Here is a 49,472-nt window from a genome sequence, read left to right on the forward strand (position 1 = left end):
GCGCCCGATCTCGCGGCGCGGCTGCTGCGCTGCGTGCCGATCTCGCCCTTGTCCGAGCTGGAGCCGCTGATCCCCACCGCCATGAACGACACGTTGCGGCTCGATCCGGCCGAGGCCGCGACCGAGAGCCCCGCCCGCGCCGCGCGCCGCCCCACGACCGCCGTCACCGTCCATGTGGGCGGGCAGGAGCGGCCCGCCTTCCTGTGGCAGGCGCGGCTTCTGTCGGAGGCCTGGTCCTGCCCCTGGCATGTGGAGCCGGGGCGGCATCATTTCGACGTGATCGATGCGCTGGCCGATCCGGCCTCGCGGCTGGTGGCCGATCTGCTGGGCTCCGGCGAGGTCAGCCGGCCCTGATCCGGTCGATATAGTCGCGCAGTTCCTCGGTTTCCGCGCGGGCCTCGCGCAGACCGTCCATCGTGGCGCGCAGCTCGGCCTCGGTCTGCGCCAGCTGCGCGCCGAGTTCGGCCTCGCGGCTTTCGAGATAGAGCACCGCCTGATCGCGCTGTTCCTCGGCCTCGTGGAGATGCTGGGCCAGCCGGTCCACCTCGGACATGTCGCCCGTCACGCGCGAGAAGCGGCTGACGAGCCAGTGGGCGAGCCAGCCCATGCCGAAGGCCACGAACAGGATGACGGCAGTCGCGATGATGAATTCGGTGCGGTTCATGCTCTTCTCGGTCGGTTGCCCGTCAGGGGCGCGTCGGGTGGTCCCTCCGGCCAGAGCCGGAGGCGGGCGGCCGGGCGGCGCTCCCGATCCGGCCCCTCGTGCGGCGGGGGTCCCCGGACGGGGCCCCGGTCAGTCCTCCTCGGGACGGCGCTTCGGGCGCAGCGTCATTTCGGCCGGCGCCGCCGAGGGCTCGTCGTCCGCAGCGGCCTCCGTGCCGTCGGCCGGCGTGGCTTCCGCCGTTTCCTCCACGACCGGAGCCGCGTCGTCAACCGGATTGCCGTCCTCGCCCAGCAACGTGAACTCGATCCGGCGGTTGGCCTCGCGGCCCTCCTCGTTGCCGTTGTCGGCGATCGGGCGCTCTTCGCCGTAGCCCACGGCCTTCATCCGGCCCACGTCCACGCGCCGGCCCTGCAGCGCGAGAAGCACCGCCTCGGCCCGGGCCTGGCTCAGGGCCTTGTTGCCGCCCTCGCTGCCCTGGCTGTCGGTATGGCCCGAGATCTCGAGCGGCATGGCCTTGCAGACCTTGAACACCTCGGCCAGCCCGTCGAGCGTGCCCCGCGCGCTCCGGTCGATCTCGGCCGAGCCCGGTTCGAAGGTGATCTTCTGCCCGGCGAGCACGCGGCGGATGCGGGACATGCATTCCTGCGGGGTGGGCAGCGCGGCCTCGGGGTCGAACTTCTTGTCGTAGACGATATCCACCTTGAAGCTGCGGCCCTGGCCCAGCCGTGCCGACAGCACCTGCGAAATGCGGCCGCTGGCCTGTTTCGAGCCGGTGACCCCGGTCACCTCGACCGTGTCGGCCCGCACCAGAAGCTCGCCCGAATGAAGCTGCGCCAGCGACTCGAGCCCCGCGAGGACCCGCGTGGGCCAGCCCTCGGGCAGTTCGCCGTCGAGCCGCGTCGCGCTGCGCACCTTGCTCGCGCCGAACTGGGCGCGGGCGAAACTGTCCACCGCCTTGCGCGTCAGCTCGTCGGTCACGCGCCCCGACAGCTCGACCCGGCCCTGATCCGACAGGCTGGCGCGGAACTCGGCCGGGCCCTCGGCCACCGCCTGCGGGGCAGGGGGCAGCGTCGCTTCGAGCGAGAAGACCTTGGGCAGCGCCGCCTCGAGCGCGCCCACCGCCCGGTCGAACTGGGCGCGCGGCGTGCCGGGCTTGCCCTCCAGCGTCACGTCGGCATCCGAGAAGGTCACGCTGCCCGCGCCGAGCTCGGCCACGGTCCGCACGCCCGCCTCGGCGGCCTCCGCCCAGCGGGGCGAGGGCACGCCCAGCCCGATGGTGCAGGTGGTCTCGTCGGTCACGCCGGCCGCGGTGCCGGCGGCGAGGATCCGGTCGCGCGCCCGCGTCGTGTCGGCCGAACAGGCGTCGAAGCGGGCGCCCTCCTCGTCCATCACGAAGCGCAGCGTGAAGGGCGTGAGCACCGGCCGCGGCGCCGAGATGTTCATGACGAGCTCCAGCCCCTCGGGCGCGAGCCGCAAAAGCTGCCCCTCGAGCTTGCGCTTCTCGTCCTCGCTGTTCGAGATGGCGGTGATCGAGACCCGGTCGGCATCGACCGAGATCTTGGATTGCGGCAGGAGGCGCAGGGCCTCGAGCCCGAAGGCGAGCGCCGGGGACCAGCCCTCGGGCGTCGGGAAATCGGCCGTCTCCAGCATGTCGGCCACCTGAAGCCCGGTGCCGAGGCCGCGCGCGGCATTGACCAGATCCTCGGTGCCGCCCGCCTCGGGCAGCAGGCCGATCAGCGACACGCCATCGTCGTTGCGCAGCATCTCGACCGAGAAGCGCGGCGCCTCGATCTCGCGCACGGGCGTCACCTCGAGCGCGTCGCGCAGCCGCGTGGCATCGACCGCGCCCCCCGCGAGGTTCACGGCGCGGAAGCGCGTGGCCTCGTTCGGGGCGGTGCCGCGCAGCCAGACCTGCAGCCCGTCGGCATGGACCTCGACGAAGGTGAGGCCCGCGGCGGTGAGCCGGGACTGCACGGCCTCGACGGAACGGTTCTCGATCACGGTCGCGGCCCAGGAGGCCCCCACCACGGCAAGCGCCGCGGCCGTGAGGAAGGCGGCGGAGGCAAGGAGGCTCGGTTTCAGGCGCATGGCGCGGATTCTCCCGTCGAAAGGTCGTCGGTCGTCCCGTGCTTTAGGCGCTGAGCCCCGCCCCTTCAATCAAAGGAGCGCGGCTGTGGCGAGAAACAGCGCAGGGATCAGGCCCGCGTCCCGGTTCGAGCGGAAGAGCCGGAGGCAGCGCCCGGTGTCCTCGGTGTCGAGCCGGGCGATCTGCCAGGTCATGTGGGCGCCGAAGCCCCAGACGCCTGCGAGTGCGATCACGAGTTGGAGGCCAGAGCCCTGCGGCAGCACGGCCAGCAGCACGGCGAGCGTCATCAGGAGCGTCGCCGCCATCATGAAGGCCACGAGCCACTTGCCCGTATGCTGCCCGAAGAGCCGCGCGGTCGAGCGCACCCCGATCAGTGCATCGTCCTCCTTGTCCTGATGGGCGTAGATCGTGTCGTAGAACAGCGTCCAGGCGATCCCCGAGGCATAGAGCGCCACCGGCGCCCATCCGAGACTGCCGGCATGGGCGGCCCAGAGAAGCAGCGCGCCCCAGTTGAAGGCGAGCCCAAGGAAGGCCTGCGGCCACCAGGTGAAGCGCTTGGCGAAGGGATAGATGCAGACGAGGGCGAGCGAGGCCACGCCCAGCAGGATCGCGGTGCCGTTGAAGCTGAAGAGGATGAGCGAGGCCACCAGCGCCTGCACCACCATCCAGACCGCCGCGGCCTTCGCACTGACCTGCCCCGAGGGGATCGGGCGCGAGCGGGTGCGCGCCACGGCCGCGTCGAAGTCGCGGTCGGTGATGTCGTTCCAGGTGCAGCCCGCTCCGCGCATGAGGAAGGCGCCGACCGCGCTGCCGATCACGAGCCAGAGGTCGAGCGGCCGGTAGCCCTCGGGGTCGGCCAGCGCCGCCAGCGCCACCGCCCAGAAGCAGGGGATCAGCAGAAGCCATGTCCCGATCGGCCGGTCGGCGCGCGACAGGCGCAGATAGGGCCGCGTCGCGGCGGGCGCGAGCCTGTCGACCCAGTTTCCGGGCGGGGCATCGGCCACCGTGCCCTGCGTCGTCCCGGCCGCCGGTCCCCCGGCGGGAGCCTCTGGCGCTTGGCGCGGCTGCTGCATAAGGTGCCCCCATGTCGGATGCGAAAGTCAGGCTTTATGTAGAGCAGCCCCTCGGACCCGGGCAACCCGTTCCTCTGACGCAGGATCAGGCCCATTACCTGTTCGGGGTCATGCGGCTGGCGCGGGGGGCGGCGGTGTCCCTTTTCAACGGCCGGGACGGCGAGTGGCGCGCCGAGGTGTCCGAGGCGGGCAAGCGGGGCGGCACGCTCCTCTGCACGCACCAGACCGCGCCGCTCCGTCTGCCGCCCGACCTCTGGCTCCTGTTCGCGCCGATCAAGAAGGCGCGCACCGATTTCATCGTCGAAAAGGCGGCCGAGATGGGCGCGGCGCGGATCCTGCCGGTGCAGACCCGCTTCACCAATTCCGAGCGGATCCGGCAGGACCGGCTGCAGGCCCATGCCGTCGAGGCGGCGGAACAATGCGGCGGCACCTTCGTGCCCGAGGTGGCCGATCTGGCGAGCCTCGAGCGGCTCCTGGCCGACTGGCCGGCCGAACGGCGGATCATGTGGTGCGACGAGAGCCTCGTGGGGGCGCGGGCGGGGCTTCTCGAGGCCGCGGGCGGCCTTGAGGCGCGCGGCTTCGAGGAGCCGCCGAAGCGGCCGTCGCCCGGGCCCTGGGCCATCCTGATCGGGCCCGAGGGCGGCTTTTCGGAGGAGGAGCAGGCGCGCCTCCGCCGGATGGAGCAGGTGGTGCCCGTGAGCCTCGGCCCGCGCATCCTGCGCGCGGATACGGCGGCGGTGGCGGCGCTCACGCTCTGGCAGTCGGTGCTCGGAGACTGGCTGTGAGCTTTCTGCGGCCGGAGGTGGAGGGGCTCCTCCTCCGCTGGCGCGAACCTGCCGCGGCGGCGGCCGCGATGGCCGGGGCGCTCTGGCTCGGCTCGCTGGGCGGGTGGTTCTTCGTGCCGCTGGGCGGGCTCGCCTTCGCCGTGGCCGCGGGCTGGGCGGTGATCGCGCTCCGCCGGATGCGCTTCGGCCAGAGCGGCGGGGCGGCCGGCCTCGTCGAACTGGACGAGGGCCAGATCGGCTATCTCGGCCCGGACTGGGGCGGCTATGTGGCCCTCGACGATCTCGAGGAGTTGCGCCTCGTCCTCATCCGGGGAGAGCGGCACTGGCGGCTGCGCCAGTCGGACGGGCAGCTCCTGTCCATTCCCGTGGGCGCCGAGGGGGCTCACCGCCTGTTCGACGCTTTCGCGGCCCTGCCCGGCCTCGACACGAGCCGCCTGCTCGCGGCCCTCTCCGGGCCTGCGGAGGCGCCGGCGCCGGGCGGCAATGTCATCAGCCTTTCGTCGCAAGCCCCGCCGGCAGGGCAGCTGATCTGGCGGAGGCCCTCGCGCGCGGTCTTGACTTGACTGCGACGACGCGACAGGTCTTGCGTCCCGAACAAGCGATCGGAGCGCGTGCATGTCCATTCCCCAGTCCGGCGGCGGGCCGATCGAGAGTTACGAGCAGTTGGCGGCCTATATGGAAGCGGGCTGCAAGCCGGCGCAGGACTGGCGCATCGGCACCGAGCACGAGAAGTTCGGCTATCTGACCGCCGACCTGAAGCCGCTGCCCTACGAGGGGGCGGCCTCGGTGCGCGCCATCCTCGAAGGCCTGCGCGACCGGTTCGGCTGGGAGCCGGTCATGGAGCGGGATGCGATCATCGGGCTCCAGCGCGACGGCGCCAATGTCTCGCTGGAACCGGGGGGGCAGCTGGAGCTGTCGGGCGCGCCGCTCCTGTCGGTGCATGAGACCAAGGCGGAGCTCGAGAGCCACCTGCGCGAGGTGGCCGAGGTGGCGGGACCGATGGGCGTGCGCTTCATGGGCGTGGGCGCGGCCCCGATCTGGAGCCACGAGGAGATGCCGGTGATGCCCAAGGGGCGCTACCGGCTGATGACCGATTACATGGGGCGCGTGGGCACCCACGGCACCCAGATGATGTATCGCACCTGCACCGTGCAGGTGAATCTCGACTATGGCTCGGAAGCCGACATGGTGAAGAAGCTGCGCGTCGCGCTGGCGCTGCAGCCGGTCGCCACCGCGCTCTTCGCCTCGTCGCCCTTCTTCGACGGCCGTGTGAACGGCCACAAGAGCTGGCGCTCGCGCATCTGGCGCAGCCTCGACGCCTCGCGCACGGGCATGCTGCCCTTCGCCTTCGAGGAGGGGATGGGCTTCCAGCGCTATGTGGACTGGGTGCTCGATGTGCCCATGTATTTCGTCTACCGCGATGGGCAGTATATCGACGCGCTGGGCCAGTCGTTCCGCGACTTCCTGAAGGGCGAACTGCCCGCGCTGCCGGGCGAGAAGCCCACGCTGTCGGACTGGGCCGATCACATGACCACGGTCTTTCCCGAGGCGCGGGTGAAGAAATACATCGAGATGCGCGGGGCCGACGCGGGCCCGCTGTCGCATCTGGTGGCGCTGCCCGCCTTCTGGGTCGGGCTCATGTATGACGGCGCGGCCCTCGATGCCGCCTGGGATCTCGCCCGGGACTGGAGCGCGGAGACCCGCGAGGGGCTGCGCGTGGCGGCTTCGGTCGACGGGCTGCAGGGCGAGGCGGGGGGCGTGCGGCTCCTCGACGTGGCCCGCGAGGCGGTGGCGATCGCCGAGGGCGGGCTCCGCGCCCGGGCGCTGGCGGGCGAGGGACTGGCCGACGAGGCGGGCCATCTCGAGGTGCTGGCCGAGAGCGTGGCCTCGGGGCGGACGGTGGCGGATCTGCTGCTCGAGCGGTTCCACGGCCCCTGGGAGGGCGACCTGCGCCGGATCTATCCCGACATGAGCTACTGAGCGGGCCTGCGGCGCCCCGGATCGCGGACCCGGCCGGGGGTGCCGGCTCGGGGGGCATCGAGCCCCCCCTCGCCGGCGCTGCCGCGGACCGGCCCCCGGGCGGTTACTTCTTCCCGATCCGCGGCTCGGTGCCCGCGAGGATCCGGCGGATGTTCGCATGGTGGCGGATGAAGATCAGCACCGCGAGCACCGCCCCCAGCGCCGCCATCTGGCCGAAGCCCAGCAGGATCATCCAGAGGACACCGCTCGCCGCAGCCACGAGGGCCGAGAGCGAGGAGATCCGGCCCAAGGCCGCGGTCGCGAGCCAGGTGAGGCAGCAGGCAAGGCCCACGGGCCAGGCGAGCGCCAGGAGCGTGCCGAGGAAGGTCGCGACCCCCTTGCCGCCGCGGAAGCCGAGCCAGACCGGAAAGAGGTGCCCCAGAAACGAGGTGAAGGCCGCAAGCTGCGCCGCATCCTCGCCCACGGCCGCGCGCGCGATCAGCACGGCGATGGCGCCCTTGCCCGAATCGAGGAGCAGCGTGGCCAGCGCCGCGGGCTTGTTGCCCGTCCGGAGCACGTTGGTGGCGCCGATATTGCCCGAGCCGATCTTGCGCAGGTCGCCCAGCCCCAGCGCGCGGGTGATGACGATGCCGAACGGGATCGAGCCGAGCAGATAGCCCAGCACCCCCGTCAGGATCAGCGCCCAAAGGCCGCTTTCGATGGCCGGCATCTCACTCACTCCCGCTCTGCTGGTCCCGGGCGCCGGGACGGATCTGCTCTATTCTGGTCCGGCCGAGGCCCCGGCGCGAAGGGGGCGTGCCGCCGCAGGCCCAGGTTATGAAGATGGCCTGCCGTCGCAGGCCGGGGTTGCGAGGATGGCCTGTTGCCCGCAGGCCGGGCCCCGAGGATGGCCTGCCGTTCGCGAAGCGCGAATGACAGGCCGGGGGCGATGGCTCATTCGCCCGCGGCGTAGACCCGGCGGCCGCCGACATAGGTCGCGAGCACCCGCCCCTCCATCCGCTGCCCGTCGAAGGGCGTGTTCTTCGATTTCGAGCGCAGGGTGAAGCGGTCGAGCACGAAGGGCGCGTCGGGGTCGAAGAGCACGAGATCGGCGGGCGCCCCCTCTGAGAGCCGCCCTTGCGGCAGGCCGAGCCGCCGTGCGGGGTTGAGCGCCATGGCCCGGAAGAGCTGCGGCAGGGTCAGGAGGCCCGCATGGTAGAGCCGGAGGGCCGCGGGCAGGAAGGTCTCGAGCGCCACGGCACCCCAGGCGGCTTCCTCGAAGGGCAGGCGCTTCGACTCCTCGTCCTGCGGCGTGTGCATCGAGGAGATGATGTCGATCAGCCCCGAGCCCACCGCCTCGACCATCGCGAGCCGGTCCTCTTCCGAGCGCAGCGGCGGCTTCAGCTTGAAGAAGGTGCGGTAGTCGCCGACATCGAACTCGTTCAGCGTCAGGTGGTGGATGCCCACGCCCGCCGTCACGTCGAGCCCGTTGGCCTTGGCCCGCTCGAGCGCGGGCAGGGTGCGGGCGGTGGTGACCTGGTCGGCGTGGTAGCGCACGCCCGACATCTCGACCAGCGCCATGTCGCGGTCGAAGCCCATGCGCTCGGCCATCGGATGGACGGCCGGGATGCCGCGCAGGCTCGCGAACTTGCCGTTGGTGGCGGAAGCGCCGGCCGAAAGTCCCGGATCCTGCGGATGGCCGATCACGAGCGCGCCGAGGCTGCGGGCATAGGTCATGCAGCGGGCGGCGACCTTGGTGGTCTCGATCACATGGTCGCAGTCGGAGAAGGCCACGGCGCCGGTGTCGAGCAGGAAGCCGAGCTCGACCATCTCGCGCCCCTCGCGGCCCTTGGTCAGCGCCGCCATGTGGCGGATGCGGACCGGGCTCGCCTCGGCGGCGCGGCGGGTGACGAATTCCAGCACCTCGGGCGTGTCGATGGCGGGCAGCGTGTCGGGGCGCGCGACGATCGTGGTGACGCCGCCCGCGGCAGCGGCAAGACCCGCCGAGCGGAAGCTCTCGCGGTGGCGCTCGCCGGGCTCGCCCACCTTCACGCCGAGATCGACGATGCCGGGGGCGAGGCACTTGCCGCCGCAGTCGATCACCTCGGCGCCGGGCGGCGGCTCGAGCGCGCCCACGGCGGCGATGAGGCCGCCCTCGATCAGCAGGTCGCCCTCGGTCTCGGTGCCGGCCTCGGGGTCGATCAGGCGGGCGTTGCTGAGAAGGAGGCTCATGCCATCACCCCCACGGCCGCGCGGCCCCGTTCGGCGCGCAGGTTCCGCGCCAGAAGATCCATGCAGGCCATGCGCACCGCCACCCCCATCTCGACCTGATCCTGGATCACCGAGCGGTTGATGTCGTCGGCAAGTGTGCCGTCGATCTCGACGCCGCGGTTCATCGGGCCCGGATGCATGACGATCGCATCCTCCTTCGCAAAGGCCAGCTTCTCGGCATCGAGCCCGAACCGGTGGTAATATTCGCGCTCGGAGGGGATGAAGGCCCCGTCCATCCGCTCCTTCTGGAGGCGCAGCATCATCACCACGTCGGCACCCTCGAGGCCCTTCTTCATGTCGTCGTAAAGCTCGCAGCCGAACTCGCCCACCCCCGGCGGCATGAGCGTGGGCGGCGCGATCAGCCGCACGCGGTTCTCCATCTTGCCGAGCAGGATCAGGTTCGAGCGCGCCACCCGGCTGTGGGCGATGTCGCCGCAGATGGCGACCGTCAGGCGCTGGATGCGGCCCTTGGCGCGGCGGATGGTGAGCGCATCGAGAAGTGCCTGGGTCGGATGTTCGTGCCGCCCGTCGCCCGCATTGAGGACGGCGCAATTCACCTTGGAGGCCAGAAGGTTGACCGCCCCCGAGGCCGGGTGGCGCACCACGAGGAGATCGGGATGCATCGCGTTCAGCGTCATGGCGGTGTCGAGGAGCGTCTCGCCCTTCTTCACCGAGCTCTGCGCCACCGCCATGTTCATCACATCCGCGCCGAGCCGCTTGCCCGCAAGCTCGAAGCTCGACTGGGTGCGGGTCGAATTCTCGAAGAACATGTTGATCTGGGTCATCCCCGCCAGCGCGTCCGACTGCTTCATCGTGCGGCGGTTGAGATCCACATAACTGTCGGCGAGGTCGAGGACGGAGCGGATCTCGTCGGGGGCCAGATGCTCGATGCCGAGCAGGTGGCGGGCGCGGAAGGTCATGGGCAACTCCCTCGAGGACCGGGCTGCGGCGCTTATAGGAAGGCGGGCCCCGCGGGGCAAGGCGGTTGCCGGGAGGCGGGCCGCGGCCTAGGGTCGGCGCGCGAGTCGGAGGGGCGATGGACGGGCTGGACTGGAACGCGGCGCTGGCGGCGCTGGCCTGGCAGGTGGATCTCGGCGCGACCGAGGCGATCCTCGATGCGCCGGTGAACCGCTACGAGCTGGGCGACGCGCAGCCGGTGCCGAAGGCTGCTGCCGCCGCCGCGGTGGCGGCGACGGCCGCGCTCGATCCGGTTGCAGCGGCCGATCCGGTGGAGGAAGCGCGGCGCGCGGCCGCGGCGGCGCCCACCCTCGAGGCGCTGCGGGAGGCGATGGCGGCCTACGACCATTGCGATCTGAAGCGGGGCGCGCGGAACACGGTCTTCTGCGACGGCAATCCGGCGGCGCGGCTGATGCTGATCGGCGAGGCGCCGGGGCGGGAGGAGGATGCGGCGGGCCGGCCCTTCGTGGGCCGGGCGGGGCAGCTTCTCGACCGGATGTTCGCGGCGATCGGCCTCGCCCGCACGAGCCCGGACCCGGCTAGCGCGCTCTATATCACCAATGTGATGCCCTGGCGGCCGCCGCAGAATCGCGATCCCTCGGCGGAGGAGGTGGCGATGATGACGCCCTTCCTCGCGCGGCATGTGGAGCTGGCCGCGCCCGACCTGATCGTGGTGACGGGAAACACGGCCTGTGCGGCGCTGCTGGGGCGGACGGGCATCACCCGGCTCCGCGGCCGCTGGGCCGAGGCCTGGGGCCGGCCGGTGATGCCGATGTGCCATCCGGCCTATCTGTTGCGCAATCCCGAGGCCAAGCGCGAGGCCTGGGCGGATCTTCTGGAGGTGAAGGCGCGGCTCGCGCGCTGAGGCGGGCGCGAGCGGGGTCCCCGGACATGGAAGCCCGTAGCGGGGGGAGCCGATCCCGGCACAGCGGGACTCAGTGTGCCCAAAGCAGGACGGCGGACAGCGCGGCGGCCGGGCGGTGCCGCGCGGGGAGGACGCCGCGCCGGGGGCATCGAGCCCCCGCCCCGGCGGCCGCAGCCGCGGCGGTCCCGCCTCAGGGGGCCGGGCAGCCCCGGATCTCGACCGCGCGGCGGTCGCCCAGAACGGTGAGCGTCACCGCCGAGCGGTCGAGGGCGAAGGGCGCGCCGTCCGGCCCGACCATGTCGGACACGGCGACGAGCCGGGCCCCCTGCCGGGAGGTGACCGCCTCGGAGGTCCAGATCTCGGGCGTTCCGGGCTCCATCACCACCATCTCGTCGCCACCCGTCGCGGGGAGGTCGAGCTCGGCCGTGAGCCGCAGCCCGTCGTCGATCGGGTCCACCCGGCAGGCCACCCGGCCCACGCCCGCCTCGCGGCCGGTTTCGGGGCGCGACCGGAGCGCGGCCGAGATGACCGGATCGGGCGCGCCCACGGGCCCCAGCTCTCCGTCGAGCTCGAATTCGGCGGGAACGCAGATGTCGCGGCAGACGCCCAGATCGACCCGCGCCCTCAGACGGACGGGCTGTCGCGCGTCGCGGGTCTCGACCTCGAAGGGCAGCACCACCTCGTCGCGGTATCCGATGGTCTGCATCCCGTTCAGGCTGAAGACATGCGGCACGGGCCAGTGCATCCGCACGCCGGACACGTTCCGGGAGCCGCTCCAGTCGAATTCGGGCGGGATGCCCGCCTCGCCGGGGCTGCGCCAGTAGGTCTTCCACCCGGGCGCGAGCTTCAGCCGGAGGGCCGCGATATGCCGGCCGCCCTCGCGCCAGCCGGGCAGGAGCTCGGCCTTGAGGATCTGGTCGGGCGGAGTCGCGGCCGCCGGCAGAGCGGCAAGGGCCAGGCACGAGGCGAGGAACAATCGGATCAGCATGGCCGCACAATTCCGCAGCAGGGGTCGGTTGGAAAGTCACAAGTGCGCCAACCTGCCCACGCCTCGCGCGACTGTGGCGGCGCCACCCCCTTGAGCCGGTGCCCGCGCCGCCCCATAGTCGGTAAAAGGGAGGCGCGCATGGATCTCTCAGGAAGCCTGCTCATCGCCATGCCCAGCATGGCAGATCCGCGATTCGAACGCAGCCTCGTGCTGATCTGCGCTCATTCGCCCGACGGCGCTATGGGGCTTGTCATCAACAAGCCGGTGGAAGACCTCAGTTTCGCGGGCATGCTCGAGCAGCTGAACATCCCCCGCGCGCCGAACGGCCGCGACATCCGGGTGCATCTCGGCGGGCCGATGGAGCGGGGACGGGGATTCGTGCTCCATTCGCCCGACTACATGAGCGTGGGGGCCACCATGCTCGTCTCGGGCAAGTTCGGCATGACCGCCACCGTCGACATCCTCGAGGCGCTGGCGCGGGGGCAGGGGCCGAGCTCGGCGCTGATGGCACTGGGCTATTCCGGCTGGGGGCCGGGACAGCTCGAGGCGGAGGTGCAGCGCAACGACTGGCTGACGGCCGAGGCGCCCTCCGAGCTGGTCTTCTCGGACGACGATCCCGGCAAGTGGACCGGGATGCTGCGGCATATGGGGATCGACCCGCTGACGCTCTCGTCCACCGCGGGCCACGCCTGAGCGGCCACCGCGGCGGGGCGGGACGGCCGCGCCCGGAAGGCGCGGCCCGGACCTCAGAAATGGTGCGCGTTGATGAAAAGGTGCGCGCCGATCGAGGCGAAATAGCCGAGCGCAATGGCCCAGGTCCATTTCAGGTGCGCCATGAAGGTGTAGGCGCCCTTGGCCTGCCCCATGAGCGCGACGCCTGCCGCCGAACCGATCGCGAGCATCGAGCCCCCCACGCCGCAGGTGAGCGTGATGAGCAGCCATTCGCCGTGCGACATGGCGGGGTCCATCGTCAGGACCGCGAACATCAGCGGAATGTTGTCGACGATGGCCGAGAGGGCGCCGATGATGATGTTGGCCGCGGTCGGGCCGAGGTCGGTGTAGAGGAGCTCGGAGGCGAGCGTGAGGTAGCCAAGCACGCCCAGCCCGCCCACGGCGAAGATGATGCCGAAGAAGAACAGCAGCGTGTCCCATTCGACCCGCTGGATCTGGTGGAAACTGTCGAGCACCATGTCGTCGTCGCGCCAGCGCGTGCCCTTCTGCTTGAGGACATAGGACCAGATCTGGAGATAGCCGAGGCCCAGCATCATGCCGAGGGCCGGCGGCAGGTTGAGGAAGTTCTTGAAGCTGACGGCGGTCACGATGGTGGCGGCGAAGAGGATCGCCACGCCGAGCGCGCCGGGCTTGGCGCGGATCGTCTCGGTCTGCGCGGCCGGAGTGCCCTTCGGCACGGCGAAGAACAGGATCGCGGCGGGCACCGCCCAGTTCACGAGCGAGGGGATCAGGATGGCGAAGAATTCGAAGAAGTCGAGCTTGCCCTTCTGCCAGACCATCAGGGTGGTGATGTCGCCGAAGGGAGTGAAGGCGCCGCCCGCATTGGCAGCCACGACGATCGAGATGCAGCCGATGGTGACGAAGCGCGGCGAGTGCGAGCCGAGCGCCATGACCACCGTGCCCATCACGAGGGCGGTCGTCAGATTGTCGAGGATGCCGGACAGGAAGAAGGCGAGCATGCCCGTGAGGAGGAACAGGCTGCGGTAGCTGAGCCCCATGCTCACGAGCTTCGCCCGCAGCACCTCGAAGCCGCGCCGCTCCTCGAGCGTGTTCACATAGGTGATGGCGACGAGCAGGAACAGGAACAGCTCGCCATATTCCTCGATGATGTGGGCGGAAAGCTCGTAGGTTTCCTCGCCGCGGCCGGCGATCGCATAGGCCAGCCCGATCAGCAACCAGATGAGGCCCGCGGCCAGCATCACCGGCTTGCTCTTGCGCAGGTGCGTGGCCTCCTCGAACACCACGAGGATGTAGGCAGCCACGAATATGACGAGGGAGAGAATCCCCGCCCAGTGAGACGTCAGATCGAGCATTGGAGGGCGCACCTTTCCGCGGAGCAAAGCTCCTGCTCCAGAAGCATGCGGCCCGCCGCCGGTCAAGCGACGTTAGGTAGCGTCGCGGGGCCGCGCATCGTTTGCAGGCTGCCCGCGAAGCGTCAGCGCAAGGTCAGTCTCCGGGCAGCTTCGGCTCGGGGCCCTTGAAGGTCGGATCGAACGTGGCCCAGTCGCGCTTCGTGCCGGTGTCGGGCAGCTTCTCGCGCGGGATGCTCTGGTGCATGTGGATCTTGCCGAGGAAGAGGGCGGTGATCGGCGCTGTGATGAAGAGGAAGGCGGCGACCAGAAGCTCCTGCCAGGTGAGCGTGTCCTGATAGTGGTAGAGGTCGATCACCGAGGCGATCAGCGCAGCGCCCACCCCCACCGTGGTGGCCTTGGTCGGCGCATGGAGCCGCTGCACCGCATCGCGCAGCCGCAGGAGGCCGAAGCTGCCGATCAGGCCGAAGGTGCCGGCGATGACGAGCAGGGCGGAAATGAGGATCTCGAGGGCCATGTCCATGGGAATCACTCGATGATGTTGCCGCGCAGGACGAACTTCGCGTAGGCCACCGTCGAGACGAAGCCCGTCATCGCGAAGAGCAGCGCGGCCTCGAAGGTCATCGTGCCGCCGCCGCGGATCCCGTAGAGCACGATCAGCGCGATCATGTTGATGACCATCGTATCGAGCGCAAGGATCCGGTCGGCGATGGTCGGCCCCTGCAAGAGCCGCACGAGATTGAACAGGAGCGCCACGCCGAAGCAGCCGAGGGCGTAGGTCAGGGCGAGTGCGATCATGCGAAGATCCTCTTGAGGCGGGCTTCGTAGCGGGTCTTGATCTCCTCGCGCACCGCGTCGGGGTCGGGCGCGTGCAGGCAGTGGACGAGCAGCACCCGTCCGCAGGCCGAGACGTCGGTCACGACCGTCCCGGGCGTGAGGGTGATCGTGCCCGCCAGCATCGAGATCGCCTCGGGCGAGGTGAGCTCGATCGGAACGGCGATCCAGGCCGAGCGGATCCTGTCGGTCGGATAGAACAGCACGATCCTGGCGACCGTGAGATTGGCCTGGATGATATCCCAGATCACCAGAACCACATAGGCCGCGAGGCGCAGCGGGCTTCTGAGCTGGGTCTGTCCCGGCCAGTAGGGCGCCACGAGCAGCGGGATGGCGATCCCGAGCAGCACGGCGAAGACGAGGCTGCCCAGGGCCAGCTTGTTGACGAGCAGCATCCAGACGACGATCAGCGTGACCGTGAGCCAGGGATGGGGAAAGAGCCTGCGGATCATTGCGGCTGCTCCGTGAGGCGGTTCGCGGCGATATAGGGCGTGCGCTCGGCCAGTTCCGAGGCGACCGAGCCGAGCGCGCTCGACACTGGGCCCGCCGCGAGCGTCAGCGCGACGAGAGCGGCGACAAGGCCGCCCACCGCGGCGAAGGACAGCACGTCGGGCTCGTGCGGATCGGCCTCCATCAGCGTTTCATGCGACTTCCAGAACAGGAGGCTGCCCGCCCGCGCGAAGCCCACGATCATCAGGAGCGAGGTCACGAGCACCGTGCCCCAGACAGCCACCATGTTCGGGCCGCGCAGCGCGTCGAGGATCTGGAGCTTGCCGAGGAAGCCCGAGAGCGGCGGCATCCCCGCCAGCGCGATGGCGCCCACGAAGAAGAGCGAGGCGATGAGCCCTTCCTGCGCGATGGGCGGGCGGCGCTGGATCAGGTCTTCGCTGCCGCGCCGTGCAAGCACGAGATCGGCCACGAGGAACAGGACCGCCGTCGCCAGCGTCGAATGCAGGAGGTAGAACAGCGCCGCGGCGGTCGTCTCGGGCGAGAAGCCCGAGATCGCGGTGAAGAGCGTGCCCATCGAGGCGATGGCGCCGAAGGCCACGAGCCGCCCGAGGCTCGCCGCGCCCAGAACGCCCACCGCGCCGAGGGCGAGAGTCACCAGCGCCGCGGGCAAGAGGAGCTCGGCGAAGAAGGCGCCGGTGGCGGGCGTCTCGGGCGGGAAGATCAGGCTGAAGACCCGGATCACCGCATAGGCGCCCACCTTGGTCATGACGGCGAAGAGCGCGGCCACCGGCCCCGGTGCCGAGGCATAGGTGCCGGGCAGCCAGAACTGGAACGGCACCAGCGCGCCCTTGATCGCGAAGACGGCCAGCAGCAGCACGCCCGCGACGCGCAGGATGGCGGCCTCGCCCTCGGGCAGGGTGGCGACCCGCTCGGCCAGATCGGCCATGTTGAGCGTTCCCGTCACCGAGTAGATCGTGGCCAGCGCGAAGAGGAAGAGCGTCGAGCCCACGAGATTGTAGGCCACATATTGCACGCCCGAGCGCAGCCGCGCCCGGCCGCCGCCGTGGATCATGAGCCCGTAGCTCGCGATCAGCAGAACCTCGAAGAAGACGAAGAGGTTGAAGGCGTCGCCCGTCAGGAAGGCGCCGCAGATCCCCATGAGCTGGAACTGGAAGAGCGCGTGGAAATGCTGGCCGCGCCGGTCCCAGCCGCTGCCGATCGCATAGAGCTGCACCATCAGCGCGAGAAAGGCCGTCAGCGCCACCATCATCGCCGCCAGCCGGTCGAGGACCAGCACGATGCCGAAGGGCGCGGGCCAGTTGCCGAGGAAATAGGCCTCGGGCGGGTTGGTGGCGGCGGTGGCCAGCAGGACGGCGGCCACCCCGCAGAGCGCGACGGTCGCGGCCAGCGAGAAGACCCGTTGCAGCACGAGATCGTGGCGCATGAGCAGCACGATCAGGGGCGCGATCACCGCGGGAAGGACGACGGGGGCAATGATCCAGTGGTTCATTGGCCGGCCTCGTCGTCGCTGTCCATCCGGTCGGTGCCGGCCTCGAGGAAGGCGCCGAGCGCCACCATCACGATCACCGCGGTCATGCCGAAGGAGATCACGATGGCCGTCAGCACGAGCGCCTGGGTCAGCGGGTCGGTGTAGCCCTGCGCGGTCTTGGACAGGACCGGCGGCAGCCCGACCGCGAGGCGGCCGGAGGCGAAGATGAAGACGTTCACGGCATAGCTCAGGAGGGCCAGGCCCACGATCACGGGAAAGGTCCGCATCCGCAGGATCAGGTAGATCCCGGCGGCTGTCAGGGTGCCCACGGCGGAAGCGACGAGGATCTCCATCAGCGGTCTCCGAAGCCGTCGCGCGGCAGGTCGATGTCATAGGGCGTGGAGGAACCCTCCTCGCCGGCGCGCACGGCGATCCGCGAGATCGAGGCGAGCGCCAGCAGGACGGCCCCCAGCACGGCGAGGAAGACGCCGGTGTCGAAGATCATGGCGGTGGCCAGTTCGAACTCCTCGAGCGGGGGCAGGTGGACATAGCCGTAGTCCGAGGTCAGGAACGGCCGTCCCGCGAACCAGGCGCCGACCCCGGCCGCGCCGGCGATGAGGACGCCCATCGCGATCAGCGCATGATATTCGACCCGCTTGCGCGCGGCCGTCCAGCCGAAGCCCGAGGCCATGTATTGCATGAGCGCGGCGATGGCCACCACGAGGCCCGCGATGAAGCCGCCGCCCGGCATGTTGTGGCCGCGCAGGAAGATGTAGACGCCCACGACGATCGCCACCGGCAGCATCAGCCGCGTGGCCACCACGAGCATCAGCGGATGGCGGTCGCCCGCGTGCCGATGCTCCTGTGCCCAGGAGAGGAGGCGGCTGTTGGCCGGGCCGGGCCGCAGGATCGTCTCGGTGACGGCGAAGATCACGAGGGCCGCGATGCCCAGCACCGTGATCTCGCCGAACGTGTCGTAGCCCCGGAAGTCGACGAGGATCACGTTGACGACATTGGTGCCGCCGCCGCCCGTCTTGGCATTCGCGAGGTGATAATCCGCGATGGTGGAGAAGGCGAAGTCCCGCGTCATCATCATGTAGATGAGGCAGCCCACGCCGAGGCCCGCACCCGCCGACAGGATCCCGTCGCGGAACCGCCGCGAGGCCGAGCTTTCCATCGGCGTGCGCTTGGGCAGGAAGTTCAGCGCGAGCAGCAGAAGCATCACCGTCGCCACCTCGACGAGGATCTGCGTCAGGGCGAGATCGGGGGCGGAGAGATAGGCGAACCCCATCGAGACGACGAGGCCCACCACGCCCAGCACCACCAGCGCCACCACGCGGTTGTGGTGGAAGAGGACCAGTGTCACGGTCGAGACGATCAGGAGGAGCCAGCCCGCGGCAGGCACCACCTCGACCGGCGTCGGCGCCCGCATTCCGGCCGAATGGCCGCCCGAGAAGAAGGCATAGAGACCCGCCGCGAGAATCGCGAAGGTGGCGATGGCGAAATAGCGGCTGAGCGCCCCGTCATGCAGCCCCGAGGAGAGCCGCCGCGCGAAGGCGGCGAGCGGTTCGACCAGGCCGTCGAACAGGCGCTTGGCCTCGGGGCGCGGAGTGGCGAGCCAGGCGCGCATCAGCGGCGCATGGAGGCCAAGGAGCACGAGGCCGCCGCCGATGGCCGCGACCGACATCCAGAGCGCGGGGGTCAGCCCGTGCCAGTGGTAGATATGGGCATGGACCGCCTCGCCGATGGTGGCGCCCGCCGCCGCATCCACCAGCCAGGCCGCCATCGGCATCGGCGCAAGGCCGATGGCCACGACGAGCGCCGCGAGGAAGGCGGGGGCCGCCCACATGCCGAAGCCCGGATCGTGCGGGCGGTGGGGATAGTCGTCGCGCACCGGCCCGAGGAAGGTGTGGGCCACGAAGCGCAGCGAATAGGCCACCGAGAAGAGCGCGCCCAGCGTGGCGAAGACCGGCATCAGCCAGGCCTGGCCGGACCAGACGGTGTGGGCGGCCTCCTCGAGCATCATCTCCTTCGAGAGGAACCCGTTCAGCGGCGGGATGCCCGCCATCGAGAGCGCCGCGACGGTGCCGATGGTGAAGGGGATGGGCATCAGCTTGCGCAGGCCGCCGAGACGCTTCAGGTCGCGCGTGTGGGCCTCGTGGTCGACGATGCCTGCGGTCATGAAGAGGGCGGCCTTGAAGGTCGCGTGATTGATGATGTGGAAGATGGCGGCGATGGCGGCGGACTTGGTGCCGAAGCCCAGGAGCATCGTGATGAGGCCCAGATGCGAGACGGTCGAGAAGGCGAGAAGCGCCTTCAGATCGTCCTTGAAGAGCGCGATCTTGGCGGCGACGACCATGGTCACGAGGCCGGTGGTGGCGACGAGATAGAACCACTCCGGCGTGCCGGCCAGCGCGGGCCACATCCGCGCCATGAGGAAGAGCCCGGCCTTCACCATCGTGGCCGAATGCAGATAGGCCGAGACCGGCGTGGGCGCGGCCATGGCGTGCGGCAGCCAGAAATGGAACGGGAACTGCGCCGATTTGGTGAAACAGCCGAGCAGGATCAGCACCAGCGCCGGCAGATACCACTCCGAAGCCTGAATCGCGTCCCGGGCCTGAAGGATCACCGTGAGATCGTAGCTGCCCGCGATCTGGCCGAGGATCAGCATCCCCGCGATCATCGAGAGGCCGCCCATGCCGGTGACGGTCAGCGCCATCCGGGCGCCCTGACGGCCCGCGGGCAGATGCTTCCAGTAGCCGATGAGCAGGAAGGAGGAGAGCGAGGTCAGCTCCCAGAAGACGAGGAGCAGAAGGATATTGTCCGACAGGACGATTCCCACCATCGCGCCCTGGAACAGCATGAGATAGCTGTAGAACTGCCCCATCGAATCCTGCCGCGAGAGATAGAAGCGCGCATAGAGGATGATGAGCAGGCCGATCCCGAGGATCAGCCCGGCGAACAGAAGTCCGAGCCCGTCGAGAAAGAAATTCGCATTGAGACCGAGGCCGGGCATCCAGTCGATGCGCGTCTGCACGATCTCGCCCCGGAGCACGGCGGGGGCATGGAGCCCCAGCATCAGAAGCGCGAGGGCGGTGACGCTGCCTGTGACGACGGCGCAGGCGGTGCGACCCGATCGGATCATCAGGCCCGGAAGCAGGGCCCCGAGAAACGGGAGAGCGGCAATCAGAGCCAGAGACATGCCGCCGGCGCCTCCTTTCCGGGTGCGAAAGGTCGTGAGGTCATGAATTTCTTTCACGTTCAGCCAGATTTCGGCCAAATTGGTGTTATGACCTTCACAAGTCAAGCGGCGGCGGCGCGAAAAGGCTAGCTCTCCTGCCCGGCTCCCATGGCCTCGACGAGGTAGCGCTGCGACAGGGGGATCGCAGCCGCTCCGAGAGCGCGGGCCTGGGCGCCGACCGTGCCCTCCCGGATCAGCGGCGGCTCGATGCCCGACAGGTCCAGCCGGTGCAGCGCCGCATGGGTGCGGCGCACGATGTCGGCCCGGATCGCGGGCGGCATCCAGCCGTCGATCACCACCGTCTCCATCTCGACCAGCGCGGCGGCCGAGAGGATGGCCGAGGCGAGGCCGGCCGCCGCCCCCTCGAGCCATTCCTCGAGGATCGGGCCGCTCACCTCCCAGCGCTCGGGATCCTCCCAGAGCGCGGCCGAGGGCTCGCCCGCCCGCTCCATCGCCTCGGCGAGGACGGACATCGACGCCACGTTCAGAAGCCTCCGCATCTGGCCGTCGCGGCCCGGCACCGGCATCGGGCCCACGCCCGCCGCATTGCCCGTCCGCCCCGCGAAGAGATGGCCGTTGAGGACGAGGCCGCCCCCGATGAAATAGGCGAAGTAGAAGTAGAGGAAGTCCTTGGGCCGCCCGCCGCTGCCGAAGACGAGTTCCGCCCCGCAGGCGGCCGTCGCATCGTTGCGGACATGGACGGGCAGGCCGGTCAGGGCGGCGAGCTCGGTCTGGATGTCGCGCGTGCGCCAGGCGTCCATCTCGGCCTGCGGCGCCCCCACATAGCTCACCCAGTTCCAAAGCTGGAACGGCATGGCGATGCCGAGGCCCCCCACGCGCGCCCGCGCCTCTGGCGGCAGGCTCTCCATCAGCCGGGGCAGGATCTCGGCGGTGAAGGCCACCACCGCATCGGGCGTGGGATAGGGATAGAGCCTCCGGCGCGAGGCCACGGGCCGGCCGAGGAAGTCGATCAGCACCAGCTCGGCCGAGCGGCGGCCGATCTTGAGGCCGAGGAAATAGGCGCCCTCCGGCGCGAGCGACATCGGCACCGACGGCTGGCCGATCCGCCCGCGGATCGGCTCGCCCCGGCGCAGGAGGCCGTCGCGCTCGAGCTCGCGCATGATGACCGAGACGGTCTGTGCCGACAGCCCCGTCATCCGCGCGATGTCGGACTTGGCCAGCGCCCCTTCGCGGCGGACGAGCGACAGCACGAGGCGCTCGTTATGCGCGCGCATTCCGCTCTGGTTCGAGCCGCGCAGCCCGGGCTCGGCCCCGCCCGACCGTTCCGCCGTCTCCTGTCCCTGTCTCACCCCGCTCTCCCTGCCCGACGAGCGGGCCTCCCTTATCCATTGGCACGGCGGAGGGCCATCCTGTCAATACTAAATCACTTTGAATTATTTATTGACGCAAGATCGGGAATCAGCTTCCATGAAGGCGTCGCGGCGGGAGGACGCCAGCGCCACATGAACGGCGGGGGGAGAGAGGCCCGCTTCCGGGAGGAGACATCGTGACCCAATTCAAGTTCGCCCTCATGGGGGGCGCGGCGGCGCTTGCCCTGTCGGCCGTGCCGGCCCTCGCGCAGGACATGACGGCCTGCCTGATCACCAAGACCGATACCAACCCCTTCTTCGTGAAGATGAAGGAAGGCGCCACCGCGAAGGCGCAGGAACTGGGGATCACGCTCAAGTCCTATGCGGGCCGCATCGACGGCGACAGCGAGAGCCAGGTGGCGGCCATCGAGACCTGCATCGCCGACGGGGCCAAGGGCATCCTCATCACCGCCTCGGACACGAAGGGCATCGTGCCCTCGGTGCAGAAGGCGCGGGAGGCGGGCCTTCTCGTGATCGCGCTCGACACGCCGCTCGATCCGATCGACGCGGCCGACGGCACCTTCGCCACCGACAATTTCCTCGCGGGCGAGCTGATCGGGAAATGGGCCAGGGCGCGGATGGGCGACGAGGCCGGCGACGCGCGGATCGCGCTCCTGAACCTCGACGTGTCGCAGCCGTCTGTCGACGTGCTGCGCAACCAGGGGTTCCTGCAGGGCTTCGGCATCGAGCTCGGCGACAAGACCCGCTGGGGCGACGAGGACGATGCGCGGATCGTGGGGCAGGAGGTGACGCAGGGCAACGAGGAGGGCGGTCGGCGCGCGATGGAGAGCCTGCTTGCACAGGATCCGACCATCAACCTCGTCCACACGATCAATGAGCCCGCGGCGGCGGGCGCCTACGAGGCGTTGAAATCCATCGGCCGTGAAGCGGATGTGCTGATCGTCTCGGTCGATGGCGGCTGCCCCGGCGTGCAGAATGTCAAGGACGGCGTGATCGGCGCCACCTCGCAGCAATATCCGCTGCAAATGGCGGCGCTGGGGGTCGAGGCCATCGCGGCCTTCGCCAAGGATGGCACCAAGCCCGCCGCCAGCGAAGGCAAGGATTTCACCGACACCGGCGTGGCGCTGGTGACCGACCAACCGGTCGAGGGGGTGGAGTCCATCGACAGCACCAAGGGTGCGGAGCTCTGCTGGGGCTGAGCGACGCGCCCGTTCCGGCGGGCCGGTCGCACCCCCCGGCCCGCCGGACGATGCTGAGAGGACGGAGCCCGCGCCCGGGGTCCGTCACGGGCGGCCCGCAGCGCGGCTGCGGACAGATCCATCCTGCGCCGCTTCGCGCGGATCGGGGAGCGCGGCCAGGCGCGCGGCAACGGGAGGTCTAGGAAGATGGCAACGGAAACCCACGGGCCGCAGGGATTCGAGGCTGCGTTGAACCGCAGCCCCGACTCCGTGGCCGAGTTCGAGCAGCGCAGGAGCTTCGTTCAGCAGGCCCGGCATCTTCTGCACCAGACACCCTCGCTGGTGCCGCTGATCGTCCTCGTCGTCTCGGTCTCGATCTTCGGCGCGCTGCTCGGCCAGAAGTTCTTCTCGGCCTTCACCCTCACGCTCATTCTGCAGCAGGTGGCCATCGTGGGCATCGTGGGCGCGGCGCAGACGCTCGTCGTGCTGACGGCGGGGATCGACCTGTCGGTCGGCGCGATCATGGTGCTCTCCTCGGTCATCATGGGCCAGTTCACCTTCCGCTACGGGATCCCGGCGCCGCTCTCGGTGCTCTGCGGCCTTGCGGCGGGCGCGGGCATCGGGTTCGTGAACGGCACCCTCGTCGCGCGGATGAAGCTTCCGCCCTTCATCGTCACGCTGGGCATGTGGCAGATCGTGCTGGCCGCGAACTTCCTCTATTCCGCCAACGAGACGATCCGCTCGCAGGACATCTCGGCCCAGGCGCCGATCCTGCAGTTCTTCGGCAACACCTTCCGGCTCGGCGCGGACGAGGCCGGGCGGGGCGGGGCGGGCTTCACCTACGGCGCGGTGCTCCTGATCCTTCTGGTGCTCGTCATCGCGTATGTGCTGCGCCAGACCGCCTGGGGCCGCCATGTCTATGCGGTGGGCGACGATCCCGATGCGGCCGAGCTCGCGGGCGTGCAGACCCGCAACGTGCTCGTCACCGTCTACACGCTTTCGGGCCTGATCTGCGCGCTGGCGGGCTGGGTGATGATCGGCCGGCTCGGCTCGGTCTCGCCCACGGCGGGCCAGTTCGCCAATATCGAATCGATCACGGCCGTGGTGATCGGCGGCATCAGCCTGTTCGGCGGGCGGGGATCGGTCTTGGGGATGCTCTTCGGCGCGCTGATCGTGGGGGTCTTCTCGCTGGGGCTGAAGCTCATGGGGACGGATCCGCAATGGACCTACCTGCTCATCGGCATGCTCATCATCGCGGCGGTGGCCGTGGACCAGTGGATCAGAAAGGCGGCTGCGTGATGGAACCGATCCTGAAGGCCCGGGGCCTCGTGAAACGCTACGGCCGCGTCACCGCCCTCGACCGCTGCGACTTCGATCTCTATCCGGGCGAGATCCTCGCGGTGATCGGCGACAATGGCGCGGGGAAATCCTCGCTCATCAAGGCGCTCTCGGGGGCGATCCGGGTGGACGAGGGCAGCATCGAGCTCGACGGCAGGCCCATGCAGTTCGCCTCGCCGCTCGATGCGCGCGAGGCGGGGATCGAGACGGTCTACCAGAACCTCGCCCTGTCGCCCGCCCTGTCGATCGCGGACAACATGTTCCTCGGACGCGAGATCCGGAAGCCGGGCTTCATGGGCAGGTGGCTGCGCGCCCTCGACCGCCCCGCGATGGAGCAGAAGGCGCGCGAGAAGCTGACCGAGCTGGGGCTGATGACGATCCAGAACATCGGGCAGGCGGTCGAGACGCTCTCGGGCGGGCAGCGTCAGGGGGTGGCGGTCGCGCGGGCGGCGGCCTTCGGCTCGAAGGTGGTCATCATGGACGAACCCACGGCGGCGCTGGGCGTGAAGGAGAGCCGCCGCGTTCTGGAGCTGATCCTCGATGTGAAGCGGCGGGGCTTGCCCATCGTGCTCATCAGCCACAACATGCCCCATGTGTTCGAGGTGGCAGACCGGGTGCATGTGCACCGGCTGGGGCGGAGGCTCTGCGTGATCGATCCCAGGCGTCATTCGATGTCGGATGCCGTGGCGCTGATGACGGGCGCCATGGCCCCCGAAAGCCTCAACGAGTTCGCATGACGCCCGACACACTGGCACAGGAGATCCGGGCGGCGGCGGAGGGGCGGGGGCGGTTCATCGTGGGCCTCGCCGGCCCTCCCGGAGCGGGCAAGTCCACGCTGGGCGAGGCGCTGGTGGCAGGCCTCGGCGCCGGCGCCCGGCTGGTGCCGATGGACGGGTTCCATTTCGACGACCGCGTGCTGGCCCGGCGCGGCCTTTCCCATCGCAAGGGCGCGCCCGAGACTTTCGACGTCTGGGGGTTTCTTGCCCTGATGGAGCGGCTCAGGGCGGGCGGCGAGATCGCGATCCCGGTCTTCGACCGCAGCATGGAGCTTGCGCGCGCCGCGGCCGATGTGGTGACCGACGAGGACAGGATCCTCGTGGTGGAGGGCAACTACCTCCTTCTCGACGAGGAGCCCTGGCGGCGGTTGCGCGGCTTCTTCGATCTCACGCTCTTCCTCGACGTGCCCGAGGCCGAGCTCGAGCGGCGGCTTCTGGCGCGATGGGCGGCGCGGCCCGGCGGGGCCGACTGGGTGGCCTCGAACGACATGCCGAACGTACGCCATGTGCTGCAAAGGTCGGCCCCCGCCGACCGCATCCTGCCCTGGCCCTAGCCCAGGGGCGACATGGCCTTGCGCTGCCGCGCCCGCTCGAGCCCCAGCCGGCGCTCGCGCCAGATGATGAGGATGCCCGCGGCCACCACGAGGCTCGCGCCGCCGAGCATGACCAGCGTCGGCACCTCGTCGAAGGCGAGGTAGCCGATCAGCAGCGCGAAGATCATCGAGGCATATTCGAAGGGCGCGACCAGCGAGGCGTCGGCGAAGCGGTAGGCCGAGGTCAGCAGGATCTGTGCGATGCCGCCCAGAACGCCCGCCCCGATCAGCAGGGCGGCCTCGGTGGGCGTAGGCCAGACCCAGCCGAAGGGCAGCGTCACGAAGGACAGGAGCGTCGCCGTCAGCGAGAAATAGAAGACGATGGCCGAGGTGGCCTCGCTATGGACGAGTTTGCGGATGAAGACCTGCGCGAGCCCGGCGAAGACCGCCCCGCCCACCACGAGCGCCGCGCCGAAGGCCTCGCGATGGCCCATCCCGCCCGACAGCACCGTGAGGCGGGGAGAGAGCACGATCAGCACGCCGACGAGCCCCAGGGCGACCGCCGAGATGCGGAAGGCACGCACCTCCTCGCCAAGGAACATCGCGGCGAAGATCACGGTGAGAAGCGGCGCCGCATAGCCGAGCGCGGTGACCTCGGGCAGGGGCAAGTAGGCCAGCCCCGCGAAGCCGAGCCCCATGGCAAGGGTGCCCACCACCCCGCGCCAGACATGGCCCATCGGATTGACCGCCTTGAGGCCCGTGCGCAATTCGTGCCGCCAGGCCAGCCAGACGAAGATCACGGGCATGGCGAAGAACGAGCGGAAGAACACCGCCTCGCCTGCGGGAACCCGGTCTGACGTCGCCTTGATGAGCGCGGACATGACGATGAAGATGAGGACGGAGGCGACCTTGAGGCCGATGCCGCGCAGCGGGTGCATGGAAAATCTCTCGGTATGAGACTCGAGAAGGATCATCCCCCGCCGCCATGTGCAAGAGCGAAAAACTCTCCGCAGGCCGTCGCGCCGGTGCCTGTGCGTCAGGGAAGCCCCAATCCGCTGGACGCGCCCGCGGCCTTGGGTTTCTCTGAGACGAGCGACAGGAGGATCCATGAGCCGCAGCCTTTCCGATTGTATCGACCAGGGGCGGGGCCTCGTTCCGGCCGATCTCGTCCTCAAGCACGGCCGCGTCTTCGATCTCGTGACGGGCGAACTGGTGCAGACGGATGTGGCGATCTGCGGCGACCGGATCGTCGGCACCTTCGGCACCTACGCGGGCCGGCGCGAGATCGATTGCCGGGGCCGGATCCTCGTGCCGGGCTTCATCGACACCCACCTTCATGTCGAAAGCTCGCTGGTCACGCCCTTCGAATTCGACCGCTGCGTGACGCCGCGCGGCATCACCACCGCGATCTGCGATCCGCACGAGATCGCCAATGTCTGCGGGCTCGAGGGCATCCGCTATTTCCTCGAGGCCTCGGCCCATCTGGTGATGGATCTGCGGGTGCAGCTCTCCTCCTGCGTGCCCTCCACGCATATGGAGACGGCGGGCGCCGCGCTCGAGGCAGGCGATCTCGCGCCGCTGATGGATCATCCCCGGGTGATCGGGCTGGCCGAATTCATGAACTTTCCGGGCGTCCTGATGAAGGCCCCCGGCTGCCTGGCCAAGCTCGAGGCCTTCCGCGGCCGCCACATCGACGGCCATGCGCCGCTGCTGCGGGGCAAGGATCTGAACGGCTATATCGCGGCGGGGATCCGCACCGAGCACGAGGCCACCACGGCGGAAGAGGCGCTCGAGAAGCTGCGCAAGGGAATGCGGGTGCTGATCCGCGAGGGGTCGGTGTCGAAGGATCTGCATGCGCTCGTCTCCATCCTGAACGAGCGCCATGCGCCCTACCTCTGCCTCTGCACGGATGACCGCAACCCGCTCGACATCGCCGAACATGGGCATATCGACCACATGATCCGCACCGCGATCCGGCTGGGCGCGCCGCCGCTGGCTGTCTACCGCGCGGCGAGCCTGTCGGCGGCCGAGGCCTTCGGGTTGAAGGATCGCGGCCTGATCGCTCCGGGCCGCCGCGCCGATATCGCGGTGCTCGATTCGCTCGAAGGCTGCCATGCGGCGCTGGTGCTGGCGGGGGGCGTCGTGGCCGACGAGGCGGCCTTTGCCGCGCGGCCCTGCGTCGAGCCGGTGGCGCGGGCGTCGGTCAAGGTGGCCCGGATCGCGCCCGAGGCCTTCCGCTGCCCCGGCAACCGGGCCGAGACCCCGGTCATCGGCATCCTGCCCGGCAAGATCATCACCGAGCATCTGACGGCGGAGATCGAGCCCGTGGACGGCGACAAGCGCCCGGATCCCGCCCGCGATCTCGCACGGATCGCGGTCATCGAGCGGCATGGCAAGACGGGCGGCCGCGCCACCGGCTTCGTGCGCGGCTTCGGCATGGCGCGCGGCGCGATCGCCTCGACGGTCTGCCACGACCACCACAATCTCGCGGTGGTGGGGATCGATTATGCCGATATGGCGCTGGCCGCGAATCGGCTGCGCGCGCTCGAAGGCGGTTTTGCGGTGGCGGCCGGAGGCGAGATCCTCGCGGAGCTCGCCCTGCCGGTGGGCGGGCTCATGAGCCTGCGGCCCTTTGAGGAGGTGCGGGACGCGCTGGTGACGCTCCGCGAGGCCGCGCGCAGCCTTGGCGTGACGCTGGAGGAGCCCTTCCTGCAGCTTGCCTTCCTCGCGCTGCCTGTGATCCCGCATCTGAAGATCACCGACCGGGGCATGGTGGATGTGGACCGGTTCGAGATCCTGCCCTGAGGGCATTCGAGGTCCGAAGGCCCCGCGGATCGCGGGGCCCCGTCATCCTGTCGGCAACAGCGGGGGGCTCAGCAGGGGCCGGTGAAGCGCTGGCCGCGGGTGTTGCGGTAGTAGCAGGTGCCCGAGCCGGTCGGCCCGATGAGCGTGCCCGCCACGGCGCCGGCCGCGGCCCCGAGAGCTGCGCCCTGCACGCGGTCATCGTTGCTCGACACGGCTGCGCCGAGAGCCGCGCCGCCCAGCGCGCTGGCCGCGGTCGTCTGGTCGGCGGTCTGGCAGCCTGCGGCGAAGGCCACGACGGGGAGCAGGACGAAAAATTTCTTCATGAGATCCTCCGGGAATGAACTGCGGGAGAACAACCGTGCTCCGGCGCAGCGGTTCCGTCGCGGAAGAGCGGTCGGCGGGAGGCCTCCCGGATCCCGGGCTCCGGCACCGCCTGATCTCGGGTGCATATTGCCGGTCGTGGGACCGGGCATGCCTGCCGACCTGTCAGGGGCCGGGCCGCAGGAAGCTGCCGGATCGGGATCGGCGCAGACGATGGATGCCACTCGCGTGGATCCCGCTGCGTCGCTGTTTCAGTCTGGGAGTTTTATTGGTGGAGCCAGGCGGGATCGAACCGCCGACCTCTTGAATGCCATTCAAGCGCTCTCCCAACTGAGCTATGACCCCACCGGAGGTGCGGATCGTTGCCGATCCGCTTGGGCTTCGCGAACCGCTTCCGGTTCGCTCGGGCTATCTAGAGGCTCGCGGCGGGGGGCGCAAGAGGAAAATTCGCCCCCCGATGCGGTCAGCCTTCCTCGTCGTCGCCGGCCACGTCGGCCAGGTCGTCGAGCGACACGTTGTCGTCCGAATCGTCCTCGAGCAGATCGTCATCGACATCCGAATCCTCGGTCGCTTCCGTGTCGAGCAGATCGTCTTCAGTCTCGATATCGTCCACGAGAATGTCGTCGTCCTTCTCGGGGGTCGCGCGCGAGATGACCGCGGCGACCGCCTTGCGGCGCGCGCTTTCGATGTCCACGACTTCGCCGGTGTAGGGGCTGACGACGGGCGTGCGGTTGAGGTCGTAGAAGCGCTTGCCCGTCGTCGGGCAGATGCGCTTCGTGCCCCATTCTTCCTTGGGCATGGTGATCCCCTTGCAAGGCTGGCTGCTGCAGAATTGGGGAGCCATGCCACAAGCCCCCCGGAGTGTCAAAGCCTTTCCGACCCCTGCGTTTCCCCGGATTTTCAGGGCTTTTCTCTGCCCCGGGCCCCGCTAATCTGGCGCCCGAAGGAGCCCCCGATGCCCGTCTTGCCCGGTTCGCCGCCCGTCGAGATCACGCTGCGCCGCTCGGCGCAGGCCCGGCGCTTTTCGCTGCGGGTGTCGCGGCTTGACGGTCGCGTGACGCTGACGCTGCCGCTGCGCGCCCGCGAGGCCGAGGCGCTGGCCTTCGTCCGCGATCAGGAGGGGTGGATCCGCCGCGCGCTTTCGGACGTGCCCGAGGCCGCCGCGGTGGGGCTCGGATCGGTCCTGCCTCTCGAAGGGCGCCCGCTCACCGTTCGGACGGGCAGCGGGCGCTCGGTGCGGGTCACGGACGATTCGCTCCTCGTGCCGGGAGATCCGGCCTCGGTGCCGCTGCGCCTTGCGACCTTCCTCAAGGCCATGGCGCGCGAGCGGCTGGCCGTCGCCTGCGACCGCCATGCCCGCAACCTCGGCCGGCCCTATGCCCGGCTCACGCTGCGCGACACGCGGTCGCGCTGGGGCTCCTGCACGCAGGACGGCTGCCTCATGTTCTCGTGGCGGCTGATTCTCGCGCCTCCGCCGATCCTCGATTATGTGGCGGCCCACGAGGTCGCCCATCTCGCGCAGATGAACCACTCGCCCGCCTTCTGGGCCGAGGTGGCGCGGCTGGATCCCGACTATGCCCTGCACCGGGCCTGGCTGCGGCGGCAGGGGCAGGCGCTGCACGGCTTCCGCTTCGGGGATTGACCGGAGCCGCCGGGCGGTGCTTGCTCGCGCCCATGCAGAACCCGTCCCGCCCCTCCGATCTGACCGCCTCCGCGCACGAGCGGCTCTACCGCAGCCTGCGCGCGCAGGTGATGCATGGCGAGCTGGCGCCGGGGCAGGCGCTGACGCTGCGCGGTCTGGCGCGCAGCTTCGAGGTCTCGATGACGCCCGCGCGCGAGGCGGTGCGGCGGCTGGTGGCCGAGGGGGCCCTGTCGCTCTCCTCCTCGGGACGGGTGGCCACGCCCGAACTCAGCCCCGAGCGAATCGAGGAACTGGCGGCGATCCGGGCGCTTCTGGAGCCGGAGCTGGCGGCGCGGGCCCTGCCGCGGGCGCATTTCGCGCTGATCGACCGGCTGGCCGCGATCAATGCGGCCAATGCCGAGGCGGTCGCGAAGGCGGATGCGGTGGCCTACATCCGCACCAACCTCGAGTTTCACCGCACGCTCTATCTGCGCGCGCAGGCCCCGGCCATGCTGGCCATGGCCGAGACGGTCTGGCTGCAGCTCGGGCCCACGATGCGCGCCCTCTATGGCCGACTTCGGCGCAACGAGCCGCCGCAGCACCACCGGAACATTCTCGCGGCGCTGCGGGCGGGCGACGAACCGGGCCTCCGGCTGGCGGTGCGCACCGATGTGACGCAGGGGCTGCGACATCTCATCGGCTGATGCGGTCAGAAAACTTGACCGGGATCATGTTTGGCTGCCCGGGAAAAGGATACTCAAGGGTCGATGAAATAGGATCAGACCCAAGGGGAATAGCCATGCTGAACCGAGTTCGCGCCCTCTTCGACCGTTGGCACCGGCTTCAGGAAATCCATGCGCTGAGCGACCGCGATCTGGACGATCTGGGGATCACGCGCTGGCAGATGGAACAGTTCGCGCGCATGCCCGAGGATGTGGGCGAGCGCCTGCTGCAGATGGCGCAGGTCTTCGGGCTGGAGCCCGCCGCGGTGCAACATGCCTATGCCGATTATCTCGACCTGCTGGACGTCTGTCGGCGGTGCGGCAGCACCAAGCTGTGCAAATGCACGCTGGCCGAGGCCGACCGGGTCGAGCCGGCCGACTGCAGCTTCTGCCCCAATGCGGGCACCTACGAGCTGATGGCCCGGCACACGCTGCATTAGGGCCCTCTGCGGCGGCCCTGGCTGCCGGAAAGCCTCCGCGTCCTCCCCGCGGAGCCTTCTCCTCTGGCGAAGAGGGGGGCTGTCTGCCCCCCTCCGCCGCCCCGGTGGGGCGGCGCCCCCCGAGGATATTTGGGCAGAGTGAAAGCGTGGCAGGGGGGAGGGTCTGCGGGGCGGTGACGGGCGGGGGGCGTGCGGCTCTGGCGGCGGCCGTCCGGTCCGGTGGCGGAGAGGGGCGGCGCCCCCGGGCGGGCGCCGCGCGACGTCAGATGACGCGTTCGACCATCATCTTCTTGATTTCGGCGATGGCCTTTGCCGGGTTCAGACCCTTGGGGCAGGTCTTGGCGCAGTTCATGATCGTGTGGCAGCGGTAGAGCTTGAACGGGTCCTCGAGCATGTCGAGACGCTCCGGCGTGGCCTCGTCGCGGCTGTCGACGATCCAGCGGTAGGCGTGCAGGAGCGCCGCCGGCCCCAGATAGCGGTCGCCGTTCCACCAGTAGCTCGGGCAGGAGGTCGAGCAGCAGGCGCACATCACGCATTCATAGAGGCCGTCGAGCTTGGCCCGGTCCTCGACCGACTGGCGCCATTCCTTGGCGGGCTCCACCGTCTTCGTCTCGAGCCAGGGCATGATCGAGGCATGCTGCGCGTAGAACAGCGACAGGTCGGGGATCAGGTCCTTGATCACCGGCATGTGCGGCAGCGGGTAGATCTTCACGTCGCCCTTGATCTCGTCGAGACCGTAGATGCAGGCCAGCGTGTTGATCCCGTCGATGTTCATCGCGCAGGAGCCGCAGATCCCTTCACGGCAGGAGCGTCGGAAGGTGAGGGTGGGATCGACCTCGTTCTTGATCTTGATGAGCGCGTCGAGGACCATCGGCCCGCACTTGTCCATGTCGAGGAAGTAGGTGTCGACGCGCGGGTTCTCGCCCGTGTCCGGATCCCAGCGGTAGATCATGAACTTGCGGACGTTCTTCGCATCCGCGGGCTTCGGCCAGGTCTTGCCGGTGCGGACCTTGGAATTCTTGGGGAGCGTGAGCTGGACCATGGTTCATCCCTTCTGGTCTTAGCGGGAGTAGAACGGCCGCGTCGGGGGCTGGCCGGATTTCTGATAGACGCAGGCGTCGAAGAGGGCCGAGGGGTCCCGGCCCATGAGATAGTCCGAGGTCACCGTCAGTTCGAGGTCGCTGACCATGCCGCCCTTGCCCGCGCCCACGCCGATCGTTCCGCGCGGCGCCTCGGCGAGGCGGGCGCGTTCGAAGCAGACCTCCTCGGCCCGCTGCACCGACATGGGGCCGCAGGCGGCGAGCAGGAAGAGGAGCGGCAGGGCGGGCAGCGCGCGCATGGGCTAGACCGCGGGCAGGAGCGGCAGGCCGCTCGTCTGCAGGCACCGGATGGTCTCGGGCCGCGTGGCGACGGTCAGGACGTTCTGCACCGTCGTGGTGCCGGCCCGCACGCCCACGTCGCGGGCGAGCGCATTCAGCTCCTGCGCGGTGGCATTGTCGATGATACAGGTGGTGACCCCCTGGGCCGCGGGGCCGGGCATGTATTGCTCGACCACCGGCAGCACCACGGTGCGTGCGGTCCGCCGGGCCACGCTGTCGGCCACGGTCTGCGGGCTGCAGGCGGCGAGGACGAGGGCGCCGGAGAGGAGGACCGCGCCGCGCATCAGTAGACCCGCGCCTTGGGGGCGATCTTCTTCAGATCGATCCCGCCCTCGGTCTGCTTCGTCAGCGGATCGAGATGGACGGGCCGGGTGGTCAGCGTGACCTCGTTGCCCGTCACGGTGGCGAGGCTGTGCACGCGCCAGTTCTCGTCGTCGCGGTTCGGCCAGTCCTCGTGGGCGTGGGCCCCGCGGCTCTCCTTCCGCGCCTCGGCCGCGACGATGGTCGCGAGCGCGTTCGGCATCAGGTTGGTGAGCTCGAGCGTCTCCATCAGGTCCGAGTTCCAGATGAGGCTGCGGTCGGTGACCTTCAGGTCCGAGAGCTTCGACGCGATGCCCTTCATCTTCTCGACGCCTTCGGCCAGCGTCTTGTCGGTGCGGAACACCGCCGCGTCGGCCTGCATGGTGCGCTGCATCTCGAGCCGCAGCTCGGCCGTCGGCACCGCGCCGCTCGCGTGGCGCAGATCGTCGAACCGGCCGAGGATCTCGTCCACCTGGCCCTTCGGCACGTCGGGGTGGAACTCGTGCGGCTTCACGATCTGGCCCGCGCGGATCGCCGCGGCGCGGCCGAAGACCACGAGGTCGATGAGCGAGTTCGAGCCGAGGCGGTTCGCCCCGTGCACCGAGGCGCAGCCTGCCTCGCCCACGGCCATCAGGCCCGGGAAGACGCGGTCGGGATCGCCCTCGGTGGGCGCCAGCACCTCGCCCCAGTAGTTCGTGGGAATGCCGCCCATGTTGTAATGCACGGTCGGCAGCACCGGGATCGGCTCCTTGTGGAGATCGACCCCCGCGAAGATCTTGGCCGATTCCGAGATGCCCGGCAGGCGCAGGGCCAGCGTCTCGGGGGGCAGGTGGTTCAGGTGCAGGTGGATATGGTCGCCATGCTCGCCCACGCCGCGGCCCTCGCGGATCTCGAGCGTCATGCAGCGGCTGACCACGTCGCGGGAGGCAAGATCCTTGTAGGTCGGAGCGTAGCGCTCCATGAACCGTTCGCCGTTCGAGTTGGTGAGATAGCCGCCCTCGCCGCGCGCGCCCTCGGTGATGAGGCAGCCCGAGCCGTAGATGCCGGTCGGGTGGAACTGCACGAATTCCATGTCCTGCAGCGGCAGGCCCGCCCGCGCCACCATCCCGCCGCCGTCGCCGGTGCAGGTATGGGCCGAGGTGGCCGAGAAATAGGCGCGGCCGTAGCCGCCGGTGGCCAGAACCGTCAGCTTGGCGTTGAAGACATGGATCGTGCCGTCTTCCAGCTTCCAGGCCACGACGCCGGTGCAGCGGCCGTCCTGGATGATGAGATCCAGCGCGAAATATTCGATGAAGAACTCGGCGTTGTTCTTGACCGACTGGCCATAGAGCGTGTGCAGGATCGCGTGGCCTGTCCGGTCGGCCGCGGCGCAGGTGCGCTGCACCGGCGGGCCCTCGCCGAACTGGGTGGTGTGGCCGCCGAAGGGGCGCTGGTAGATCTTGCCTTCCTCGGTGCGCGAGAAGGGCACGCCGTAGTGCTCGAGCTCGTAGACCGCCTTCGGGGCCTCGCGGGCGAGATATTCCATCGCGTCCGTATCGCCCAGCCAGTCCGACCCCTTCACGGTGTCGTACATGTGCCACTGCCAGTTGTCGGGGCCCATGTTGGCGAGCGAGGCGGCGATGCCGCCCTGCGCCGCCACCGTGTGGCTGCGCGTGGGGAAAACCTTGGTGACGCAGGCGGTGCGGAGGCCCTGTTCGGCCATGCCGAGCGTCGCGCGGAGGCCGGCACCGCCGGCACCCACCACCACGACGTCGTAGTCATGCGTCTCGTAATTGTAAGCTGCCATCGGTCAGGTCCTCAGAGGGCGATCTTGGCGAGGGCGAACAGCCCGATCGCCGCCACGCCATAGGCGAAGGATTGGGCGCAGATCACCAGCAGGCGCCGCGGCACGCCCTGCCAGTAGTCCTCGATCATCATGGTCGAGCCTTCGGCGAAGTGGCGCATGCCGAAGAACAGCACGAGGCCCGACAGGATCGCATTGAACGGGTGCGAGAAGATCTCGAGCACGCGCTCGCGGCCTTCGCCGATGGCGTTGCCGACGATGTAGACGAAGATCGGGATCAGCACGGCGAGGCCCACCGCGCTGACGATCATGTACCAGTGCCGGTCGGTGCCGTGATGGGCGGCACCCATGCCTTCGGCGCGCTTGCGGGCGGTGATGAAACGCATGGGGCGCCCTTTCAGATGATGATGACGGTGAGGAGGGTCAGGACCAGCGAGCCGCCGATGCAGGCCATGCCCAGCTTCTCGGCGGTCTTGATCTCGAGACCCTTGCCGGTGTCCCAGTAGAGGTGCCGCAGGCCGGCGAGATAGTGATACCAGAGCGCCCAGACCGACAGCAGCAGCACGATGTCGCCGAACCACGAGGTCAGGACCCAGTCGGCCGTCTCGAACTGCTCGGGGCTCAGCGCCGCGGCGAGCAGCCACCATGTCACGAGCATCGTGCCGACGATCAGACCGTTGCCGGTCAGGCGGGTGAAGATCGAGGTCGTGGAGGTCAGCTGCACCCGGTAGATCTGGAGATGGGGGGAAAGGGGCCGCTCGACCCGCTTCGTTTCAGCCATGTCGTTGCCTTTCGCTGGCCGGCCCCGCCGGGTGGGGCGGCTGTCTCGCTGGTCACTCAATAGCGGTTTTTTTGCCCGAGTCACGAGGGCCGCACCCGGCTCGCGCTTCAAAACAGGGCATCAACCCAAAAAAATTCGTCATGTGATCACAAGATGCGGGCCCGTGATCACATGTTTGCGCAATCATGCGGGGGGGGCCTTCAGGGCACGTCAACGTGGCACGAGCGCCCAGTAGTCGAGATCCAGGAGGACGCCGGGCAGATACTTGCCATCCTCCGACCGGGTCACGAAGGGCTCGGTGCCGTGCTTCATCGCCACCAGCCGGAGCCGCAGCGCCCCCACCCCCGGCGCGGCGGTCTCGGCCTTGTCGAGCACCTCCGACCAGGCCCGCACCGTGTCGCCGGCGAAGCAGGGATTGGCGTGCGCGCCCGCGTTCAGCGCCACGATCATCTGCGCGTTCGCCAGCCCGTTGAAGCTCAGGGTCCGCGCCAGCGAGATCACATGGCCGCCATAGATCAGCCGCCGCCCGTCGGGGCGGTTGGTGGCGTCGAAATGGACCTTGGCCGTGTTCTGCCAGAGCCGGGTCGCGAGCATGTGCTCGCTCTCCTCGACGGTGATACCGTCCACATGGTCGATCTTCTCGCCCACCGCAAAGTCGTCCCAGCGGTGCGGCTCGCCCGCAAGCGTCAGGTCGTAATCGACAAAGCTCAGCCCCTCGGGGATCACGAGGTCCGAGGCCGCGACCGATCCCGCAAGCTCGGGCACGGTGGGGGCGGGGGCGGGGGCTGCGGTGTCGCGCTTGCGCACCATGACCCAGCGCACATAGGACAGCACGGCCTCGTCCCGCTGGTTCAGCCCGCGGGTGCGGACCCAGACCACGCCCGAGGCCCCGTTGGAATTTTCCTTCAACCCGATGACGGTGCTTTCCGCGCGCAGCGTATCGCCCGGAAAGACCGGCTTCAGCCAGCGACCCTCGGCATAGCCGAGGTTCGCCACCGCGTTCAGGCTGATGTCCGGCACCGTCTTGCCGAACACCAGATGGAAGGCCATCAGCTCGTCGACCGGCGCGGCCGGAAGGCCGCAGGCGCGGGCGAATTCATCCGAGGAAGAGAGCGCATGGCGCGCCGGATAGAGCGCGTGATAGAGCGCCCGCTCGCCGCCCGAGACGGTGCGCGGCACGGCATGGGCGATGGTCTCGCCTAGCCGGTAATCCTCGAAGAAACGGCCCGCGTTGGTCTTCATTCAGTGGTCTCCCAGCTTGGTCTCGGGCGTGTAGGTGCCCGGCACGTCCTTCACCACCGCCTGACCGCAGCGCATGACGCCCCTGGCCGCATCGAAGGCGTAGGAGGGGTCGCCATGCAGGTGCCACCCCTTGTTCAGCGCGGCGGTCACCTTGTGGCAGAAGGCGGAGGTGTCGTCTTCGGTCAGGTAGCGGTAGAGTTTCATGCGTAGGTTCCGAGGAAGGGGTTGTGGCCCGTCCAGATATGGACGAGGGCGATCAGCCCGTACATCACCAGAACCACGCCCACGAGGGCGAGATCGCGTTTGGGCCCGCCCGAGACGGGGCGCTGCCATGCGGTCTGCCTGTTGATCAGCACGATCTCGGCCAGTGCCCAGAGGCCCATGCCGCCGAACAGGATCAGCGAGGCCACGTCGCCGTTCACGAGGAGGTGCGCCACGACCCAGATCAGCACGCCGTAGAGCATCGGGTGGCGGATCTTCGTCCAGAGCCAGCCCTTCGACATGCCGGCGCCGAAGATGATCAGCCCGATCAGCATCAGGAGGTTGTTCGCGTGCCCGATGCCCGGTGCCGGCGCATAGACCGGGATGAACTCGGCCTGACGGTAGCCCAGCACCATCATCACCAGCGACGCCACGAGAAGCAGTGCGGCAATCCCCTTGCCGGCATTCCCCAGCGGCTGGCGAAGACCCGGAGCCACCCGTTTGAACAGATGGGCCGCGGACCAGAGCGCGACCCCCAAGATCAACAGAAGCATATCGTTCCTCAGCTTGCCCTGAACGCGGCAATCGCCTCGGCCTTGGCCAGAGTCTGCCGCGCGGTCACGATATGCAGGTTCTCGACGATCTTGCCATCCACAACGGCCACGCCCTGCCCGTGGCGTTCTGCCTCCTCGAAGGCGGCGATCTGGCGGTTGGCCAGCTCGATCTCGGCCGGCGAGGGCGAGAAGACCGCGTTCGCGATCTCGAGCTGGGCGGGATGGATCAGCGTCTTGCCGTCGAAGCCCATGTCGCGGCCCTGCTCGCATTCGGCGCGCAGGCCCTCCTCGTCCTTGAAGGCGTTGTAGACGCCGTCGACGATGGTGAGCCCATGGGCGCGGGCCGCGAGCAGGCAGAGGCCCAGCCCCGTCTGCATCGCCAGACGGTCGGGCCGGTAGCGGCTGCCGAGCTCCTTGGCGAGGGCGTTCGTGCCCATCACCATGCCGGTGAGGCGCGGATGGGCCGCGATCTCGGCGGCGTTGAGCATGCCCTGCGCCGTCTCCATCATGGCCCAGAGCGGCAGGTCCGGCACGAGGGCGGCCACCGCCTCCAGATCCGCCGCCCGCGAGACCTTGGGAAGGAGGATCGCATCCGCCTTTGCCTCCGCGAAGGCCTCGAGATCGGCGCGGCCCCACTCGGTGTCCATCCCGTTCACCCGCACGATGCGGAAGCGGTGGCCGTAATCGGCGGTCTCGAGCGTGGCCTTCAGCAGCTCGCGCGCATGGATCTTCTCGTCATGGGCGACGGCATCCTCGAGATCGAAGATGATCGCATCGGCGGCAAGGCCCTGCGCCTTCTCCAGCGCCCGCTCCTTCGAGCCGGGAATATAGAGCACGGAGCGGAAGGGATGAGCCTGATGCGCCATGACGATTCTCCTCCAAGCAACAATCTTGCGCTTGGGAGCACAGTTCCGGCATATTCGGCAAGTCCTGATTTGCCGCGGCGCAGAAATCAGGCGACAGCCTGCCAGATCAGCCGCAGCGAGATCAGCAGGAGCGCCCACGTCACGATGCGGAAGAACAGCGCCTGCGGCACGATCTGCACCAGCCGGTAGCCGAAGAAGACCGAGACGGCCGCGGGCGCCATGAGCCAGGCCGCGACGCGCAGGTTCTCGGTCGAGAGCTGGCCCAGAGCCGCATAGGGGATCAGCTTGATCGCGTTGACATAGGCGAAGAGGATGGTCGAGGTGCCGGCGAAGACGATCTTCGGCATCTTCAGCGGCAGGACATAGACCTGATAGGGCGGGGCGCCCGCGTGGCTCACGAAGCTGGTGAATCCCGTGGCCGTGCCCCAGACGAGGCCGGGCAAAAGGCGCGCGGGCTTCGCGGGCGGATCGGTCCGGCGCAGAAGCAGGTTCGCGGCAAAGACCGCGCCGATCAGCCCCACCAGCCCCTCGACCGCGGCCTCGGGCACCGCGCTTGCGGTGAGCCAGCCCACGAAGACCCCGGCCGTGGCGCCCGGGATCAGGATCTTCAGCACCTTGAGGTCGAACTCGTGCCGGTAGGCGTAAAGCCCGAACATGTCCGAGACGACATAGATCGGCAGCAGCAGCCCCGCCGCCGTCACCGGCGAGATCACGAGCGACAGGAGCGGCACGCTCATGATGCCCACCACCGGCAGGCCGCCCTTGCTCATCCCCACGAGCACCGAGGCGATCACCGCCAGCGCCCAGAAGCCGTAGCCGTCCATTGCTCACTCCGAATCAGTCGGGCCGTTGCGGTATGCGACTGGATACCGCGCCGCCGGCCGCGGGCCCGGAGGCCGCCCTGCCTTTAGCGCAAACATCTGCGGAGAAACAGCCGAACACCCTCCGGTGCCCTGCACGAGGCTTGCGCGCATGAAAACGAAGGTCTACCCATCGCCGCGACAATTCCTCACGGGAGATCCACTCATGGCCAGACCCAAGATTGCGCTGATCGGTGCGGGGCAGATCGGCGGCACGCTCGCCCATCTCGCCGCGATCAAGGAACTGGGCGACGTCGTCCTGTTCGACATCGCCGAAGGCACCCCTCAGGGCAAGGCTCTGGACATCGCGCAATCGGGCCCCTCGGAAGGCTTCGACGCCGTGATGAAGGGCGCGAACAGCTACGAAGAGATCGCCGGCGCCGACGTCTGCATCGTGACGGCCGGTGTGCCGCGCAAGCCCGGCATGAGCCGCGACGACCTGATCGGCATCAACCTCAAGGTGATGAAATCGGTCGGCGAGGGCATCAAGGCCCATGCGCCGAACGCCTTCGTGATCTGCATCACCAACCCGCTCGACGCGATGGTCTGGGCGCTGCAGCAATTCTCGGGCCTGCCGGCCGAGAAGGTGGTGGGCATGGCGGGCGTGCTCGACTCGGCGCGCTTCCGGCATTTCCTGTCGGTCGAGTTCAACGTCTCGATGCGCGACGTGACGGCCTTCGTTCTGGGCGGCCACGGCGACACGATGGTGCCGCTCGTCCGCTACTCGACGGTTGCCGGCATCCCGCTGCCCGACCTCGTGCAGATGGGCTGGACCACGCAGGAGAAGCTCGACCAGATCGTGCAGCGCACCCGTGACGGCGGCGCCGAGATCGTGGGCCTCCTGAAGACCGGCTCGGCCTTCTATGCGCCCGCCACCTCGGCCATCGAGATGGCGGAAGCCTATCTCAAGGACCAGAAGCGCCTGTTGCCCTGCGCGGCCTATGTGGACGGCGCCTTCGGCCTGAACGGCATGTATGTGGGCGTGCCCACCATCATCGGCGCGGGCGGGATCGAGAAGATCGTCGACATCAAGCTCAACGAGGACGAGCAGGCGATGTTCGACAAGTCGGTCAATGCGGTGAAGGGCCTCGTCGAGGCCTGCAAGGGCATCGACTCCTCGCTCGCCTGAGTCGGTCCGACGCAGTTTCAGGGGGCGCGCCGGATCTCCGGCGCGCCCTTTTCCTTGGGCGTCCGGATCGCCGGAGGACGGGGCATCCCCGCTTGTGATCACACCTTTCTAGCCCGTGATCACAAACCCGGAATTTTGCGCGGAATTACTCTTGGTAGCGCAAAACCCGTTTTGATCGCGCCCGTTTCTGTGGCATCACGCCGCAAATCATCAGCGATGGGACAGTTCAATGAACATCCACGAATACCAGGCGAAGGCGCTCCTGCGCAGCTACGGTGCGCCGGTGTCCGACGGCCGGGTCGTGCTGAAGGCCGACGAAGCCAAATCCGCGGCGGGCGAACTCGGCGGGCCGCTCTGGGTCGTCAAGGCGCAGATCCACGCGGGCGGACGGGGCAAGGGCAAGTTCAAGGAGCCGGAAGCGGGCGAGAAGGGCGGCGTGCGTCTGGCCAAGTCCGTGGGCGAAGCGGCCGAGCTGGCCAAGCAGATGCTGGGCCGCACGCTCGTCACCCACCAGACCGGCCCGGCCGGCAAGCAGGTGAACCGCATCTACATCGAGGAAGGCTCGGACATCGCGCGCGAGCTCTACCTCGCGCTGCTGGTGGATCGCGGCACCTCGCGCATCTCCTTCGTCGTCTCGACCGAAGGCGGGATGGACATCGAGGAAGTGGCGGCCTCGACGCCCGAGAAGATCGTCTCCTTCTCGGTCGATCCGGCCTCGGGCCTGTCGGACTTCCACGGCCGCCGCGTGGCCTTCGCCCTCGGGCTGGAAGGCGCGCAGGTCAAGCAATGCGTGCAGCTGGTCAAGAACCTCTACCGCGCCTTCGTCGAGAAGGACATGGAGATGCTCGAGATCAACCCGCTGATCGTCATGACCGACGGCAACCTCAAGGTGCTCGACGCCAAGGTGGGCTTCGACAACAACGCGCTCTACCGCCAGTCCGACGTGATGGCGCTGCGCGACGAGACCGAGGAGGATCCGAAGGAGCTCGCGGCCTCGAAGTTCGACCTGAACTACATCGCGCTCGACGGCGAGATCGGCTGCATGGTGAACGGCGCGGGCCTCGCCATGGCCACGATGGACATCATCAAGCTCTATGGCGCGGAGCCTGCGAACTTCCTCGATGTGGGCGGCGGCGCCACCAAGGAGAAGGTGACCGAGGCCTTCAAGATCATCACCTCGGACCCGAACGTGAAGGGCATCCTCGTCAATATCTTCGGCGGCATCATGCGCTGCGACATCATCGCGGAAGGCATCATCGCCGCGGTGAAGGAAGTGGGCCTTCAGGTTCCGCTGGTCGTGCGCCTCGAGGGCACGAACGTCGAGAAGGGCAAGGAGATCATCGCGAATTCCGGCCTCAACGTCATCGCGGGCGACAATCTGTCGGACGCGGCACAGAAGATCGTCAAAGCGGTGAAGGGGTAATCCGATGGCCGTTCTCGTCAACGAAAATACCAAGGTCATCTGCCAGGGCATCACCGGCAGCCAGGGCACCTTCCACACCGAGCAGGCGATCGCCTACGGCACGAAGATGGTCGGCGGCGTGACGCCCGGCAAGGGCGGCTCCGAGCATCTGGGCCTGCCCGTGTTCAACTCGGTCTACGAGGCCCGGGAAGTCACCGGCGCCAACGCTTCCGTGATATATGTCCCGCCGCCGTTCGCGGCCGACTCGATCCTTGAGGCGATCGACGCCGAGATGGAGCTCATCGTCTGCATCACCGAGGGCATCCCGGTCCTCGACATGATGAAGGTCAAGCGCGCGCTGCAGGGCTCGTCCTCGCGGCTGATCGGGCCGAACTGCCCCGGCGTCATCACGCCCGGCGCCTGCAAGATCGGCATCATGCCGGGCCATATCCACAAGCGCGGCTCGGTCGGTGTTGTTTCGCGCTCGGGGACGCTTACCTATGAAGCCGTGAAACAGACTTCGGATCTCGGGCTCGGCCAGTCTTCGGCCGTGGGCATCGGCGGCGACCCGATCAAGGGCACCGAACACATCGACGTGCTCGAGATGTTCCTCGCCGACCCGGAAACCCAGTCGATCATCATGATCGGCGAGATCGGCGGCTCGGCCGAAGAGGAAGCGGCCCAGTTCCTCGCCGACGAGAAGAAGCGCGGCCGCTGGAAGCCCACCGCGGGCTTCATCGCGGGCCGCACGGCGCCTCCGGGCCGCCGCATGGGCCATGCCGGCGCCATCGTCTCGGGCGGCAAGGGCGATGCGGAGTCCAAGATCGAAGCGATGAAGAGCGCGGGTATCGTGGTGGCCGACAGCCCGGCCCATCTGGGCGAAGCGGTGATGCAGGCGCTCGGCAAGTAAACTTCCCGGGTCCGCGGCGCCGCGTCGCGGACCCTTCAGATGTCAGGTGCAGCCATGACGGAACAGTCTCCGAACGCGCAGTTCCATGCCTCGAGTTTCCTCCAGGGGCAGAATGCCGAGTATATTGACCAGTTGCAGGCACGTTATGCCGAAGACCCCGCCTCCGTCGATGCGGGCTGGGCGGAGTTGTTCCGTTCGCTGGGCGACAGCGAGCTCGACGCCAAGCGTCAGGCGCATGGCCCCTCCTGGTCCCGGACCGACTGGCCGCCGATGCCGGCGGACGACCTGACCGCCGCGCTGACCGGCGAATGGCCCGCCGCCCCTGCCAAGGAGGCGAAGGCTGCCGGGCAGAAGATCCAGGCCAAGGCCGCCGAACAGGGCGTGAGCCTCAGCGATGCCCAGGTTCAGCGCGCCGTGCTCGACTCGATCCGGGCGCTGATGATCATCCGGGCCTACCGGATCCGCGGCCACCTCGCCGCCGATCTCGATCCGCTCGGGCTGCGCAACACCACGAACCACCCCGAGCTCGACCCGAAGTCCTACGGCTTTACCGATGCCGACATGGACCGGCCGATCTTCATCGACAATGTGCTCGGTCTTCAGGTCGCTTCCATGCGGCAGATCGTGGATATCGTCAAGCGCACCTACTGCGGCACTTTTGCGCTGCAATACATGCATATTTCCGACCCCGAACAGGCGGCCTGGCTCAAGGAGCGCATCGAGGGCTACGGCAAGGAGATCCACTTCACCCGCGAGGGCCGGCGTGCGATCCTGAACAAGCTGGTCGAGGCCGAGGGCTTCGAGAAGTTCCTCCATGTCAAGTACATGGGCACCAAGCGCTTCGGTCTCGACGGCGGCGAGGCGCTCATCCCCGCCATGGAGCAGATCATCAAGCGCGGCGGCGCGCTCGGCGTGAAGGAGATCGTGGTGGGCATGCCGCACCGCGGCCGCCTCTCGGTGCTGGCCAACGTGATGGCCAAGCCCTACCGCGCCATCTTCAACGAATTCCAGGGCGGCAGCTTCAAGCCGGAAGAGGTCGACGGCTCGGGGGACGTGAAATATCACCTCGGCGCCTCCTCGGACCGTGACTTCGACGGCAACACCGTCCACCTGTCGCTGACCGCGAACCCCTCGCACCTCGAGGCGGTGAACCCGGTCGTGCTGGGCAAGGTCCGCGCCAAGCAGGAGCAGGCCGGCGACAAGACGCGCCACACGGTCCTGCCGATCCTGCTGCACGGCGACGCGGCCTTTGCGGGGCAGGGCGTCGTGGCCGAATGTTTCGGCCTGTCGGGCCTCGTCGGTCACCGCACCGGCGGCACGATCCATATCGTGGTGAACAACCAGATCGGCTTCACCACCGCGCCCTCCTTCTCGCGCTCCTCGCCCTATCCGACCGACATCGCGCTGATGGTGGAAGCGCCGATCTTCCATGTGAACGGCGACGATCCCGAGGCGGTGGTCCATGCCGCCAAGGTGGCGACCGAGTTCCGGCAGAAGTTCCACAAGGATGTCGTCATCGACATCTTCTGCTACCGCCGCTTCGGCCACAACGAGGGGGATGAACCGATGTTCACCAACCCCTCGATGTATACCTCGATCAAGAAGCACAAGACGACGCTCCAGCTCTACACCGAGCGTCTGGTGCGCGACGGGCTGATCCCCGAGGGCGAGATCGAGGACATGAAGGCCGCCTTCCAGGCCAAGCTCAACGAGGAGTTCGAGGCCGGCAAGGACTTCAAGCCCAACAAGGCCGACTGGCTGGACGGGCGCTGGAAGCACATCGACCGGCACGGCGACGAATATCAGCCGGGCCGCACCTCGATCTCGGCCGAGACGCTGCAGGAGATCGGTCAGGCGCTGACGCGCGTGCCCGAGGGCTTCGACCTGCACAAGACCGTCGGGCGCCAGCTCGAGGCCAAGAAGCAGATGTTCGAGACCGGCCGCGGCTTCGACTGGGCGACGGGCGAGGCTCTGGCCTTCGGCTCGTTCGTGGTCGAGGGCTATCCGGTGCGCCTCTCCGGGCAGGACTGCACCCGCGGCACCTTCAGCCAGCGGCATTCGGCCTTCATCAACCAGTCGACCGAGGAACGCTACTACCCGCTGAACAACATCCGGTCGGGTCAGGCGCGCTACGAGGTGATCGACTCGATGCTTTCGGAATATGCCGTGCTCGGGTTCGAATACGGCTATTCGCTGGCCGAGCCCAATGCGCTGGTGATGTGGGAAGCCCAGTTCGGCGATTTCGCCAACGGCGCCCAGATCATGTTCGACCAGTTCATCAACTCGGGCGAATCGAAGTGGCTGCGCATGTCGGGCCTCGTCGTCCTGCTGCCGCACGGCTTCGAGGGGCAGGGCCCCGAGCACTCCTCGGCCCGGCTCGAGCGGTTCCTCCAGATGTCGGCCAACGACAACTGGATCGTGGCCAACTGCTCGACGCCCGCGAACTACTTCCACATCCTGCGGCGGCAGATCCACCGGAACTTCCGCAAGCCGCTGATCCTGATGACGCCGAAGTCGCTTCTGCGCCACCCGCTCTGCATCTCGAACGCCGAGGATTTCACCACCGGCTCGGGCTTCCACCGGGTGCTGTGGGACGATGCGCAGAAGGGCCACTCCGAGACGGTGCTGAAGCCCGACGAGCAGATCCGCCGCGTCGTCATGTGCTCGGGCAAGGTCTACTACGACCTCTTGGCCGAACGCGACAAGCGGGGCATCGACGACATCTACCTGATGCGCCTCGAGCAGTTCTATCCCTTCCCGGCGCTGAGCCTCGTGAAGGAGCTGGGCCGCTTCAAGAATGCCGAGATCGTCTGGTGTCAGGAAGAGCCCAAGAACCAGGGCGGCTGGACCTTCGTCGAGCCGAACCTCGAATGGGTGCTGACGCGGATCGGCGCCAGCCACACGCGCGCCATCTATGCCGGCCGCCCGGCCTCGGCCTCGCCCGCCACGGGTCTCGCCAGCCGCCACAAGGCCGAGCAGGACGCGCTGGTGAATGACGCGCTGACGATCGGGAGCTGATGATGGGAACGGAAGTTAGGGTTCCGACGCTGGGAGAGAGCGTCTCCGAGGCGACGGTCGCCACCTGGTTCAAGAAGCCGGGCGACAGGGTCGCGGCCGACGAGATGCTCTGCGAGCTCGAGACCGACAAGGTGACCGTCGAGGTTCACGCGCCGGTCGCGGGCCGGCTGGTCGAGATCGTCGCCCCCGAGGGGACGACGGTTGCGGTCTCGGCGCTTCTGGCGCAGATCGGAGCAGCGGAGGCCGGCGACGAGCCGGCTCCGGAGAAGACTCATGCGGGCGCCGAGGCGAAGGCCGGCGCGGGAGAGAGCAAGATGATCGACGTGATGGTGCCTGCCCTTGGGGAATCGGTGTCCGAGGCGACCGTGTCCACCTGGTTCAAGAAGCCGGGCGATACGGTGGCGCAGGACGAGATGCTCTGCGAGCTCGAGACCGACAAGGTCTCGGTCGAGGTGCCGGCGCCCGCCGCGGGCGTGCTGGCCGAGATCCTCGTGACCGAGGGCACCACGGTGGCCGCGGGCTCGAAGCTCGCGCTGATCTCGTCCGACGGGCAGGGCGTGGCCGCCGCGCCGGAGGCCGAGACGCCGAAGAAGACCGAGGTCGCCCCCGCGCAGGAGCCCGCGCCGAAGAAGGATGTCGAGGATGCGCCCTCGGCCAGAAAGGCGATGGCCGAGGCCGGCCTGTCGCCCGATGCGGTGCAGGGCACCGGGCGCGATGGCCGGATCATGAAGGACGATGTGGCCCGTGCCGTCGCGGGCGCCTCGCAGGCGGCGGCCCCCGCGCCCCAGCCCGCGCTGCCGCGCCAGCCGGTCCCGGCCGACGATGCGGCGCGTGAGGAGCGGGTCAAGATGACCCGCCTGCGCCAGACCATCGCCCGCCGCCTGAAGGAGGCGCAGAACACCGCCGCCATGCTCACCACCTACAACGAGGTGGACATGTCGGGCGTCATGGGCCTGCGCAACGAATACAAGGATACGTTCGAGAAGAAGCACGGCACCAAGATGGGCTTCATGTCCTTCTTCGTGAAAGCCTGCTGCCATGCGCTGAAGGAAGTGCCCGAGGTCAATGCCGAGATCGACGGCACCGACATCGTCTACAAGAACTACGTCCACATGGGCGTGGCGGTGGGCACGCCCTCGGGCCTCGTGGTGCCGGTGGTGCGCGACGCCGACCAGATGGGCTTCGCCCAGATCGAGAAGAAGATCGCCGAACTCGGGCTGCGCGCCCGCGACGGCAAGCTCTCGATGGCCGAGATGCAGGGCGGCAGCTTCACCATCTCGAACGGCGGCGTCTACGGCTCGCTCATGTCCTCGCCGATCCTGACCCCGCCGCAGTCGGGGATCCTCGGCATGCACAAGATCCAGGAGCGGCCGGTGGTCGAGAAGGGCCAGATCGTCATCCGCCCGATGATGTATCTCGCGCTCAGCTACGACCACCGCATCGTCGATGGCAAGGGCGCGGTGACCTTCCTCGTCCGCGTCAAGGAGGCGCTCGAGGATCCGCGCCGCCTGCTGCTCGACCTCTGAACCGAAGTCAGGGCCCCGGGACCGTCCCGGGGCCCGCGCGCGTCCGGGGACCAAGATGACCGCCGAACTCACCGCCCTCTGTCTGGCAGGCCTCCTGCAGGCCCTGACCTTCCTGCCCTTCGCGCTCCTCGCCAACATGGAGCTCGGCTACAAATGGACGACCGGGCCGCGGGACGAGCCGCCGAACCAACCGCTCTCGACCGTGCCGGGCAGGCTTCAGCGCGCGCTTGGCAACCATTTCGAGGGTCTGATCCTCTTCACGCTTTCGGTGGTCGTTGTGACCCTCGGCGGCCAGTCCACCGGCTTCACGGCCGCCATGGCCTGGATCTACCTCGCCGCCCGCATCCTCTATGTCCCGGCCTATGTGCTCGGCTGGCGCCCCTGGCGCTCGGTCATCTGGGCCGCAGGCTTCGTAGCCACCGTGGCGATGCTCCTCGCCGCGCTCGTCTGACCCTTACCGCGCCCCTTCACTCTGTCCAAATATCCTCGGGGGGCACGGGGGGCAGACAGCCCCCCGCCTCTCCGTCCGCGGACCCGCAGGGCGCCTCGCAACCCGGAGGCCATCATGGCAACTTTCGACGTCATCATCATCGGCGCGGGCCCCGGCGGCTATGTCTCCGCCATCCGCTGCGCCCAGCTCGGGCTGAAGACCGCCGTGGTCGAGGGCCGCGACACGCTGGGCGGCACCTGCCTCAACGTGGGCTGCATCCCCTCGAAGGCGCTGCTGCACGCGACCCACAATCTGCATGAAGTCCACGAGAATTTCGAGAAGATGGGCCTGATGGGCGCCCATCCGACCGTCGACTGGTCGAAGATGCAGGGCTACAAACAGGAGGTCGTCGACGGCAACACCAAGGGCATCGAGTTCCTCTTCAAGAAGAACAAGATCACCTGGCTCAAGGGCTGGGGCTCGATCCCCGAGCCGGGCAAGGTGAAGGTGGGCGAGGAGATCCACAAGGCGAAATCCATCGTGATCGCCACCGGCTCCGAGCCCGCGAGCCTGCCGGGCGTCGAGGCCGACGAGAAGGTGATCGTGACCTCGACCGGCGCCCTCAGCCTCGGCAGGATCCCCGAGACCATGGTGGTGATCGGCGCGGGCGTCATCGGCCTCGAGCTCGGCTCGGTCTATGCCCGGCTCGGCACCAAGGTGACGGTCGTCGAATATATGGAGGCGATCCTGCCCGGCATGGATGCCGAGGTGGTCAAGACCACCCAGCGCATCCTCGCCAGGCAGGGGCTGAGCTTCGTCCTGGGCGCGGCCGTCAAGGGCGCGACCGTGGCGGACGGACAGGCAACCGTCCCCTGGGCCGCCAAGAAGGACGGCAAGGAAACCAGCCTCACCGTCGACACGGTGCTGGTGGCGACGGGCCGCAAACCCTTCACCGAAGGTCTCGGGCTCGAGGCTCTGGGCGTCGAGATGCTGCCGCGGGGCGTCGTGAAGATCGACGATCATTTCCGCACCAGCGTGCCGGGGATCTATGCCATCGGCGACTGCGTGCCGGGCATGATGCTCGCCCACAAGGCCGAGGACGAGGGCGTGGCGCTGGCCGAGATCCTCGCCGGCAAGCACGGCCATGTGAATTACGGCGTGATCCCGGGCGTGATCTACACCACGCCCGAGGTGGCGAGCGTCGGGCGCACCGAGGAGTCGCTGAAGGAAGAGGGCCGCGCCTACAAGGTCGGCAAGTTCCCCTTCATGGGCAATGCCCGCGCCAAGGCGGTCTTCCAGGCCGAGGGCTTCGTGAAGATGATCGCGGACAAGGAGACCGACCGGATCCTCGGCTGCCACATCATCGGCCCGGCGGCGGGCGACCTGATCCACGAGGTCTGCGTGGCGATGGAATTCGGCGCCTCGGCGCAGGATCTGGCCATGACCTGCCACGCCCACCCGACCTGGTCCGAGGCGGTGCGCGAGGCGGCGCTGGCCTGCGGCGACGGCGCGATCCACGCCTGATCCCCTTTGCACGGGGGCGACAGGGACCGGTCCTGCGGCCGGTCCCTTCGCTTTTCGGGGCTTCCGCCGCCCGCGCTCAAGGCTGCTCATCAAACGGAGACGCCTGGCCCCGGGGGCCAGGCGTCACGCCCTTCGCCTCGCCCCGCGCCCATGGGCGCGGCGCTCAGGGTCCCGGCCGATCGGCCAAGAGAGCCGGGACGCGAGGGATCCTATTCCGCGGCGAGGGCGGGGCGATCCACCAGCCCCACGATATCCATCATGATCCGGTTCAGCTCGAAATCCTTGGGCGTATAGACCGCGGCCACCCCCGATGCCCGCAGCTCGGCGGCATCCTCCTCGGGGATGATGCCGCCCACGATCAGCGGCACGTCGAGCCCCGCGCGCCGCATCTCGGCCAGCACCTCGGTCACGAGCGGCATGTGCGAGCCCGACAGGATCGAGAGGCCCAGCACATGGGCGCGCTCGTCGGCGGCCTTGGCCACGATCTCGGCCGGCGTGAGTCGGATCCCGTCGTAGGTGATGTCCATGCCGCAGTCGCGGGCGCGGGCGGCGATCTGCTCGGCGCCGTTGGAATGGCCGTCGAGGCCGGGCTTGCCCACGACGAACTTCAACGGCCGCCCGAGCCGAGCCGAGACCGCCTGCACCGCCTCGCGGATCGGATCGAGCCCGTCGGTGCGGTTCGAGGGCGCGCGCGCCACCCCGGTCGGGCCACGGAACTCGCCGAAGGCGCGGCGCAGCTCGGCCGCCCATTCGCCGGTCGTGGCCCCGGCCTTGGCCGCCGCGATCGAGGCCGGCATC

Annotated in this window: 50 protein-coding genes, 1 tRNA gene and 1 pseudogene; 21 read left to right on the plus strand and 31 right to left on the minus strand. The window is 68.9% G+C overall.

Annotated features, from left to right (window positions below; all coding sequences use genetic code 11):
* Positions 1–354: pseudogene (locus A9O63_RS15665) on the plus strand (alpha/beta hydrolase); the annotation flags it as partial.
* On the opposite strand, the gene A9O63_RS15670 reads toward A9O63_RS15665, so the two are convergent.
* From A9O63_RS15670 to ubiA, 3 genes are all read right to left on the minus strand, one after another.
* Positions 341–664, minus strand: a complete 324-nt coding sequence (locus A9O63_RS15670) for a hypothetical protein (RefSeq protein WP_015921396.1) — start codon at positions 662–664, stop codon at positions 341–343. The pseudogene A9O63_RS15665 and the gene A9O63_RS15670 overlap by 14 nt on opposite strands.
* A gap of 129 nt (positions 665–793) precedes the next feature.
* Positions 794–2,752 carry an OmpA family protein gene (locus A9O63_RS15675; protein ID WP_069332782.1) on the minus strand — a complete coding sequence of 653 codons (1,959 nt, stop codon included), beginning with the start codon at positions 2,750–2,752 and terminating at the stop codon, positions 794–796.
* Positions 2,753–2,821: 69 nt separating this feature from the next.
* The gene (gene ubiA, locus A9O63_RS15680) at positions 2,822–3,823 is read right to left on the minus strand and encodes a 4-hydroxybenzoate octaprenyltransferase (protein WP_069332783.1); all 1,002 of its coding nucleotides are present in this window, start codon (positions 3,821–3,823) and stop codon (positions 2,822–2,824) included.
* 11 nt (positions 3,824–3,834) lie between these two features.
* Here ubiA and A9O63_RS15685 point away from each other — a divergent pair, with 11 nt between their 5' ends.
* Genes A9O63_RS15685 through A9O63_RS15695 form a run of 3 tightly spaced genes read left to right on the plus strand, consistent with a single transcriptional unit; the run spans position 3,835 to position 6,588 of the window.
* Positions 3,835–4,608, plus strand: a complete 774-nt coding sequence (locus A9O63_RS15685) for a 16S rRNA (uracil(1498)-N(3))-methyltransferase (RefSeq protein WP_069332784.1) — start codon at positions 3,835–3,837, stop codon at positions 4,606–4,608.
* Complete coding sequence (locus tag A9O63_RS15690) at positions 4,605–5,171, plus strand: hypothetical protein (protein ID WP_069332785.1); 567 nt, start codon at positions 4,605–4,607, stop codon at positions 5,169–5,171. The genes A9O63_RS15685 and A9O63_RS15690 overlap by 4 nt, the downstream gene beginning before the upstream one ends.
* 52 nt (positions 5,172–5,223) lie before the next feature.
* Positions 5,224–6,588: a glutamate--cysteine ligase gene (locus A9O63_RS15695; RefSeq protein WP_069332786.1), complete on the plus strand. Its 1,365-nt coding sequence runs from the start codon at positions 5,224–5,226 to the stop codon at positions 6,586–6,588.
* A 103-nt stretch (positions 6,589–6,691) separates the two neighbouring features.
* Here the strand turns inward: A9O63_RS15695 and plsY are convergent, their stop codons facing one another.
* The 3 genes from plsY to A9O63_RS15710 form a co-directional block, all read right to left on the minus strand.
* A complete protein-coding gene (gene plsY / locus A9O63_RS15700; RefSeq protein ID WP_069332787.1) occupies positions 6,692–7,297 on the minus strand; it encodes a glycerol-3-phosphate 1-O-acyltransferase PlsY in 606 nt (201 codons plus the stop codon).
* Between the two features lie 224 nt (positions 7,298–7,521).
* Positions 7,522–8,799 (minus strand): dihydroorotase, encoded by a 1,278-nt coding sequence (gene pyrC, locus A9O63_RS15705; protein WP_069332788.1) that lies wholly within the window; start codon positions 8,797–8,799, stop codon positions 7,522–7,524.
* Positions 8,796–9,758, minus strand: coding sequence for an aspartate carbamoyltransferase catalytic subunit (locus A9O63_RS15710; RefSeq protein WP_002721320.1), 963 nt, complete (start codon positions 9,756–9,758; stop codon positions 8,796–8,798). The genes pyrC and A9O63_RS15710 overlap by 4 nt, the downstream gene beginning before the upstream one ends.
* Before the next feature lie 116 nt (positions 9,759–9,874).
* On the opposite strand from A9O63_RS15710, the gene A9O63_RS15715 reads away from it, so the two are divergent.
* Positions 9,875–10,660 carry a uracil-DNA glycosylase gene (locus A9O63_RS15715; RefSeq protein ID WP_069332789.1) on the plus strand — a complete coding sequence of 262 codons (786 nt, stop codon included), beginning with the start codon at positions 9,875–9,877 and terminating at the stop codon, positions 10,658–10,660.
* Positions 10,661–10,850: 190 nt separating this feature from the next.
* Here A9O63_RS15715 and A9O63_RS15720 read toward each other — a convergent pair whose 3' ends face one another.
* The gene (locus A9O63_RS15720; protein WP_069332790.1) at positions 10,851–11,648 is read right to left on the minus strand and encodes a protein-disulfide reductase DsbD domain-containing protein; all 798 of its coding nucleotides are present in this window, start codon (positions 11,646–11,648) and stop codon (positions 10,851–10,853) included.
* A gap of 138 nt (positions 11,649–11,786) precedes the next feature.
* Between A9O63_RS15720 and A9O63_RS15725 the strand changes: the two genes are divergently transcribed.
* Entirely contained in the window at positions 11,787–12,341 is a 555-nt protein-coding gene (locus A9O63_RS15725; protein WP_002721317.1) for a YqgE/AlgH family protein, read from the plus strand.
* A 53-nt stretch (positions 12,342–12,394) separates the two neighbouring features.
* Here A9O63_RS15725 and nhaD read toward each other — a convergent pair whose 3' ends face one another.
* From nhaD to A9O63_RS15765, 8 genes are all read right to left on the minus strand, one after another.
* Positions 12,395–13,693 (minus strand): sodium:proton antiporter NhaD, encoded by a 1,299-nt coding sequence (gene nhaD, locus A9O63_RS15730; protein WP_069332791.1) that lies wholly within the window; start codon positions 13,691–13,693, stop codon positions 12,395–12,397.
* Positions 13,694–13,826: 133 nt separating this feature from the next.
* Positions 13,827–14,213, minus strand: coding sequence for a Na+/H+ antiporter subunit G (locus tag A9O63_RS15735; protein WP_002721315.1), 387 nt, complete (start codon positions 14,211–14,213; stop codon positions 13,827–13,829).
* A gap of 5 nt (positions 14,214–14,218) precedes the next feature.
* Positions 14,219–14,488, minus strand: coding sequence for a K+/H+ antiporter subunit F (locus A9O63_RS15740; RefSeq protein WP_002721312.1), 270 nt, complete (start codon positions 14,486–14,488; stop codon positions 14,219–14,221).
* Entirely contained in the window at positions 14,485–14,976 is a 492-nt protein-coding gene (locus A9O63_RS15745) for a Na+/H+ antiporter subunit E (RefSeq protein ID WP_069332792.1), read from the minus strand. The genes A9O63_RS15740 and A9O63_RS15745 overlap by 4 nt, the downstream gene beginning before the upstream one ends.
* The gene (locus tag A9O63_RS15750; protein WP_069332793.1) at positions 14,973–16,484 is read right to left on the minus strand and encodes a monovalent cation/H+ antiporter subunit D; all 1,512 of its coding nucleotides are present in this window, start codon (positions 16,482–16,484) and stop codon (positions 14,973–14,975) included. Before A9O63_RS15750 ends, A9O63_RS15745 begins: the two co-directional genes overlap by 4 nt.
* Entirely contained in the window at positions 16,481–16,816 is a 336-nt protein-coding gene (locus tag A9O63_RS15755; RefSeq protein ID WP_069332794.1) for a Na+/H+ antiporter subunit C, read from the minus strand. Before A9O63_RS15755 ends, A9O63_RS15750 begins: the two co-directional genes overlap by 4 nt.
* A complete protein-coding gene (locus A9O63_RS15760) occupies positions 16,816–19,665 on the minus strand; it encodes a monovalent cation/H+ antiporter subunit A (protein WP_069332795.1) in 2,850 nt (949 codons plus the stop codon). The genes A9O63_RS15755 and A9O63_RS15760 overlap by 1 nt, the downstream gene beginning before the upstream one ends.
* Before the next feature lie 125 nt (positions 19,666–19,790).
* Positions 19,791–21,014 (minus strand): ROK family transcriptional regulator, encoded by a 1,224-nt coding sequence (locus A9O63_RS15765; RefSeq protein WP_069332796.1) that lies wholly within the window; start codon positions 21,012–21,014, stop codon positions 19,791–19,793.
* A gap of 197 nt (positions 21,015–21,211) precedes the next feature.
* Between A9O63_RS15765 and A9O63_RS15770 the strand changes: the two genes are divergently transcribed.
* The 4 genes from A9O63_RS15770 (at position 21,212) to A9O63_RS15785 (ending at position 24,881) form a co-directional block, all read left to right on the plus strand.
* Entirely contained in the window at positions 21,212–22,234 is a 1,023-nt protein-coding gene (locus tag A9O63_RS15770; RefSeq protein WP_069332797.1) for a sugar ABC transporter substrate-binding protein, read from the plus strand.
* A gap of 186 nt (positions 22,235–22,420) precedes the next feature.
* A complete protein-coding gene (locus A9O63_RS15775; protein WP_069332798.1) occupies positions 22,421–23,512 on the plus strand; it encodes an ABC transporter permease in 1,092 nt (363 codons plus the stop codon).
* Positions 23,512–24,288: an ATP-binding cassette domain-containing protein gene (locus A9O63_RS15780; RefSeq protein WP_069332799.1), complete on the plus strand. Its 777-nt coding sequence runs from the start codon at positions 23,512–23,514 to the stop codon at positions 24,286–24,288. Before A9O63_RS15775 ends, A9O63_RS15780 begins: the two co-directional genes overlap by 1 nt.
* Positions 24,285–24,881: a nucleoside/nucleotide kinase family protein gene (locus A9O63_RS15785; protein WP_069332800.1), complete on the plus strand. Its 597-nt coding sequence runs from the start codon at positions 24,285–24,287 to the stop codon at positions 24,879–24,881. The genes A9O63_RS15780 and A9O63_RS15785 overlap by 4 nt, the downstream gene beginning before the upstream one ends.
* Here A9O63_RS15785 and A9O63_RS15790 read toward each other — a convergent pair.
* Positions 24,878–25,834, minus strand: coding sequence for a DMT family transporter (locus tag A9O63_RS15790; protein WP_069332801.1), 957 nt, complete (start codon positions 25,832–25,834; stop codon positions 24,878–24,880). The two genes, A9O63_RS15785 and A9O63_RS15790, sit on opposite strands and share 4 nt — an antisense overlap.
* 133 nt (positions 25,835–25,967) lie before the next feature.
* On the opposite strand from A9O63_RS15790, the gene ade reads away from it, so the two are divergent.
* Positions 25,968–27,665: an adenine deaminase gene (gene ade / locus A9O63_RS15795; RefSeq protein ID WP_069332802.1), complete on the plus strand. Its 1,698-nt coding sequence runs from the start codon at positions 25,968–25,970 to the stop codon at positions 27,663–27,665.
* A 68-nt stretch (positions 27,666–27,733) separates the two neighbouring features.
* Here the strand turns inward: ade and A9O63_RS15800 are convergent, their stop codons facing one another.
* From A9O63_RS15800 to A9O63_RS15810, 3 genes are all read right to left on the minus strand, one after another.
* Positions 27,734–27,988 carry a glycine zipper 2TM domain-containing protein gene (locus A9O63_RS15800; protein ID WP_069332803.1) on the minus strand — a complete coding sequence of 85 codons (255 nt, stop codon included), beginning with the start codon at positions 27,986–27,988 and terminating at the stop codon, positions 27,734–27,736.
* A 267-nt stretch (positions 27,989–28,255) separates the two neighbouring features.
* A tRNA-Ala gene (locus A9O63_RS15805) sits at positions 28,256–28,331 on the minus strand.
* Positions 28,332–28,449: 118 nt separating this feature from the next.
* Entirely contained in the window at positions 28,450–28,785 is a 336-nt protein-coding gene (locus A9O63_RS15810; RefSeq protein WP_069332804.1) for a TIGR02300 family protein, read from the minus strand.
* 156 nt (positions 28,786–28,941) lie between these two features.
* Between A9O63_RS15810 and A9O63_RS15815 the strand changes: the two genes are divergently transcribed.
* The 3 genes from A9O63_RS15815 to A9O63_RS15825 all read left to right on the plus strand — a co-directional run bounded on the left by A9O63_RS15815 (position 28,942) and on the right by A9O63_RS15825 (position 30,769).
* A complete protein-coding gene (locus A9O63_RS15815; RefSeq protein ID WP_069332805.1) occupies positions 28,942–29,628 on the plus strand; it encodes a M48 family metallopeptidase in 687 nt (228 codons plus the stop codon).
* Between the two features lie 32 nt (positions 29,629–29,660).
* Positions 29,661–30,311 (plus strand): GntR family transcriptional regulator AgkR, encoded by a 651-nt coding sequence (agkR, locus tag A9O63_RS15820; RefSeq protein ID WP_002721288.1) that lies wholly within the window; start codon positions 29,661–29,663, stop codon positions 30,309–30,311.
* A 95-nt stretch (positions 30,312–30,406) separates the two neighbouring features.
* A complete protein-coding gene (locus A9O63_RS15825) occupies positions 30,407–30,769 on the plus strand; it encodes a DUF1127 domain-containing protein (protein ID WP_002721287.1) in 363 nt (120 codons plus the stop codon).
* A gap of 262 nt (positions 30,770–31,031) precedes the next feature.
* Here the strand turns inward: A9O63_RS15825 and A9O63_RS15830 are convergent, their stop codons facing one another.
* The 11 genes from A9O63_RS15830 to A9O63_RS15880 form a co-directional block, all read right to left on the minus strand.
* Entirely contained in the window at positions 31,032–31,811 is a 780-nt protein-coding gene (locus tag A9O63_RS15830; protein ID WP_002721286.1) for a succinate dehydrogenase iron-sulfur subunit, read from the minus strand.
* Positions 31,812–31,829: 18 nt separating this feature from the next.
* A complete protein-coding gene (locus A9O63_RS15835; RefSeq protein WP_069332806.1) occupies positions 31,830–32,108 on the minus strand; it encodes a hypothetical protein in 279 nt (92 codons plus the stop codon).
* Positions 32,109–32,111: 3 nt separating this feature from the next.
* Positions 32,112–32,432, minus strand: a complete 321-nt coding sequence (locus A9O63_RS15840) for a hypothetical protein (protein WP_069332807.1) — start codon at positions 32,430–32,432, stop codon at positions 32,112–32,114.
* Positions 32,432–34,234: a succinate dehydrogenase flavoprotein subunit gene (gene sdhA, locus A9O63_RS15845; protein WP_069332808.1), complete on the minus strand. Its 1,803-nt coding sequence runs from the start codon at positions 34,232–34,234 to the stop codon at positions 32,432–32,434. The genes A9O63_RS15840 and sdhA overlap by 1 nt, the downstream gene beginning before the upstream one ends.
* An 11-nt stretch (positions 34,235–34,245) precedes the next feature.
* Positions 34,246–34,617 (minus strand): succinate dehydrogenase, hydrophobic membrane anchor protein, encoded by a 372-nt coding sequence (locus tag A9O63_RS15850; RefSeq protein ID WP_002721269.1) that lies wholly within the window; start codon positions 34,615–34,617, stop codon positions 34,246–34,248.
* 11 nt (positions 34,618–34,628) lie between these two features.
* Entirely contained in the window at positions 34,629–35,012 is a 384-nt protein-coding gene (gene sdhC, locus A9O63_RS15855; protein ID WP_009563028.1) for a succinate dehydrogenase, cytochrome b556 subunit, read from the minus strand.
* 210 nt (positions 35,013–35,222) lie between these two features.
* Positions 35,223–36,254, minus strand: coding sequence for a MaoC family dehydratase (locus A9O63_RS15860; protein WP_069332809.1), 1,032 nt, complete (start codon positions 36,252–36,254; stop codon positions 35,223–35,225).
* A complete protein-coding gene (locus A9O63_RS15865) occupies positions 36,255–36,458 on the minus strand; it encodes a DUF1737 domain-containing protein (protein WP_069332810.1) in 204 nt (67 codons plus the stop codon). It lies immediately after the preceding gene.
* Complete coding sequence (locus A9O63_RS15870; protein WP_069332811.1) at positions 36,455–37,009, minus strand: NnrU family protein; 555 nt, start codon at positions 37,007–37,009, stop codon at positions 36,455–36,457. The genes A9O63_RS15865 and A9O63_RS15870 overlap by 4 nt, the downstream gene beginning before the upstream one ends.
* A gap of 8 nt (positions 37,010–37,017) precedes the next feature.
* A complete protein-coding gene (locus A9O63_RS15875; RefSeq protein WP_069332812.1) occupies positions 37,018–37,875 on the minus strand; it encodes a (3S)-malyl-CoA thioesterase in 858 nt (285 codons plus the stop codon).
* Positions 37,876–37,961: 86 nt separating this feature from the next.
* Positions 37,962–38,699: a sulfite exporter TauE/SafE family protein gene (locus A9O63_RS15880; RefSeq protein WP_069332813.1), complete on the minus strand. Its 738-nt coding sequence runs from the start codon at positions 38,697–38,699 to the stop codon at positions 37,962–37,964.
* 202 nt (positions 38,700–38,901) lie between these two features.
* Here A9O63_RS15880 and mdh point away from each other — a divergent pair, with 202 nt between their 5' ends.
* The 7 genes from mdh to lpdA all read left to right on the plus strand — a co-directional run bounded on the left by mdh (position 38,902) and on the right by lpdA (position 48,674).
* The gene (mdh, locus tag A9O63_RS15885) at positions 38,902–39,864 is read left to right on the plus strand and encodes a malate dehydrogenase (RefSeq protein WP_069332814.1); all 963 of its coding nucleotides are present in this window, start codon (positions 38,902–38,904) and stop codon (positions 39,862–39,864) included.
* Positions 39,865–40,093: 229 nt separating this feature from the next.
* Positions 40,094–41,287, plus strand: a complete 1,194-nt coding sequence (gene sucC / locus A9O63_RS15890; RefSeq protein WP_002721255.1) for an ADP-forming succinate--CoA ligase subunit beta — start codon at positions 40,094–40,096, stop codon at positions 41,285–41,287.
* Positions 41,288–41,291: 4 nt separating this feature from the next.
* Entirely contained in the window at positions 41,292–42,176 is an 885-nt protein-coding gene (gene sucD, locus A9O63_RS15895) for a succinate--CoA ligase subunit alpha (protein WP_002721254.1), read from the plus strand.
* 54 nt (positions 42,177–42,230) lie between these two features.
* Positions 42,231–45,194, plus strand: coding sequence for a 2-oxoglutarate dehydrogenase E1 component (locus A9O63_RS15900; RefSeq protein WP_069332815.1), 2,964 nt, complete (start codon positions 42,231–42,233; stop codon positions 45,192–45,194).
* Positions 45,195–45,196: 2 nt separating this feature from the next.
* On the plus strand, positions 45,197–46,720 hold the full coding sequence (gene odhB, locus A9O63_RS15905; RefSeq protein ID WP_069332819.1) for a 2-oxoglutarate dehydrogenase complex dihydrolipoyllysine-residue succinyltransferase: 1,524 nt from the start codon (positions 45,197–45,199) through the stop codon (positions 46,718–46,720).
* 55 nt (positions 46,721–46,775) lie between these two features.
* Positions 46,776–47,171: an MAPEG family protein gene (locus A9O63_RS15910; protein WP_069332816.1), complete on the plus strand. Its 396-nt coding sequence runs from the start codon at positions 46,776–46,778 to the stop codon at positions 47,169–47,171.
* A 114-nt stretch (positions 47,172–47,285) separates the two neighbouring features.
* Positions 47,286–48,674 (plus strand): dihydrolipoyl dehydrogenase, encoded by a 1,389-nt coding sequence (lpdA, locus tag A9O63_RS15915; protein ID WP_069332817.1) that lies wholly within the window; start codon positions 47,286–47,288, stop codon positions 48,672–48,674.
* Between the two features lie 209 nt (positions 48,675–48,883).
* Here the strand turns inward: lpdA and A9O63_RS15920 are convergent.
* The coding region (locus A9O63_RS15920; RefSeq protein WP_069332818.1) for a cobalamin-dependent protein at positions 48,884–49,472 on the minus strand (589 nt) is incomplete at its 5' end.

This window comes from Cereibacter johrii (genome assembly GCF_001720585.1).
Taxonomy (GTDB): Bacteria; Pseudomonadota; Alphaproteobacteria; order Rhodobacterales; family Rhodobacteraceae; genus Cereibacter_A; species Cereibacter_A johrii.

Bases quoted from the DNA above. Each gene is read 5' to 3' on its own strand.
- A9O63_RS15670 (WP_015921396.1), bottom strand. From the start codon at position 664: ATGAACCGCACCGAATTCATCATCGCGACTGCCGTCATCCTGTTCGTG.
- A9O63_RS15675 (WP_069332782.1), bottom strand. From the start codon at position 2,752: ATGCGCCTGAAACCGAGCCTCCTTGCCTCCGCCGCCTTCCTCACGGCC.
- ubiA (WP_069332783.1), bottom strand. From the start codon at position 3,823: ATGCAGCAGCCGCGCCAAGCGCCAGAGGCTCCCGCCGGGGGACCGGCG.
- A9O63_RS15685 (WP_069332784.1), top strand. From the start codon at position 3,835: ATGTCGGATGCGAAAGTCAGGCTTTATGTAGAGCAGCCCCTCGGACCC.
- A9O63_RS15695 (WP_069332786.1), top strand. From the start codon at position 5,224: ATGTCCATTCCCCAGTCCGGCGGCGGGCCGATCGAGAGTTACGAGCAG.
- plsY (WP_069332787.1), bottom strand. From the start codon at position 7,297: ATGCCGGCCATCGAAAGCGGCCTTTGGGCGCTGATCCTGACGGGGGTG.
- pyrC (WP_069332788.1), bottom strand. From the start codon at position 8,799: ATGAGCCTCCTTCTCAGCAACGCCCGCCTGATCGACCCCGAGGCCGGC.
- A9O63_RS15710 (WP_002721320.1), bottom strand. From the start codon at position 9,758: ATGACCTTCCGCGCCCGCCACCTGCTCGGCATCGAGCATCTGGCCCCC.
- A9O63_RS15715 (WP_069332789.1), top strand. From the start codon at position 9,875: ATGGACGGGCTGGACTGGAACGCGGCGCTGGCGGCGCTGGCCTGGCAG.
- A9O63_RS15720 (WP_069332790.1), bottom strand. From the start codon at position 11,648: ATGCTGATCCGATTGTTCCTCGCCTCGTGCCTGGCCCTTGCCGCTCTG.
- A9O63_RS15725 (WP_002721317.1), top strand. From the start codon at position 11,787: ATGGATCTCTCAGGAAGCCTGCTCATCGCCATGCCCAGCATGGCAGAT.
- nhaD (WP_069332791.1), bottom strand. From the start codon at position 13,693: ATGCTCGATCTGACGTCTCACTGGGCGGGGATTCTCTCCCTCGTCATA.
- A9O63_RS15735 (WP_002721315.1), bottom strand. From the start codon at position 14,213: ATGGACATGGCCCTCGAGATCCTCATTTCCGCCCTGCTCGTCATCGCC.
- A9O63_RS15740 (WP_002721312.1), bottom strand. From the start codon at position 14,488: ATGATCGCACTCGCCCTGACCTACGCCCTCGGCTGCTTCGGCGTGGCG.
- A9O63_RS15745 (WP_069332792.1), bottom strand. From the start codon at position 14,976: ATGATCCGCAGGCTCTTTCCCCATCCCTGGCTCACGGTCACGCTGATC.
- A9O63_RS15750 (WP_069332793.1), bottom strand. From the start codon at position 16,484: ATGAACCACTGGATCATTGCCCCCGTCGTCCTTCCCGCGGTGATCGCG.
- A9O63_RS15755 (WP_069332794.1), bottom strand. From the start codon at position 16,816: ATGGAGATCCTCGTCGCTTCCGCCGTGGGCACCCTGACAGCCGCCGGG.
- A9O63_RS15760 (WP_069332795.1), bottom strand. From the start codon at position 19,665: ATGTCTCTGGCTCTGATTGCCGCTCTCCCGTTTCTCGGGGCCCTGCTT.
- A9O63_RS15775 (WP_069332798.1), top strand. From the start codon at position 22,421: ATGGCAACGGAAACCCACGGGCCGCAGGGATTCGAGGCTGCGTTGAAC.
- A9O63_RS15780 (WP_069332799.1), top strand. From the start codon at position 23,512: ATGGAACCGATCCTGAAGGCCCGGGGCCTCGTGAAACGCTACGGCCGC.
- A9O63_RS15785 (WP_069332800.1), top strand. From the start codon at position 24,285: ATGACGCCCGACACACTGGCACAGGAGATCCGGGCGGCGGCGGAGGGG.
- A9O63_RS15790 (WP_069332801.1), bottom strand. From the start codon at position 25,834: ATGATCCTTCTCGAGTCTCATACCGAGAGATTTTCCATGCACCCGCTG.
- ade (WP_069332802.1), top strand. From the start codon at position 25,968: ATGAGCCGCAGCCTTTCCGATTGTATCGACCAGGGGCGGGGCCTCGTT.
- A9O63_RS15800 (WP_069332803.1), bottom strand. From the start codon at position 27,988: ATGAAGAAATTTTTCGTCCTGCTCCCCGTCGTGGCCTTCGCCGCAGGC.
- A9O63_RS15810 (WP_069332804.1), bottom strand. From the start codon at position 28,785: ATGCCCAAGGAAGAATGGGGCACGAAGCGCATCTGCCCGACGACGGGC.
- A9O63_RS15815 (WP_069332805.1), top strand. From the start codon at position 28,942: ATGCCCGTCTTGCCCGGTTCGCCGCCCGTCGAGATCACGCTGCGCCGC.
- agkR (WP_002721288.1), top strand. From the start codon at position 29,661: ATGCAGAACCCGTCCCGCCCCTCCGATCTGACCGCCTCCGCGCACGAG.
- A9O63_RS15825 (WP_002721287.1), top strand. From the start codon at position 30,407: ATGCTGAACCGAGTTCGCGCCCTCTTCGACCGTTGGCACCGGCTTCAG.
- A9O63_RS15830 (WP_002721286.1), bottom strand. From the start codon at position 31,811: ATGGTCCAGCTCACGCTCCCCAAGAATTCCAAGGTCCGCACCGGCAAG.
- A9O63_RS15835 (WP_069332806.1), bottom strand. From the start codon at position 32,108: ATGCGCGCGCTGCCCGCCCTGCCGCTCCTCTTCCTGCTCGCCGCCTGC.
- A9O63_RS15840 (WP_069332807.1), bottom strand. From the start codon at position 32,432: ATGCGCGGCGCGGTCCTCCTCTCCGGCGCCCTCGTCCTCGCCGCCTGC.
- sdhA (WP_069332808.1), bottom strand. From the start codon at position 34,234: ATGGCAGCTTACAATTACGAGACGCATGACTACGACGTCGTGGTGGTG.
- A9O63_RS15850 (WP_002721269.1), bottom strand. From the start codon at position 34,617: ATGCGTTTCATCACCGCCCGCAAGCGCGCCGAAGGCATGGGTGCCGCC.
- sdhC (WP_009563028.1), bottom strand. From the start codon at position 35,012: ATGGCTGAAACGAAGCGGGTCGAGCGGCCCCTTTCCCCCCATCTCCAG.
- A9O63_RS15860 (WP_069332809.1), bottom strand. From the start codon at position 36,254: ATGAAGACCAACGCGGGCCGTTTCTTCGAGGATTACCGGCTAGGCGAG.
- A9O63_RS15865 (WP_069332810.1), bottom strand. From the start codon at position 36,458: ATGAAACTCTACCGCTACCTGACCGAAGACGACACCTCCGCCTTCTGC.
- A9O63_RS15870 (WP_069332811.1), bottom strand. From the start codon at position 37,009: ATGCTTCTGTTGATCTTGGGGGTCGCGCTCTGGTCCGCGGCCCATCTG.
- A9O63_RS15875 (WP_069332812.1), bottom strand. From the start codon at position 37,875: ATGGCGCATCAGGCTCATCCCTTCCGCTCCGTGCTCTATATTCCCGGC.
- A9O63_RS15880 (WP_069332813.1), bottom strand. From the start codon at position 38,699: ATGGACGGCTACGGCTTCTGGGCGCTGGCGGTGATCGCCTCGGTGCTC.
- mdh (WP_069332814.1), top strand. From the start codon at position 38,902: ATGGCCAGACCCAAGATTGCGCTGATCGGTGCGGGGCAGATCGGCGGC.
- sucC (WP_002721255.1), top strand. From the start codon at position 40,094: ATGAACATCCACGAATACCAGGCGAAGGCGCTCCTGCGCAGCTACGGT.
- sucD (WP_002721254.1), top strand. From the start codon at position 41,292: ATGGCCGTTCTCGTCAACGAAAATACCAAGGTCATCTGCCAGGGCATC.
- A9O63_RS15900 (WP_069332815.1), top strand. From the start codon at position 42,231: ATGACGGAACAGTCTCCGAACGCGCAGTTCCATGCCTCGAGTTTCCTC.
- odhB (WP_069332819.1), top strand. From the start codon at position 45,197: ATGGGAACGGAAGTTAGGGTTCCGACGCTGGGAGAGAGCGTCTCCGAG.
- A9O63_RS15910 (WP_069332816.1), top strand. From the start codon at position 46,776: ATGACCGCCGAACTCACCGCCCTCTGTCTGGCAGGCCTCCTGCAGGCC.
- lpdA (WP_069332817.1), top strand. From the start codon at position 47,286: ATGGCAACTTTCGACGTCATCATCATCGGCGCGGGCCCCGGCGGCTAT.